Genomic DNA, 57671 nt, shown 5'->3' on the forward strand with positions numbered 1-57671 from the left:
TGAAGCTTAGAGACTTTTCCTGGAAGCATGGTATCAGCCACTTCACTGTACAAGTACAGCTTGCTATCAGTTCTCAGCATAGAGTACCCCGGATTTGCCTAAGATACATGCCTACAACCTTCCACCTGGACAACCAACGCCAGGCTGACTTAACCTTCTCCGTCCTCTCATCGCATTACACAGAAGTATTGGAATATTAACCAATTTCCCATCGACTACGCCTCTCGGCCTCGCCTTAGGGGTCGACTCACCCAGCCCCGATTAACGTTGGACTGGAACCCTTGGTCTTTCAGCGAACGGGTTTTTCACCCGTTTTGTCGTTACTCACGTCAGCATTCGCACTTCTGATACCTCCAGCATACTTCTCAATACACCTTCATCGGCTTACAGAACGCTCCCCTACCACTTGACTTAAAGTCAAATCCGCAGCTTCGGCACATAGTTTTAGCCCCGTTACATCTTCCGCGCAGGCCGACTCGACTAGTGAGCTATTACGCTTTCTTTAAAGGGTGGCTGCTTCTAAGCCAACCTCCTAGCTGTCTATGCCTTCCCACATCGTTTCCCACTTAACTATGATTTTGGGGCCTTAGCTGGCGGTCTGGATTGTTTTCCTCTTGACTACGGACGTTAGCACCCGCAGTCTGTCTCCCGGATAGTACTCATTGGTATTCGGAGTTTGCATCGGTTTGGTAAGTCGGGATGACCCCCTAGCCGAAACAGTGCTCTACCCCCAATGGTATTCGTCCGAGGCGCTACCTAAATAGCTTTCGGGGAGAACCAGCTATCACCAGGCTTGATTAGCCTTTCACCCCTATCCACAAGTCATCCCCTGGCTTTTCAACGACAGTGGGTTCGGTCCTCCAGTTAGTGTTACCCAACCTTCAACCTGCTCATGGATAGATCGCCTGGTTTCGGGTCTATACCCAGCAACTAAACGCCCTATTAAGACTCGATTTCTCTACGGCTCCCCTATTCGGTTAACCTTGCTACTGAATATAAGTCGCTGACCCATTATACAAAAGGTACGCAGTCACCGAACAAGTCGGCTCCCACTGCTTGTATGCATGCGGTTTCAGGATCTATTTCACTCCCCTCACAGGGGTTCTTTTCGCCTTTCCCTCACGGTACTGGTTCACTATCGGTCAGTCAGGAGTATTTAGCCTTGGAGGATGGTCCCCCCATATTCAGACAAGGTTTCACGTGCCTCGCCCTACTCGTCATCATTGTGTGTGCCCTTTCGTGTACGGGAATATCACCCTCTACGTTCGCACTTCCCAGAGCGTTCCACTAGAACACACACAACTTAATGGGCTGCTCCCCGTTCGCTCGCCGCTACTAAGGGAATCTCAATTGATTTCTTTTCCTAAGGGTACTGAGATGTTTCACTTCCCCTCGTTCGCTTCATAAGCCTATGTATTCAGCTTATGATACCCGCCTTATAGCGGGTGGGTTCCCCCATTCAGAAATCTCCGGATCAAAGGATATTTGCCGCCTCCCCGGAGCTTATCGCAGGCTATTACGTCTTTCATCGCCTCTGACTGCCAAGGCATCCACCACATGCACTTAATTACTTGACTATACAACCCCAAACAGTCGTTAACACATACAAGTGAGTGTTATCGTTGCAAACTTAATTGCTACTATCTGTTGTCTGTGAATTTAATCACTATACAGCTTCAATCTAATTCATATACCAAAACGCTTGATTCAGTGTTTTTGCTAGTTCTCAGATTAATTCTTCATCTAACTGAAATACTTACGTATTACCGTTAGTGTCAAATTAATCGAGTTTGAACAATTTATTTCAGACTCAATTTTCTAATCTGTTAATGATTAACTACCACCTCGTCGGTGAGTAGTAAACTGTGATAAATCACAGAAGTTAATAAACCAAGATCATTCGATCTTCTTATTTATTAATTTCTATAAGCTATCTTTGGAATTTAACTTTCGTTTTCTACATTACTTCGTAATGTATGGTGGAGACTAGGAGAGTCGAACTCCTGACCTCCTGCGTGCAAAGCAGGCGCTCTACCAACTAAGCTAAGTCCCCAGCTTATCACTTAATGAACGACATATCTTTCAATCTAAGCTACTGCAATCAGATTTGGTGGGTCTGACAAGACTTGAACTTGTGACCCCACGCTTATCAAGCGTGTGCTCTAACCAACTGAGCTACAGACCCTCAGATACATCTTCGAAGAACAACTTGTTGTGGATTCTTACCGGTCACCAATCTTTCGTTAAGGAGGTGATCCAGCCGCAGGTTCCCCTACGGCTACCTTGTTACGACTTCACCCCAGTCATCGGCCACACCGTGGTAAGCGTCCTCCTTACGGTTAGACTACCTACTTCTGGTGCAACAAACTCCCATGGTGTGACGGGCGGTGTGTACAAGGCCCGGGAACGTATTCACCGCGGCATTCTGATCCGCGATTACTAGCGATTCCGACTTCATGGAGTCGAGTTGCAGACTCCAATCCGGACTACGATCGGCTTTTTGAGATTAGCATCCTATCGCTAGGTAGCAACCCTTTGTACCGACCATTGTAGCACGTGTGTAGCCCTGGTCGTAAGGGCCATGATGACTTGACGTCGTCCCCGCCTTCCTCCAGTTTGTCACTGGCAGTATCCTTAAAGTTCCCGGCTTAACCCGCTGGCAAATAAGGAAAAGGGTTGCGCTCGTTGCGGGACTTAACCCAACATCTCACGACACGAGCTGACGACAGCCATGCAGCACCTGTATGTAAGTTCCCGAAGGCACCAATCCATCTCTGGAAAGTTCTTACTATGTCAAGACCAGGTAAGGTTCTTCGCGTTGCATCGAATTAAACCACATGCTCCACCGCTTGTGCGGGCCCCCGTCAATTCATTTGAGTTTTAGTCTTGCGACCGTACTCCCCAGGCGGTCTACTTATCGCGTTAGCTGCGCCACTAAAGCCTCAAAGGCCCCAACGGCTAGTAGACATCGTTTACGGCATGGACTACCAGGGTATCTAATCCTGTTTGCTCCCCATGCTTTCGTACCTCAGCGTCAGTATTAGGCCAGATGGCTGCCTTCGCCATCGGTATTCCTCCAGATCTCTACGCATTTCACCGCTACACCTGGAATTCTACCATCCTCTCCCATACTCTAGCTGACCAGTATCGAATGCAATTCCTAAGTTAAGCTCAGGGATTTCACATCCGACTTAATCAGCCGCCTACGCACGCTTTACGCCCAGTAAATCCGATTAACGCTCGCACCCTCTGTATTACCGCGGCTGCTGGCACAGAGTTAGCCGGTGCTTATTCTGCGAGTAACGTCCACTCATCTTAGGTATTAACTAAGAGAGCCTCCTCCTCGCTTAAAGTGCTTTACAACCAAAAGGCCTTCTTCACACACGCGGCATGGCTGGATCAGGCTTCCGCCCATTGTCCAATATTCCCCACTGCTGCCTCCCGTAGGAGTCTGGGCCGTGTCTCAGTCCCAGTGTGGCGGATCATCCTCTCAGACCCGCTACAGATCGTCGCCTTGGTAGGCCTTTACCCCACCAACTAGCTAATCCGACTTAGGCTCATCATTTAGCGCAAGGTCCGAAGATCCCCTGCTTTCTCCCGTAGGACGTATGCGGTATTAGCATTCCTTTCGGAATGTTGTCCCCCACTAAATGGCAGATTCCTAAGCATTACTCACCCGTCCGCCGCTAAGTCATAGTGCAAGCACCATAACTCCGCTCGACTTGCATGTGTTAAGCCTGCCGCCAGCGTTCAATCTGAGCCATGATCAAACTCTTCAGTTTAAAATCATTAGTAGCTTATGGCTACAAATCTTGGCTCATCAATTTTCTGACTAAAAATTCGCTCAAATAAACTTCGAGAAATTTTTACCATTCAATCAATGAAATATTTTCGATTGATCAACCAGTAAAAATCCACACAAGTTGTTCTTCTATTCTCTTAATGATCTTCTCGATGATTCGTCATCATCAAGCTAGGTCGGCTATATTACTCTCAATTTCTTAAAAGTCAACAGGTAATTTAGATATTTAGCAAACTTATCAACCAATCCAAGAATCTAACCTCTCTAGCCAAATCCTTGTTTCTCAACAAGTTTTTATCTGCATCACCGCCGATGGATGTGCATTCTACAGCATTTCCAAACCAACACAACCCCCTTTTTTATTATTTTCTTTTGCATGTTTCTTTTTTCTACAAAATCAGTGTTTTCGTTGTTTTTATCAGCTATTTGCGTATAAAAAGCAGGCTCACGGCCTGCTTTTTATTATTTTTATTTCGATTTAGTCAGTGAAAGTCACTCGTGCAATGGCTTTTTTACCAGACTGAATGATTAAAGTGACATTTTCTTTTACAGAGAAGCTCATATCAACTACATTCCAGTCAACTTTTACTGCACCACGACCCACGGCGTCTTTCGCTGCCGCTGCATTTGGGTTTAAACCAGCAACACGAAGAATGGTTGCAATAAATAACTCACCACCAAACTCGCCACGAGAAATCGTCACTTCTGGGGTATCTTCTGGCACTTCACCTTCTGTTACACGGTTACCTGCACTCTTATGTGCATTTTCCGCTGCTTCTGCATCATGGAAACGCTCTACGAGCTCAAGCGCCAAGATACGTTTGATTTCTTGCGGGTTACGACCTGCAGCCATTTCATCAAGCAATACTTTGATTTCATCAAGTGACTTAAAGCTCAATAGATCAAAATAACGCTCAATCAAGCTATCTGGCATCGACAGGATTTTTTGGTACATCGCACCAGGTGCATCAAATACACCAATATAGTTGCCTAAAGATTTAGACATCTTATTTACGCCATCTAAACCTTCAAGAATCGGCACAGTAATACACACTTGTGATTCTTGACCGTAACGACCTTGTAAGGTACGACCCATTAACAAGTTAAAGGTTTGGTCTGTACCACCTAACTCGACATCTGCCTCAAGTGCAATCGAATCATAGCCTTGTACCAATGGATACAAGAACTCATGAATTGCAATTGGTTGATGGTTGTTATAACGCTTAGTAAAGTCATCACGTTCTAACATACGTGATACGGTTTGCTGGCTTGCCAATTGAATCAGATCAGCAGCAGATTTTTGATTAAACCATTCCGAGTTAAAACGGACTTTGGTTTTATTCGGATCTAAAATTTTAAAAACTTGTTCTTGATAGGTTTTTGCATTGGCAAGCACTTGCTCTTGTGACAACGGCGGACGCGTTGCACTTTTACCAGTTGGATCACCAATCATGGCAGTGTAGTCACCAATCAAGAAAGTAACTTCATGTCCCAAATCTTGGAAGGTTTTTAATTTATTGATTAGAACAGTATGCCCTAAGTGTAAATCAGGAGCCGTTGGGTCAAAGCCTGCTTTTACACGGAGTGGACGATTCTCTTTCAGTTTTTTAAGTAAATCTTCTTCAGAGATAATCTCGTGCGTGCCTCGTTGAATGAGAGCAAGCTGTTCTTCGGCTGGCAAGAAATTTGACATCACAAAACCTAAACACATCAGTTATTCAATTTGTGCGATATACTAACATTTTTTCAGCATCTTGCAGGATAAGTTGTATATGAGCGCGATCTATATTGGTGTAATGACAGGCACGAGCATGGATGGTGTTGATATTGTTGCAACTTCATTCGATCCATTAACACTGCATGCCACGCTGACTGTGCCTTTTGAGCCTGAACTACGTGATGAGTTAATGGCGTTGACCCTTCCAGATGACAACGAAATTGATCGTATGGGCAAAGCTGATGTTGCTTTAGCGCAAATGATTGGGCATGGTATCAATCAACTGATTGAACAAAATAATTTAGACCGCACTCAAATTAAAGCGATTGGTTCGCATGGGCAAACCATTCGTCATCGCCCTGAACATGGCTTCACCTTGCAAATTGGTGACCCCAATATCATCACAGAAATTACGCAACTGCCTGTGGTCTCGGATTTCCGTCGTCGTGATATGGCCGCAGGTGGTCAAGGTGCACCTTTAGTGCCCGCCTTCCATCAAGCCTTATTCCTACATGACAGTATCCACCGTGTGATTTTAAATTTAGGTGGTATTGCAAATGTCAGTATGCTACCTGCAAATAATTTAGACGGCGTATATGGCTTTGATACGGGTCCAGCCAATATCTTGATGGATGCATGGTGTCATCGCCACACAGGACATCCTTATGATGAAAATGGCGACTGGGCGGCATATGGCAATCCAATTCGTTCTTTATTGGATCGTCTACAGAATCATGAATTTTTTGCCAAAGAACCACCAAAGAGCACAGGTCGCGAAGACTTTAATTTAGAATGGTTGGATGAGCAGCTCAGCGATTGGCGCAATGATCTGGAATATAATGAACTGGAAGATACGCCAGAGAATGTTCAAGCGACCTTAATGAAACTCACCACACGTGCGATTAAAAAAGCAATTTATCGTAGCAAGGAATGGATGCCGACAGGTGAGATCTATGTCTGTGGTGGCGGTGCCTATAACTCACATCTACTTGAACAACTCCGTTGGCGCCTACGTAAACATAATTGGTCGGTGCAAACGACGGATGCACTTGGTCTAGCGCCAACTTGGGTTGAGGCAACTGCTTTTGCGTGGTTGGCTATGCGCTTTGTACAACAACTGAGTGGCAATTTACCTGCGGTGACGGGTGCAGCAGGTGATCGTATTCTCGGAACAATTACCATGGTATAAAACAAAAAGCTTCCCAATTGGAGAAGCTTTTTTTATTTCAAAAATCGGTTAGATTGAGAATGATGAACCACAGCCACAAGTTGTGGTCGCATTCGGGTTCTGGATCACAAAGCGAGAACCTTCAAGTCCTTCAAGATAGTCGACAACTGAACCAATCAAATATTGGTAACTCAAAGAATCCACCAACATTTTTACATCACCATTCATAAACTCAGCATCATCTTCATTGACGCTTTCAGCGAAATTAAAGCCATAAGAGAAGCCTGAACAACCACCGCCCGTCACATAAACACGTAACATAAGGTCGTTATTGCCTTCACTTTCGCGTAGTTGGCGAACTTTTTTGGCAGCATTATCTGACAATTCTAGAGCTTGGGCGTTCATGATGGACTTTCCTCGACTTCACTTCGTCTTTAATAAATAAAAGACCCGATATTCAGTATAGCATACTCAATATCGGGTCTGTATTTGAAGTTTAAAGTGCGGTCAAAGACTTTTTACACGATTATTTGTAGTTCTCGTCTTGTAAGCCACATTCAAAGTTTTTGGCATCTTCACGGCAACGGAATTGCCATAGTAATTTCATCATACGCTTGTCATAGATTCCTTTTGCAGTCAGGTTAATACGCGCTTCACGCATTAATTTTTGATAGCCTGGCTTGTCAGAAGCTGGAACTTCCATCCAATATTTTTGTGGAATGTCTGCTTTCATTTTTCCAAGAATGGTAAATGCACGCGGCAATTGTGCTTTCACCCATTCTCTTGATTTTTGACCAAAGCCCTCAGGGAATTTCTCTGGATGAATGATCAAATTACCGGTTACTTGTAAAATTGGGTAATTCACAATCGCACCTTTAGTTCCCAAGCCCTTATAAAGTTCCAAAGGTTTGAATGCTGCTGCTGGTGCCCCAATAATATCGACCTGACCATTGTTAAACTTCGCACCAAAGTTGGTGATATCTGAACTGACCGCTTGTGCGCCGACTTGCGAAGCCATAATTTTTTGAGCTTCGTCATAATCTAAAACGGCAATTTTCTTACCTGCCGCCTTGGCAACGGTATTGATATTACGGTCATTCACAAGTAAATACGCATCACCCACAGGAATAACACCTACGACTTCATATTTACCATTCACCATCGCTTTGGCAAAAGCTGGACTGGCTAAACCCTGCATCACTTTAACGGCCAATTTAAGGTCAGTAATCGCCCCGATTGCATCCAATGAACCCGTAAACTGGTTAAACTGGCGGCCACGCATACCTGTGATGCTGACCCCATCACATTTTCCTGCTTTGAAGTCTTCAGCAATCACGGCTTCATTGGTCCCGACTTTAAGCTCAATATCAGCGCCCCAAGTTTTTGCAGCGAGTTGATAGTCCTTCATTAATGCATAAACATCGCCACTTTTGCCCACGATATCAAATACACAAATTGTTTGTTTTGCCTGAGTGCCCGCAGATACCGCGGCGATCCCAGTCGCAAGTAATAAAGTTTTAAACCATTGCATTTTATTTTTCCTTTGCATCTATGCTGATTGTTGTTGCATCCCATCCAAAATCAAAAGACTGGCGGTATATCTTTAAATAGGGTTGACCAATGAATCAATGTTTGAATACAGTCATGTTTAATCTTCCTGATTGAAACATCTTTTAAATCTTCAAGATTCCATTTGGTTTTTATATTTTAATATAATTACGGGCTTTGCCAATCAACACAATGGCTTAAATGACATCTGCAAAAAAACAAAAAGCCTAGATAAATCTAGGCTTTAAGTCTTGATTATGGCAATTCTGGATTATTCACCCGGTAATGCACATTCAAAGTTTGCTTTGTCTACTGAACAACGTGCTTTCTTCAATACAGACATCATGCTTGCATCGTAAATACCACGTTTAGTCAGGTCCATACGACCATCACGTAATAATTTTTGATATTTCAAGTTGTCTTCAGCACTTAAGTTCATTTTGTATTTGGCTGGAATTTCAGCTTCATAACGTTTGATCATAGCGAATGCTTTTGGAAGTTGCTTCACAAAGTAATCACGAGATTTTTGACCAAAGCCAGCAGGGAATTTCTCTGGACGAAGAACAAGATCCGCAGTCACTTGAAGTACTGGGAAGTTAAACATCGCACCATTTGAACCTAAGCCTTTGCTTAATTCTAACGGTTTGTAAGCATAAGCAGGTGCACCGACCATATCTACTTGGCCGTTATTAAATTTAGCAGCAAAGTTAGAAATATCAGAAAGTACCGCTTGCGCGCCTACACGTTGAACCATAATTTTTTGTGCATCGTCATAACCCAATACAGCGAATTTTTTACCCGCTGCTTTTTCAATTGAGTTAATGCTCTTGTCACGTACGAAAATGTAAGCAGCGCCTAATGGTGCAATACCACCGATTTCATACTTGTTTCCACCCAAATTGGTGGTCATTTTGGCTGCATTACGTGCATCCAATACATAAGTAATTGCACGTTGTGCAACTTCATTGCTCGGTGCACCGCCCAATGAATCGACTGAACCTGCAAATTTGTTATATGGGCGAGCACGCATTGCTGTCATCGCAACAGCAGCACATTTGCCCGCTTTAAAGTTATTGTCTGCAACCTGTTCATCCGTGATTGCAAGTAAGTTGACATCAGCGCCCCAGCCTTTCGCTGCGAGTGCCCAGTCTTGCATCATTTTGTATGATTCACCTGACTTTCCTAATAAGTCGAATACACACACATCTATTGCTGCTTGAGTAGAAGCAGACACACCAAAGATCGAAGTTGCTGCAAGAGCAAGTGCAATTTTTTTCATATTTTTCATCCTTTCACAAACTTTATGTTTGTCTCCTTGTTCGAAGCAAATATTAATCATGTTTTTTGAAAAAAAATAGAGCTTATACTCTATTTTTATGACTAGATTGTTTACTTTTTACCCTCTTTTATCTATTTCTATTATTTTCATAGGCAATTTTGTTATATATACCTAATTTTATGTATAGATTTAGATCTACTCAGTTCTTCTCCTTTTTATTCACCACTCAAAGTACACTCAAAGTTGGTCCGTTCAACCGTACAACGGGCACGCTTCAGCACATTCATCATACTCGCATCGTATACGCCTTGCTTGGTTAAATTCATACGTCCATCCCGCAACATTTTTTGGTAACGGGTTTTATCTTCATTGGTTAAGGTAATCTTTTTTGCATTCATTCCCGCTTCCAAACGCTGCACCATGGCAAAGTTACTCGGCAGTTTATTCACGAACCATTGTCGAGATTGTGGACCAAAACCACTTGGGAATTGTGCAGGGCGAATAATTAAATCACCCGTGATATTCACTACAGGGAAATTAAACAATGCACCATTGACCAAACCCTTACTGATTTCTAAAGGCTTATACGCATAAGCAGGTGCGGCAATCACATCCACTTGCCCACTATTAAATTTTTTCACAAAATCAGAAATATCCGATGGCACAGCAACGAGATCGATACTTTCAACAATGGCCTTTTGTGCTTGATCGTAATGTAAATAAGCGAATTTTTTTCCTTTGGCTTTTTCAATGGTATCTATTTTTTTATCTCGAACAAAGATATAAGCCAACCCAACTTGAATAATACCCGCAACTTCAAATTTCTCACCGTTCATCGTTGCCGTTAATCGATGCTGATTACGTTTATCCAGTACATAGGTAATCGCCTTTTGCGCAATGGCATTGCTGGTAACTGCCCCAACAGCATCGACTGAACCTGCAAATTTATTATATTTACGTGCACGCATCGAAGTCATATAGACCCCATCACACTTGCCTGCATCAAAATCTTTTTCCGCTTTTTCTTCGTCTTGATAAGGAATCAGTTCAACATCACCCTGCCATGTTTTAGAAGCCAGCTTCCATTCCTCAATCAGTTTATAAGACTCCCCAGCCTTACCCAATAAATCAAAAACACAAATTTGTTGTTTTGCCTGTACAGGAGTGCTCATGACAAATAGAGCTGTAGCACTCAATGCCCAAAGTCCTTTTTTCATCTTGTTTTTCCCTTACTTTGCTATTTTGCACAATTTTCCATCAGCGCTTATTCAATATAGTCAGATTTTGACCAAAAGAATAGCGCTTTTATATACATATGTCGGGTTTTCATCTGTTTTACCCATCTGCATCACAGAATCAGACCCAGAGATGGATAGGCACGAGTCAGCGAGAAAACATGCCCTGTCACAGCGATTTACTCACCACCCAAGGTACATTCAAAATTGGTTCGGTCTACTGTACAGCGCGCGCGTTTCAATACACTCATCATGGTGGCATCGTAAATACCGCGCTTGGTCAATCCCATACGTGCCTCACGCAAGATTTGCTGATAACGGGTTTTATCCTCGTTACTGAGATTGATTTTGTATTTGGCTGGCAGTTCTGATTCAAGACGCTGGATCAGTGCGAAATTGGTATTCAGACGGCTCAGAAACCATGCCCGAGAGTTCTGTCCAAAATTACTAGAGAATTTTTCAGGACGGATAATCAAGTCCATGGTCATATTCACCGCAGGGAACGTAATAATTGCCCCCTCATTGCCCAATCCCTTCGACAGCTCTAAAGGCTTATAGGCATAGGCAGGTGCCGCCATAATATCGGCCTGACCAGTATTAAACTTTTTGGCGATATCAGAGATATCCGCAAGTACAGCTTGTCCACCTAAGCTTTTGACCACGATCTTTTGGGCTTCGTCATAGCCAAGCACTGCAAATTTTTTCCCTTTGATTTGCTCAATGGTATTCATCTTCTTGTCTTTGACAAAGATGTAGGCCAAGCCAATTTGTGAAATCCCTGCAACTTCATAGTTTTCATTATCAACGGTACTGGTCAAACGGCGTTGATTACGCTTGTCCAAAGCAAAACTAATGGCTTTCTGTGCAATCGCGTAGCTTGGCACCGCCCCAATGGCATCAATCGAACCTGCAAATTTGTTATAACGACGCGCACGCATCGAGGTCATATAGACGCCATCGCATTTACCTTGTTCAAAGTCATTTTCTGCCAGTGCTTCATTCTGATAGCTGATCAGAAAGGTATCACCACGCCATGCTTTAGCAGCCAAGGCCCACTCTTCCATAGCCTTATAGGCTTCTCCTGATTTCCCCAACAAATCAAAAACACAAATTTTGCTCGCTGCATGTGTTTCTGTATAGGTCCCCAACACCAGCATTGCCCCCAATGCAAGAATTCCCTTCTTCATCCTTAAATCCTATGCTGCTACTTTTAATCTTGTTGCTTATTTTTCATATAATTTAAATAATAATCTGATTCGCATCACAAAAATAGAGTTTTTACTCTATTTTTCATTGGTTGATCAGCTCAATTCGAACAACTTGATCTTAAATATAAAAATTTGCATTCATGAGCGATCACCTTAAAATGCAGCTATCTATTCGCTATTTTGCATGCTCATGATCCAATTTGACCAAGTTTCATTACGCCGTGGTGGGCGAGTTCTATTCCAAAAAGCATCAATGCAGCTTCATCCGGGCTGGAAAATTGGTCTGACAGGCGTGAATGGTGCAGGTAAATCAACCCTATTCGCTGCATTTTTAGGAGACTTGGTCGCAGATGAAGGCAATTTGACTCGCCCTGCAGTGTGGACTGTGGCCCACATGGCACAAGAAATTAAAGCCTTGGAAATGCCAGCGATTGATTTTGTTTTGTCTGGTGACGAAGAATATTGGGACATTCAACAAAAATTAGCGCATCCAGATCAACTCAGTAATGATGATTTGGCCCGACTGCATGGTCGTTTTGACGAAATTCATGGTTATGCAGCGCCCGCCAAAGCAGCACAATTGATGGCAGGTCTCGGGTTTCTCGATCATCAATTAAAATTAAATGTCGCCAGCTTCTCAGGCGGATGGCGCATGCGCTTGAACTTGGCACGGACCCTGATGAGCCGTTCAGATCTGCTGTTACTGGATGAACCGACCAACCACTTGGACTTGGATGCAATCTTGTGGTTAGAAGACTGGCTCAAAGCTTATGAAGGCACATTGGTCTTGATTTCACATGACCGTGATTTCCTCGATGCTATTACCGATCATATTCTACATATCGAAAATCAAGAACTGACCTTATATACCGGTAATTACTCCACCTTTGAAACCACCCGTAGTGAACGTTTAGCACAACAACAACAAGCCTTTGAAAAGCAGCAAGAAACGCGTGCACATCTACAAAAGTTTATTGACCGCTTTAAAGCCAAAGCCACCAAAGCACGTCAGGCACAAAGTCGAATTAAACAGCTTGAGCGTATGCAACAATTGGCGCCTGCGCATATTGATACGCCATTTACCTTTAGCTTCCGTGAACCGACCAAAATGAGTTCACCGCTACTGAGTTTGGATGCCGCTACAATTGGCTACGGCGATAAAATCATTGCTGAAAAAATTCGTCTGCAAATCACACCAAGTTCACGTATTGGTTTACTGGGGATGAACGGTGCAGGTAAATCAACCCTGATCAAGACCCTTGTCGGTGATTTACCACTGCTTGCAGGGGAACGCAAAGCCTCTGAACTGCTCAATATTGGGTACTTTGCTCAGCATCAAATGGATGCTTTGGATGCCCATGCCAGCCCAATGCTGCAATTGGCACGTATTGCTGACAAGCACATCAGTGAAGCTGCTTTACGTGCCTTTTTAGGTAGTTTTGGTTTTAGTGGCGAGCGTATGGATACGCCATGTGAGAGCTTCTCTGGTGGTGAACGTGCACGTCTGGCGCTGGCCCTGATTGTATGGCAACGTCCCAATGTCTTGATTCTGGACGAACCAACCAACCATTTAGACCTAGATATGCGTCTTGCACTGACCATGGCTCTACAGGACTTTGATGGTGCGGTGGTGCTGGTTTCACATGAACGCCAATTAATTGCTAGTGTTTGTGATGACCTGCTGTTAGTGCATGCAGGTCAATGCACCGAGTTTGAGGGTGATTTACAAGACTATGCTAAGTGGTTACGTGAAGCACGCCAACAACAGATCAATGCACAAAATGCGTTACAGCAGCAAAGTACAACGACCCAAGCCCCTGCCGCAAAAGTAGATAAAGAAGCGCAACGTAAAGAAGCAGCTCGTCGCCGTGAAATGACTCGACCAATTCGTAAAAACATCGAAAAAGTCGAAGCTCAAATTGAAAAGGTTCAGCCACGCTTAGCTGACATTGAACATGCTTTAGCGGATAGCGCCCTATATGATGCCGACCGCAAAAATGATTTGATTAAACTGATGAATGAACAAAATGAGCTAAAAGCGAAATTGGAACAGCATGAAGAGCAACTATTAGAATTAATGATGGAACTGGAAGAGTTGGAAAGCTCTTTTGCAGATTAAGCTGCCAACTGATTCATACACATCTCTGTTTGAGTGTGTATGAATCACAACGCTTAAGGTCATTGGTTTAAACAGAATCATCCCATTTATGGCCTTAAAAGATGCTTTGGATACTTAAAAACACTATGAATATCATTAAAAATGTCATGAATTTGTCGAGAATTTAAGATAAGGTAAAATTGGAATTTTCTGAGAAAATTGAGCTTTAGTGTCAGGCTCGATATACTCAGCCCCCACTGTTGTAAATTTATAACTGACGAATGAATCCTGAGGGTTAAATTCATTTCATATTTTTTGTACTTTAATTTGGTGAGTACTCTATTTTGGATCATACAAACTGAATGAATTCTTTAGATTTTATTTTTAATTTTGAACATATTTTGCCTGTCTTGGTTCAAGAATATGGCCTATGGATTTATTTCATTCTTTTTCTGATTATTTTTTCAGAAACCGCTTTTGTTTTTATGTTCTTCTTACCTGGAGACAGTCTGCTACTCACTGTTGGTGCATTATGCTCTGTGGTTGAAATCATGCATCTTGGTTATATGATCAGCTTACTGTTCTTTGCAGCAGCACTGGGCTATATGGTGAATTACCATATTGGCCGTCATTTTGGCGATCGTATTTTCAATGTGAAATCACGCTTTATTAAGCAAGAATACCTGCAAAAAACCAATGTGTTTTTCTTAAAGCATGGGGGGAAAACCATCCTACTGGCTCGTTTTATTCCTTTTGCTCGTTCATTTGCGCCATTAGCAGCAGGTTCAAGCAACATGAACTATAGCCATTTCGTTATTTATAACATCTTGGGTGCATTACTGTGGATCAGCGTCTTGGTCACTGCTGGATACTTGTTTGGTCATGCTTTGATTCAAGTGAGTGACTTTGTAGAAAATTAATAAGCTCTTTTATTGACAGCAATCTGATTATTCATTCATTTCAAACTTAAATAGATCATTAATAGGTAGACGATTTCATCGACTACCTATTTTTTTAATCATTTTATTCAGTCTAAGGTTTCACGTGGAACGTAAAAAACAATAGTAAATAATAATGAAAATAATTATCAATAAAAATAAAATCACTTCATAAAAACACAAATCTTAAGGAAGCCAATGCACTCATCCTCATTGGAAAATCAGTTATGAAGCAAACAGCAACTGTCATTAAAAAAACCAACTCGCGCTGGTTTCGCATTAACTTATGGATTCATCGCTGGGTCAGCTTGGTGATTGTGGTGCCCTTTGCGATTTTATCCATCACAGGGGTGATACTGATCTTTCATGAAGAGATTGATCATGCCCTTGGTGTCGAGCCTACGGCTCTACATTCTTCTTTACAACAGCAACGACCACTAGCCGATTCAATCTCAACCGCACAGAAAACCTACCCTACTGAGCAAATTATCAGCACAGGCTATGACCCTGAGCATCATCCGGGTGTGTTATTGATTGGTATGGCCAAGCCAGAACAAAGCTTTGAACAAGCGCGTTGGTTGTTTGCCGATATTGGTTCTGCAACGCTGATTGATCGACCAAATGAACGAGACACCTTAACAGGCTTCTTACTAGAACTGCATGCTAACTGGTTTTTAGGTTTTATTGGACAATTGATTGGTGCACTGATTGCTTTTTTAGTGTTCTTATCTTTGGTTTCAGGGTTGGTGGTCTATGCTCCCTATGTAAAAAAATTCCTTTTGGGGATTATCCGTTTTCGAAAGGGTCAACGTCTTTTACAACTGGATCTACATAATTTAATTGGTTCTGCTGTACTTGGTTGGGCCTTGGTAGTGACCTTAACAGGTTTTTTACTGGGTTTTGGTACAGTTGCAATTGGGGTTTGGCAGATCACCGAACTGAAGGCACTACAAGATAAATATCGGCATACCAGTGTGATTCATCAAAATTTAAGCATTGATCAGGTCTATGCTTCAGCTCAAAAAGGTGAAACAGATTGGCACCCCACCACTGTGTTCTACCCAAAAACCGAATACGCCACCCAAGGTCACTATATGGTGTTACTGCAAGGCAATGAGGGCTTAAAAGAGAAGATGCTAAAAGTCGCCTTGGTCAATGCAGAAACAGGTCAAGTCGATACAGTTGAAGAATTACCCACCTATCTCAAAGCTATTTTACTGTCACAGCCATTACATTTCGGCAATTACGGTGGCATGCCATTAAAAATTTTATGGAGCCTCTGTACGCTATTGACCCTATTTATCACCTTAAATGGCGCATGGCTATGGTGGGCAAAACGCCAACAAAAAGGCTTAAAAGGAGTTAACAATGCAACTGTGGAATAAGTTGAGTACCTTATGGTTATTCGCATTCTGTAGTATTTCAGGAATTGTTGGAATGCTGCTGATGGATGGTATTGCAGATGTTATTTTTTTGATCATCACCCTACTCCCGCTATTGGTTGCAGGGTGGAGAGCTTATCTCCTACGTAACCGTAAAAGATAAGCCGTTATATTGAGTATTATTGATGCCTAATTCGATTAAGCATCAATATCTGCATTTAACGCATTTTCTTCAATGAATGCACGACGTGGTTCTACGTCATCACCCATCAAGCATGAGAACATACGATCAGCTTCAATCGCATCATCAATGGTCACTTGCAACATATTACGGTTTTCAGGATCCATCGTGGTTTCCCAAAGTTGCTCTGCGTTCATCTCACCCAAACCTTTATAGCGTTGGATCATCATACCGCGACGCGAGTCTTGTAAAATGTGCTGCCACACTTGATGGAAGCTAGTGACCTGAATACGGCGATCACCTTTTTGTAGATAGGCCCCTTCCTCAAGCAACTTAAACCAGCTCTTCGAATTCTTCAGTAAACGTGCATATTCAGCAGAATTTAACAGACCGGCATCTAATAGATACGAATGCGGTAAGTTATGCACATACACAGTAACGCGTGGCCAATAATGTGCTGATTTCTCGCCCTGCGCATTTTCACGCTCAAACACTTCTAAGCTAATTTCAGGACGTAAGCTTGGTTGTAATTTTTCAATTGCAACACGTAATTGCTCAGCCCAAGTTTCAACATAGTCACGCTCATGATTGTGATCCGCTTTAAACGCATCAATCTCAAGCAAACCATCCAATAAACTTGCTGGATAACGTTGAGTTAAACGTTGTAAGCTCTTTTGCGACACTTGATAATCGGCAATAACCTTAGCTAATGCTTCACCTGTAATCGCAGGTGCATCCGCACTGATATGCAATGAAAGCTCATCAATCGCATTGGAAATAAGGAAGGTTTCCAGTGCATCATTGTCTTTCATGTACTGCTCATGCTTACCTTTCTTCAACTTATACAATGGCGGCTGTGCAATATAGATATAGCCACGCTCAACCAATTCTGGCATTTGACGGAAGAAGAAGGTCAGTAACAAAGTACGAATATGTGAACCATCCACGTCCGCATCGGTCATGATGATGATTTTGTGATAACGTAATTTGTCTGGATTATATTCTTCCCGACCAATACCACAGCCCAAAGCAGTAATTAAAGTACCGACTTCTTGGCTTGAAATCATCTTGTCAAAACGCGCACGCTCTACGTTTAGAATTTTACCTTTCAACGGTAAAATTGCCTGCATTTTACGGTTACGACCTTGTTTGGCACTACCGCCCGCAGAGTCACCCTCGACCAGATAAAGTTCAGATAATGCCGGGTCTTTTTCCTGACAGTCTGCCAATTTACCTGGTAAACCAGCGATATCTAAAGCACTCTTACGACGTGTCATTTCACGTGCTTTACGTGCCGCATCACGCGCACGCGCAGCATCAATAATCTTGCCTGCAATCGATTTAGCGGCTTGTGGATTTTCCAACAAATAAGCTGAAAACTCTTTGTTCATTGCCTGCTCTACTGCAGGCTTCACTTCACTCGACACCAATTTTTCTTTGGTTTGTGATGAGAATTTTGGATCTGGCACTTTCACTGAGATAATGGCAGTTAAGCCTTCACGCGCATCATCACCTGTGACAGCAACTTTTTCTTTCTTAAGAATATTTTCACTTTCAAGATACTGGTTTAAACCACGGGTTAACGCAGCGCGGAAACCTGCAAGGTGTGTACCACCATCTTTTTGTGGAATATTGTTGGTAAAGCAGCGAACATTTTCTTGATAACTTTCATTCCATTGCAATGCAACTTCAACGGCAATACCACTATCCGTATCAGCGGTGAAATGGAAAATCTCATTTAAATGGGTTTTACCTTCGTTAATGTATTTAACGAACTCAGATAAACCACCTTCATAATCATAAACATGTTCGAAGTTTACACGCTCATCACGCAATACAATTCGCACGCCTGCGTTTAGAAAAGACAGTTCTCTTAAACGGCGAGCCAAAATATCGACATTAAAAATCGTTTGGCTAAAGGTGAGTTCACTCGGCCAGAAACGAACCGTTGTACCCGATGTATCGGTTTCACCTACAACTTTTAATGAATATTGCGGATCACCATGCGCATATTCTTGTTCATGGATTTGGCCAGCACGATGAATGGTCAAATGCAGTTTTTTAGATAAGGCATTGACTACCGATACACCTACACCGTGTAAACCACCCGACACTTTATAACTGTTATCATCGAATTTACCACCTGCGTGTAGGATGGTCAGAATCACTTCTGCCGCAGATACTCCTTCTTCAGGATGAATATCGGTTGGAATTCCACGACCATTATCCGAGACACTAACAGATTCATCTTCATGAATCGTCACGATAATCTCGTCACAGTGTCCTGCTAAAGCTTCATCGATGGCGTTATCCACCACCTCAAACACCATATGGTGTAGACCTGTCCCATCATCGGTGTCACCGATATACATGCCTGGACGTTTACGAACCGCATCTAATCCACGTAATACTTTAATACTAGAGGAATCATAAGCCTTTTCATTTGTTTGTTCTGTTTGAGAGACTGATTGAGACTCTGAACTCATGGTTACTCCCTAGTAATATTGATCTATTTAAAGATGAAAAATAAAATTATGGCGCAGCAAGACTGACTTGACCGTGAACAACGTGGAATAATTGAAAAGAAATCGACAAATCCTGTAAGTGTTTTAATACCGACGCATGGTCTAAGGTGGTCATAAAAACTTGACTTCCTAACTGACTCAATCGCTCAATTAAACGTTGTTGTGCAGTCTCATCTAACTCTGCTGTCAGATCATCTAATAATACCACAGTTTCCTTATTACTCGCATGTAGCATTGCAATTTGTGACAGTTTTAATGCCATGATTAACAACTTTTTTTGCCCGCGAGAGAGCACATCATCCGCATTGCCAAAAGGCGTTTTTAAACGTAAATCAGCGCGATGCGGACCGTACTCGGTATAACGCCGATCGAGGTCTTTTTGATGCTGCTGAACCAAGTCCTGCAATAGACCTTGCTCAGTATGAAAACCCGGATTGTATTCCAGTTCAATCTCAAGATGAGGTAGAAGTTGCTTTAAATCCTCATGGAAAAATTGGTTCCATTGCTCAACAATACTGACCCGTTGTGAATGCAACATTTCACCATAATCACTGAGCATTTTGTTCCACGGCTCCAAATCAGCCAAAGTCAGATTGCGCCGTGCCTTGAGCAAACTATTACGTTGTTTGAGTGCCCGAGAGTAATACTGCCATGCAAAATAAAACTCAGGTTCCACGTGGAACATCAACCAATCTAATAACTGTCGCCGAGGCTTTGCGCCATGGTCAATAATATCGGTACTTTGTGGATCGATATGCTGTAAAGGCAATAATTTTGCCAGTTGACCTTGAGTCGCAATAGTATCGCCATTGACCTTAATCACCTGTTCGCCCGAAGCCAACTTTTGCATACCAATACGCTCACTAGCAGATTGTGCAAACACAATCGCATCCCCAGCTTCATATTGAATGTAATGTTTTGGAATATGGGTTCGAAATGAACGACCTGTTGCCAGTAAATGAATGGACTCGAGAACTGAAGTTTTTCCAGAGCCATTTGCGCCGTAAAAAATATTAAACGGTTGCAACTCATGGAGTGCAACCGTCTTTAAATTACGTACACGTTCGATATTTAAACGCGTGATTTGCATGCTTTAAAACTCAAATCTCGCTATTAAACTCGCATTGGCATCACGACATAGGTTTGATCAGGATGAGCTGGATCTTGAACAAGCACAGATTGATTGGCTTCACTCATGCTCATTTTCACGTCATCACCATCCAGTACACCAAGCACTTCAAGAATATATTGTGCATTAAATGACATTTCTAAGGGTGCATCTTGATATTGAATTGCAATATCTTCTACTGCTTCATCCTGTTCTGGGTTATTGGCGCGTAACTGTAATGAATCTTGATTAAAATTCAAGAAAACACCACGAAGTTTTTCATTACTTAAAATAGCAACACGTTGTAAAGATTGTTTAAATACATCGTGTGCAATAAAAACATGCTTATCACCATTTTTTGGAATTACACGGCGATAATCTGGGAACTTCCCATCAATTAACTTAGTCGTGAAACGAACGGTAATATCACCCTGCTCTTTATCACGGCTTGGCGTATTGATGGTGACATTCAACAACTCACGGCCAATCAACAGAGTCAATTGTTCATCTTCAAGACTCAGTAAACGTTGTAATTCACCTACCGCCTTACGCGGAACAATAGCCTGCATCGGCGCTGCTGCTGTTGAAGAAGCTAAAACTTCACACAAGGCTAGACGATGTCCATCAGTGGTTACTGTACGCAATTGATTTTGATCAATTTCCAGCAAAGTACCGGTCAAATAAAAACGTACATCTTGTACAGCCATGGCAAAAGCTGTTTTTTCAAATAATCGCTTCAATTCACGCTGCGTTACCTGAACTTGTGTACCCTGACTATTTTCAGTGGTTAACAATGGGTAATCTTCAGCAGGAAGAGTACCTAAAACAAAACGACTATTCCCTGATTTTAAGATACAGCGTTGATCTTCTGTAATTTGCAAATCAATCAAGGCTGCGGTAGGAAGAGATTTACAAATTTCGACCAGTTTACGTGCAGGAACCGTAGTTTCACCCGCTTCCAAGCAAGCACCTTCTGCTAACGTAGTGCTTGCAACCAATTCAACTTCCAAGTCAGAACCTGTAATGGTTAAAGCCTGTTGTGTGGTTTGAATTTTAACGTTTGAAAGAATATTCAAGGTATGACGGCGTTCAACAGCCCCCACCACATGGGATAAAACATTGACTAAACTTTCTTTAGCGATTTTCAAACGCACGATTTTATTCCTCTTACAACAGAAGCCGATATGAATGTTAGCAGTGTACTATGCTGCACTTAAAAATAGTTTGCAACTCTGAAAAATAGATTAACTTTGTAACAAGCGCAGTAAATTTTTATAGTCTTCATTAAAAATAGGGTCTTCTTCACGCAAGCTGACCACTTTTTCACAGGCATGCATCACGGTACTGTGGTCACGACCACCAAAAGCCATGCCAATTTCCGGGAAACTATCCCCAGTTAATTCACGTGCCAAGCCCATGGCCAATTGACGTGGGCGTGCATAAATACGGGTACGTTTTGGGCCAATCAACTCTTTTAATGGAATTCGGAAGTATTCACTCACCACCCGTTGGATGTTTTCCACGCTAATGGTACGTGCACGAATCGCCAAAACATCTTTTAACGACTCACGTACGACATCTAGGTCAATGACGGTACCTTTGAAACGTGAAATCGCGACCACTTTATTCAGAGCACCTTCAAGCTCTCGTACATTTGCAACCACTTGTTGTGCAATAAACAAAGCACAGTTTCGCGGTAAATCAACACCACTATTTTCAGCTTTTTTCAGCAAGATCTCGATCCGAGTTTCGATATCTGGCGGTTCAACACCCACAGATAATCCCCATGAAAAGCGAGAAACTAAACGTGGATCAAGTTCAGTGAGTTCTTTTGGATAACGATCTGAGGTTAAAATAATTTGTTTAGACTCATCCAATAAGGCATTGAATGTATAGAAGAATTCAACAAGGCTTGCTTCTTTTCCTGCAAGCAAATGAATATCATCGACCAGCAATAAATCTAAAGAACGACAATTTTTCTTAAACTCTTCAACCTTACCTTTTTGCAATGAACTGACGAAGTCCTGAACAAAACTTTCCGAAGTCATATACATCACACGTGCATTTGGCTTGGCTTGTAACAACGCATTGCCCACAGCCTGCATTAAATGGGTTTTACCCAGACCGGTTGGGCCGTACAAAAATAAAGGGTTGTGTTGAGAAGCGCCTAACTGCGTTAAAACTTTACGGCAGGTTTCAGCAGCCATTTGGTTAGAACGGCCTTCAACAAATAAAGAGAAGGTAAATAGTGGATTGAGCTGTCTTTTCTTCGGTATTTTAGTGACATTTTGACTGGGTTGAACCAAATCAGATTCTTTTTTTACTTTTGTTGGAACAGCAACAGGAGCGCTACTCAACGCTGCTGTTGTGGTTGCAGGTTGCTCATTAGAAGACAAAATGGTTCCTGGACGTGAATCAACCAGAATTTCAACCTGACGAACTCGACCTTCCGACAATTGTTCCGCAAGAATAGAGATCAGTTCTAAATGGTTATCTTGAATATAACGCGTCCAATAGGGGTTCGGTGCGTATAAACGCATCACACCATCAACCTCTTCAGCAACCAAAGGACGAATCCACATCGCAAAGACGTTATCAGATAGCTCTTGTCGCAAGCGAGTTAAGCAGTCTGTCCAGAGCATGTGCATCCCCTATATATCCATTTTTTTAAATTCAAAAATAAAAAACCGCCACCCCTGATCTTTCAAAGGGGTCGCCATTCTAACCAAGTTATCCACATCTGTCAGGACAATTTATGGGACTTTTGCTGAAAAAGACAGCATTCGTTTATAAATTTAAATTAAAAACCACATGTGCATAACTTCTTGCACAAGCTGTGGATAGTTTTAAGCTCAAAGTTATCCACAAACTATAAAATTGATAAAAACATGCTTATCCACAGCATAACTTTATGTTTATTCATAAAAAAATATCGATTTCCACAGAATAAATCCACCCTAATAAGAATAAATTTAAATTTTAAAATTTGAATTTACTTATAGGGTTCACCCGAATTGTGGATAACTGAGCATATCGAAATTTAAATTCAAAATCCAAGAATTAAATTTAAATCAGAAGATAGATTGTTGATAAGCTTGTCTGTAAGCTGTGAATATAGACGAATACTGATATTATTTAAATAGATAGCTTGTGTATATTTTTTGTTTTCAATAAAAGCATATAACTTCGAGCAGTTTTATTGCTTCAAAACAGAACAAACAAAATGTAAAGTTTTTGATTTTTCATTGACAGCGTAAACATTGCGCAATAAAATCGCGGACCTTTATAGAAAGATCATTTTGGAGTTTCGAAATGAAACGTACTTTCCAACCATCTGAATTAAAGCGTAAACGCGTTCATGGTTTCCGCGCTCGTATGGCTACTAAAGCAGGTCGTCAAGTTTTGGCTCGTCGTCGTGCAAAAGGTCGTCATAGCTTAACTGTTTAATACTGTTAAGCTGACCAGACTTGGGTGATGACACTTTACAGTTTCGGCACTGAATCTCGTATTCGTTGTGCCGCTGATTATAAAAGTGTATTTGATGGTGCGCTTTTTAAAGTGCATCAGCCCCATTTCCTTTTTTTAGCAAAATTAACCGAACAGCCGAAAAGCCGTTTGGGTATTGTTGTTGCTAAAAAAAAGGTGCGTCGTGCACATGAACGAAATCGAATAAAACGTCTTGCTCGGGAGAGCTTTCGTTTACATCAAGCGCAATTTAATGCTGATATCGATATTGTGGTGATGCCTAAAGTAGGTATAGAAGCAATCGCAAATCAAGAATTACATCAACAATTAGATTTTGCTTGGCAAAAATTACAACGCTTAGCAAAGAAGCATTCCAAAGTCGTTGTGACATCCCTCCAAAATTAGAGATCTCCAATGGTACGTTTACTGCATTGGTTGATAAGATGTTACCAAATCGCAATTAGTCCATTATTGGGTCCTCGTTGTCGCTATATTCCCACTTGTTCGCAATATGCAATAGAAGCCTTGCAGACACATGGCGCGGTCAAAGGTGTATGGTTATCGACTAAGCGAATTTGCCGTTGTCATCCTTGGGGTGGGTCAGGCTATGATCCAGTGCCTCGTAAAGCACTTCGTTTTATTTCGTTTCATCAAATAGATTCTCAAATGCATCACGTTGCTGTACCCTTTCGTGATCGTTTATTCAAGCAAAATCTCTCTAACCATTTGGGATTATAGATATGCAACAATGGGCCAGATTTGCAATTCTTGGAGCCATGTTTGTTACCGCATATTTGCTTATTTTGGCTTGGCAAAAAGATTATGGTCATGCTGCACCAGCACCGCAACAACAAGCGGCTGCTGTGACTGCACATGAAGTATCTGCAGATTTGCCAAATGCTCAAAATGCAACAGCGGCTTCAGACTTGCCACAAGCAAATGTGACTGCATCACAAGCCACAGAACATAATACATCTGTGAGTCAGCAACTGATTTCAGTACAAACTGATCTTTATCACCTGTGGATCAATCCAAAAGGTGGTGATATCGTCCGTATTGAATTGTTAAGCCATGATGAAAGCAAAGACAGCGACAAACCGTTTGTCATGCTGGAAAGCGATGCGAAACGTACTTACGTCGCTCAATCTGGTTTAATTGGTTTAAATGGACCAGATAGCAGCCGTGGCGGCCGTCCAATGTATGATGTTGAAAAAACAGCATATACCTTGGCAGATGCGAAAAGCGTTGCGTCGAAAGATGGTAAAACACAGCAAGTGTTGACTGTGCCGTTGGTATTTAAAACACCTGAAGGTGTGGAAGTGATCAAATCGTTCACCTTCACGCAAGGCGATTACCCAATTACCGTTAAACATCAAGTCATTAACCGCAGTCAGCAAAGCTGGCAAGGTCAAATGTTTGGTCAGTTAAAGCGTGATAATTCGGATGACCCAGGTAAGTCTTCACAAGGTATTTTCACCTTGGGTACTTATCTTGGTGGCGCTTGGGGTACACCAGATGCGCATTATAACAAGTTAAAATTTACCAACTTTAATGACGAAAAATTAAATGTTGAAGCCAAAGGCGGCTGGGTTGCCATGGTTCAGCATTATTTTGTGAGCGCATGGATTCCTGGGAATTTAAAACTCACTCAGGCCGATGGTCAGCCATATAATGCAAAATTAGAGTCACGTCAGTCTACGGACGGCATGAATATCATGGGCTTCACTTCTCCAGTGATCAATGTACCTGCTGGTACCTCAATGGAAGTGGATGCTAAACTGTATTCAGGCCCAAAAATCCAATCTGAACTCAAAGACTTAGCTGCTGGTTTAAACCAAACTGTAGATTATGGTTGGTTATGGCCAATTGCGAAATTATTGTTCTTGGGCTTGCAATTCTTCCATAACATTATTGGTAACTGGGGCTGGTCAATTATCTTATTGACGATCTTGGTGAAATTAATTTTATGGCCACTTTCTTCAAAAAGTTATCGTTCGATGGCGAAAATGCGTGTGATTGCACCAGAAATGCAACGCATGAAAGAAGAATTTGGTGAAGACCGCATGCGTTTCTCGCAAGAAATGATGGCGTTATACAAGCGTGAACAAGTCAACCCATTGTCTGGTTGCTTGCCATTGCTGTTACAAATGCCGATTTTCTTAGCCTTGTATTGGGTATTGATGGAATCAGTTGAACTCCGTCATGCACCGTGGTTAGGCTGGATTCAAGATTTATCTGCGATGGATCCATGGTTTATCTTGCCGTTGATCATGGGTGTCACCATGTTCGTTCAGCAAATGTTGAACCCACAACCGACTGATCCAATGCAGGCTAAAGTGTTCCGTATCATGCCAATCATGTTTACGGTATTCATGTTGTTCTTCCCTGCAGGCTTAGTGCTTTACTGGATCGTCAACAACAGTATTACCATTTTACAACAATGGTTTATTAACAAAGGTGTCGAAAAAGACCGTCTCAACAAGGTTGAGCCGAGCGCTTAAGTTCGAACTTTTACTGAATAAATCCGCTTAAGATGGTAATCTTAGGCGGATTTTTCTTTGTCTGTATTTAGCGGTTGAACCCAACAACCCTTGCGTTTTTTAGGTGAATTTAACATGCAACATCAAACCACAATTGCTGCGATTGCTACTCCATTAGGTCGTGGTGGTGTGGGGGTGATTCGACTCTCTGGACCGAAAGCTTATGCCATTGCAGAGCAACTGACCCAGAAAAAGCTCCCTGCAGCACGTATTGCAGGTTTCCGTCAGTTTTGTGATGCCGATGGCTCGGTAATGGACGAAGGCATTGTATTGTGTTTTCCAAACCCGCACTCCTTTACAGGAGAAGATGTGGTGGAACTACAAGGCCATGGTGGTCCTATCATTCAGAATGCGCTATTAGCACGTTTACTGGATTTGGGTGCAACTGCTGCAAAGGCGGGGGAGTTTTCCATGCGTGCCTTTGAAAATGGCAAGATGGACCTAGTACAAGCCGAAGCAATCGCCGATTTGATTGATGCGACTTCACAGGCGGCAGCACGTTCAGCAGTACGCTCTTTACAAGGTGCATTTTCAACCAAAATTAATACGGTTTTAGAAAAGCTGATTCACTTACGTTTGCATGTTGAAGCCGCGATTGATTTCCCAGAAGAAGAAATTGATTTCCTGGCTGATGGTAAGATTTTGGCCTTGTTGGACGATGTACAAGACTCCGTTAAAGCGGTGCAGCAGTCTGCGCGTCAGGGACAATTGCTACGTGAAGGTTTACAGGTGGTGATTGCAGGTAAACCGAATGCAGGTAAATCGAGCCTGTTAAACGCCCTCGCAGGCCATGAACGTGCCATTGTGACTGATATTGCAGGGACCACCCGTGACGTGTTGCATGAAAAGATCAGTTTAAATGGCTTGCCGATTACCTTAACTGACACTGCTGGTTTACGTGAAACGGGCGATATCGTCGAGCAGGAAGGGATTCGTCGTGCCATCAAGGAAATTGAACAGGCTGATTTATTACTGTTGGTCTATGATTTGAACCAAGGCGATGAACCGTTGCAACTGGCACGTGAGTATTTTGCTGATCATCTGGAACCAAAACGTTTGTTATTGATTGGCAATAAATGCGATTTAACGGGTCAAGATGCTACATTAAGTGATTATCAAGGCTTCCGTCATATCCGTGTCTCAGCCAAACAGGATATGGGCGTTCAGGCACTCATAGAGGCGATTACAGCGCATGCGGGCTTCCAACCTGAGGAAGACACCTTTATCGCCCGAACGCGTCATTTAGACGCAATGAAGCGTACTCAGCGCTATTTATCTGAGGCGCGTGAGCAGTTGGTGGTATTTAACGCAGGTGAGTTGGTGGCTGAGTCATTGCGTTTGGCGCAGAATGCCTTGGGTGAAATCACCGGTGATTTCAGTGCCGATGACTTACTTGGCAAGATTTTTGGTTCGTTCTGTATTGGTAAATAATCAATTAAATCAAATGTTAATGGCTTGGATTGTGTTGCAATCCAAGCCATTTTTTATCATTTATCTTCAGTTTGTTGCTCTTCTTCTTGCTTTTCTTCCTGTACCACATTTAACGCGGTCATCATCGCAACGGGTGCGCCTTCTTGGCGAGTACTCTTCAACTTGATCTGCAAGCGCAATTCATTGACTGAATCTGCATTGCGTAGAGCCTCATCATAGCTAATCGCACCTTCGTTATACAGCTCAAACAAGGCTTGGTCGAAGGTTTGCATGCCCAACTCACGCGATTTGCTCATAATCTCTTTCAGTGCGTGGAACTGCCCTTTGAGAATATTGTCCGCAATCAATGGCGTATTCAGCAAAATTTCAATTGCAGCACGACGACCTTTGCCATCTTGGGTACGTACCAGACGTTGTGAAATAATCCCTTTCATATTGGATGAAAGATCCATCAGCAACTGATTGCGACGCTCTTCTGGGAAAAAGTTAATAATTCGATCCAGTGCTTGGTTGGCATTGTTGGCATGTAATGTGCCTAGACACAAATGGCCAGTTTCCGCAAAGGCAATTGCATGTTCCATGGTTTCGGTGTCACGGATTTCACCAATCAAAATCACATCAGGCGCCTGACGTAGCGTGTTTTTCAAGGCATGTTGCCATGAATGGCAATCAACCCCCACTTCACGGTGGGTAATCATTGATTTTTTATGTTTATGTACATATTCCACCGGGTCTTCAACGGTTATGATATGCCCCGCTGAGTTTTCATTACGATGGTCAATCATGGCCGCCAAAGAGGTCGATTTTCCTGAACCTGTTCCCCCAACAACCAGCACTAAACCCCGCTTTTCCATAATCACATTTTTCAGCGATTCAGGTAATTTTAATTTCTGAAAGGTTGGAATTTCTGAGGTAATGGTACGAATCACCATACCGATTTGCAGCTGTTGTTTAAACACATTGACACGGAAACGGGACACATTGGGCACATTGATTGCGAAATTACATTCCCATTCTGTTTCAAATTCTTGGCGCTGTTTTTCATTCATCAAACTATAGGCAAATAGCTTGGTTTTATCTGCGGTGAGTGCCTGTTGCCCCAATGGACGCATCAACCCCTGCAATTTAATGCTCGGTGGAAAATCAGCGGTAATAAATAAATCGGATCCCCCATATTCCACTACTTTGCTGAGCATATGAAACATAAAGGTTTTGGCTTCTTCTAATAGTTCCGCGTTATACATTGAGCTACCTAAATTTTTACAATGAAGCGAAGTTCATTGCTGTAATACGATGATAATCATCCCAATAGGGAAACATTTTTTTGTTTCTTGAAAATGAAGGATGATAGATCAATGCGATTCAATTTGGACCATTTTTATTCCATCATCTTCACGGTGTTGCTGAATGATGCGAATTATTCCAAAAAGCGAGGTGTTGATCTATGTGCTTTTTAAAAATATTAAATAATTATCAATATGATGGACCTAAATTGTCAGTTTTTTACTGAATCGATCGCTTGCAGCAGGGATTTTGGTGGATGTGAACGAAATAACGGAACGTTCCACGTGAAACATCGCGAGAATGGGTAGAGTTTTGGTTGTTGCTCGGTAAGCTGCGCTGTGGAAGAAATCCAAACTGATTACAATAGCTGCTGATTTTTGAATTGAGTGTCAGACATGTTAAAAAAAATTGGGATGTTCTCATTATTGAGCTGTGTGTCAGCGCTGAGTTTTGCCAACGTAGACAGCTTAAAAAACAATTTAAATAAGCAATATCCTAATATTCAAGTCAGCAACATCCAACCTACAGAAATGACCGGTTTATATAGTGCCAGTCTGGATAATCAGATTATTTATTTGGATGAAAGTGCGCAACACATGTTTGTGGGTTCAATGGTCCGCCTAAAAGATCAAAAGAACCTCACCAAGGATTTAGTGATCCAACAAAATTCGATTGACTGGAAACAACTGCCTTTTAAGGACGCCATTAAAACGGTTAAAGGCAATGGTAAGCGTGAGTTAGCGGTGTTTTCTGACCCAAATTGTCCATATTGCAAAAAATTAGAAGCTGAACTGGACAAGCTGACTGATGTGACGATTTATACCTTTATCTATGCCTTAAAACCCCAATCGATTGCGGTGTCAAAATCGGTTTGGTGTGATGCCAATCCAGCTTATGCATGGAAAAACTTGCTACAAAAGAATGTGCAACCGAAAGAAAAAAGTTGTGCCAATCCGATTGAGCGTAACCTCGAACTCGGCCGTAAACTTGCGGTGGATGCCACGCCAACCTTGATTTTCTCAAATGGTTTGAAAATGGTGGGTGGACGCAGTGCGGAAGAAGTTCAGATGATTTGGAAAGAGCTCGGACTCTAATGAAAAAGCTCCCCAATCCCCGTTTAAAATGAATGGGGAGCCTTCTGAATGGATTTAACTTTTTTTGGTGATGAGTTTATAAAGGAATAAAATAATCACCGCACCCAAGACAGACGCAATAAAGCCAGCTGCCGAATTTTCAGCATATAAGCCAAGTAAACGTCCACCGTAGGTGGCGAGTAATGAACCTGCGATACCCAATAAAGTAGTGACAATAAAGCCAGCTTTGTCATCTCCTGGATGTATTGCACGTGCAATTAAACCAGCAAAAAAACCAACAACAATGGCTACAATCAGAGACCACATTATCTTTTCTCCTTGTTTTAAAAGCGGTATTTCTTATTATCCTGCTTGATCCAAGCGTACTTTGTCTGTAGTGGATTGCCTATTTATGTCGTATTTTTGTGCATTCTTTAGTAGGCTTTGTTTAATCACGAAGCATAAAAAAGGCGCCCTAAGGCACCTCTGAGTCAGCATCATGATCAATCCATGACAGTTGTCATCGGTATTGATGCAATGCTAGTAAGGTTTAACCCTTACAGACCGATTTCACCAATAAATGGTAGGTGACGGTACTTTTGATCGAAATCCAAACCATAACCGACAATAAAGCGATCTTCGACTTCAAAACCGAGAAATTTAACTTCTAACGGAATTTCACGGCGTGATGGTTTACTCACTAGAGTACACAGTTCAATCGAGTTCGGGTTACGTGTTTGCAGCATTTCAACCACTTTACTTAAAGTGTTGCCCGAATCGATAATGTCTTCCACCACCAGCACATCTTTACCATGAATTTCACCATCCAGATCTTTCAGGATCTTGACGTCTCTTGATGAAACAGTGGTGCCATTGACGTAGCTAGAAACAGTCATAAAATCGAGTTCGTGTGGCTTTTCAATGGCACGGCATAGGTCGGCCATAAAAATAACTGAACCACGTAACAGGCCAATCAATACCAGTTCTTTATCACTTTGAGCATAGTGTGCATTGATCTTTTCGCCCAGTTCTTTGACTTTGGCTTGAATCTCTTCACTTGAAATCATAATGCGCATTGCAATGGTCATCGGTAGATTCCTAAAACTTAAAAACGGGAAAATAAAAAAGGTGTTGACCTGCAACACCTCGAAATCTTGAGCTAATCCGCCAATTTTAAAACAAAATCACCTTTCATGCACCTTTTGATGATGAAGAATATGTTTCATTTTGAGCAGATGCACGGTCACGTTTTAACAGAACAGCGCATCCGATGGCCAATATGATCCACCCAAGTTTTTGTTTATTTAAATGTTTCGCTTTGGCTGTAGGCTTTTTGTCCATAGATATAGGTTGCCTCAATATTTCGGTCATCGCCCATGGTGAATAAGGCGAATAGGCTGTCATCAACCGATTTTGAACGCGACTGACGCAGTTGCTGCAATGCGGTCGGTTTCAGGTTCAGCACCACAAAATCAGCTTCTTTTCCGAGATTGAAGTTACCGAGCTTGTCATCCAGATGCAAGGCTTTTGCTCCGCCTAAGGTTGCATGGTATAGCGACTCAAACGCAGACAGTTTATCACCTTGTAGCTGTTGAACTTTGTAGGCTTCATTGACGGTTTGCAATAAGCTAAACGAGGTCCCTGCCCCAACGTCGGTGCCAAGACCAACTTTAACCTGTTGTTGCCAAGTTTTGTTCAATGGGAATAAACCGCTACCTAAGAATAGGTTTGAGGTTGGACAGAAGGCAATTGCAGAATCAGTCTCATGCATACATTTCCATTCAGCATCTTCTAAATGCACACAGTGTGCGAATACCGAACGTTGGCCAGTTAAACCATAGTGATGATAGACATCCAGATAGCCCTTTTGCTCAGGGAACAACTCTTTTACCCAAGCAATCTCATCTTTATTTTCACTCAAATGGGTATGTACATACACATCTGGGAATTGTGCTTTGAGTTGGCCTGCTTTTTCGAGTTGTTCTGGGGTGGAGGTCGGCGCAAAACGTGGGGTAATTGCATACAGTGCACGACCTTGGCCATGCCACTTCTCGATTAATGCCTTAGAATCCTCATAGCCGCTGTCTGCGGTGTCGCACAAGGCTTCGGGTGCATGACGATCCATCATCACCTTACCCGCGATTAAGCGCATTTGGTGCTGCTCTGCGGCCTCAAATAAGGCATCCACCGATTCAGGATGTACCGTACAGAACACCAATGCTGTGGTGGTGCCATTTTTGAGCAGTTCATTGACAAAGAATTGCGCAATTTCTTTCGCATAGGCTTGGTCTTTGAACTGGATTTCAGTTGGGAAGGTATAGGTATTTAACCAGCTTAAAAGTTGCTCGCCGTAGGCCCCGACCATTTCAGTTTGTGGAAAGTGAATATGGGTATCGATCATGCCCGGAATGATCAACTGTTCTGGATAATGCTGAATTTCAACGTTTGCAGGGAGATGGGCTTGAGCGTCGTTCCACGTGCCAAACCAGCGAATTTTGCCTTGTTCAGTGATCATGACACCATCTTCGAGATAGCGCACTTGATCGGCAATTTCAGCAGCTTGGGAAACGGTTTTTTGAATATCTAAGAAACGACCACGAATCACCGTGATTGGAGTAGCCAAAGTCATAACAACCTACAATTTTACTTTTTTCGGTTGATTGTACCTGATTTTGCCAAAGTTACTGGATTATTCGTCTAATTCGTAGGCTTAAAAGGTATATAAATGTGACTCATAATTTAAATCAACTCAGTTTAGGAAAATCGAAATGTATGCCTTATCTGGGGGAAACACAGAGACAGAGCAAAGCAATCGAAGCAGACTATTTGATCTGATTATGCACTGCCCTGCTTTGTATGGGATGTTGCAGCAATTGGCTCAATTACATCCTACGGCTTATTTAAGTGCAGGTGCGCTTCGTAATACCGTGTGGGCGCATTTACATGGTCAAAGCTTTGACTTGAACAATTGCGATATAGATGTGATTTATCATGATGCAATGCAAACAGATGACCGTTTGCAAAAACAGTTGCAGCACGATTTAGAGCGAATCTTTCCTGAACAGCAATGGGATGTAGTGAATCAGGCCTTGGTACATACTTGGTATGGTCAGGGCAAGGCAGAAAATATTCAACCTCTAGCATCGCTTGAACATGCTTTGTCATTATGGCCAGACACAGCAACCGCGATTGCGGTCAGATTAAAATGCGCTGGAGAACTGGAGCTAATCGCACCTTTTGGCCTACATGATTTATTTGCACTGAGATTGTGTTGGAATCCTGCATTGGTCAGCTATGACACATTTAAACAAAGGGTTGAATCCAAACAGTGGTTACAGCAATGGCCTAAATTGCAATTAGTGAATGATGCTCAAATAAAAAAGGGCCTTCATTGAAGACCCCTTTGAGATGCTTTGCGCTTATTGCGCTTGGCGTTTGTTATGACGTAACGAGAGATAAGCGGTGATGCCCAAGACTAGGACGATAAAGCCTAATGAAATCCAGATTGGCATGTGGAATACATCGAGCAATAACATTTTTGCACCAATGAACAATAAGATGATGCCCAAGCCATACGGTAAGTAATGCATTTTGGTTGCAGCGCCTGCCAACAAGAAGAACATCGCACGTAAGCCCAAAATCGCCATTAAGTTTGCGGTTAAGACAATGAACGGGTCACTGGTCACAGCGAAAATCGCAGGAATAGAATCCACCGCAAAAATCACATCAGATGCTTCAACCAAGATCAAGACTAAGAATAATGGCGTTGCCCACAACACACCGTTCTGACGAACAAAGAAGCTATTACCATGCAGTTGTGGGGTAATACGCATGTGTTTGCGTAACCATTTCAATAGCTTGATATCTTCAATATTGGTGTCTTCTTCATCTTGTCCTTTCAGGAACTTAAAGCCTGTATAGACCAAGAACGCACCGAAGATATACAGCACCCAAGAGAACTCTTGGACGAACCAAGCACCAATAAAGATAAAGATGGTTCTTAAAATGATTGCACCGAGTACGCCGTAAAGCAGGATTTTACGCTGGAATGCAGGTGGAATCGCAAACGCTGCGAAAATCATTAGCCAGACAAAGACGTTATCAATTGCCAGCGATTTTTCCAGTAGATAACCTGCAAAGTATTCCATGGTTTTTTGGTTTGCAATGGTTGCACCTACCGTTTGCTGTAGGTAGAACCATAAACCACCACCAAAGATCGTTGCGACTGTCACCCACGCAATGCTCCAGTAAGCTGCTTGTCGAATAGGTACATCTTGGTCTTGTTTTTGTTTAAAGCCTAAAAAGTCGATCAGCAGCATGACTGTGACAAGGCCGAAGAACACGACATATAGCCATAAATTACCGATAGTTTCCATCACAACTCCCTATCTGGCAAATGGACATAAAAAAACCTTGACCAGTTGCCAGATGAATTAATACATCTGTTTCAACATGATCAAGGTCTTGCCTACATCACGATTGCATGTGATGCTCAGAGTCCGACTTTTTGCAAAGTGTAATGACGAAACTCTGACACCTAAATTGTTCAGTTTCACAACCTAGGCTTGGAGGAGGCTACTCCCCTTGTCAAATTCTGTTATGGATGATGACATCCAAAGATAGGCATAGAATTACATAAATAATCGATTTAAGCAAATTTTGAATGCATAAATTTTAAACATTATTTTTATTCTGGTGAGATAGGAAAATTCCTCAACTTGGATTAATTTAAGCTCGAACAGCTTTGTAAAATGATGAGAATAAAAAACAGATGAGTCCTGCAAAAATTCAAGATAGACCACGAAAGCGACTTGCACCGCGTGATCCAACAGAAGCCCACCGTGCAGCCACACCCTTAGAACTGTTATTTGACCTGATTTTTGTGGTCGCGATTGCAACTGCAGGACAGCAACTCCACCATGCGATAATCGAAGGTCATTTATGGCATGCTTTACCGACCTATTTCATGGTGTTTTTCGCCTTGTGGTGGGCATGGATGAATTTCACTTGGTTTGCCTCAGCCTATGACAATGATGACACACTGTATCGCTGTTTGACCTTTGTCCAAATTGTTGGCTCATTGGTGATGGCAGCTGGCATTCCCGCGGTTTTCCAAGAACATAATTTCGATGTCATTATCATTGGTTATGTGATTATGCGTTTGGCTTTAGTGACCCAATGGATACGTGTCGCAAAACACGATCCTGAACGCAAGGTAACTGCTTATCGCTATGCAATCGGGATTGTCTTGGTTCAGTTGGGATGGCTGATTGGCAATTTTAGTGCCATTCATATGACCCCTCTACTTTTCCTCATTTTGGTTGTTGCTGAGTTAGTCGTGCCCTTGTATGCCGAAAAGCATGCGATCACGCCATGGCACCCGCATCATATTATTGAGCGCTACGGGTTGCTTACTATCATTGTATTGGGTGAATCCATCATTGGCAGTTTTGCAGCCACTCAGGAAGCTTTTTCCAATCATGACGTAAATTTTAAAGAAATTTTTTTAGTGATTGGCGGACTGTTAATGATGTTTGCAATGTGGTGGGTTTATTTTGACCGCAGTCATCACCACCATCAACGCCGTGGGGTACAGCCTTTTTTATGGGGCTACGGTCATTTTTTTATCTTTATCAGTATTGCGATATTAGGCGCAGCTTTAGCTGCCGCCGTCGATGTTTCAACTCAACATGCCCACATTTCCAGTCAAATGATGGGCTGGCTGATCGCTGCCTGTCTGGCGATTTATAGTACCTATATTTGGTTGTTTTACGAGGCCTTTGATTTATCGGGATGGCGACGTTGGCTCTATCCAATGACTATTTTGATCCTTTTCACGATTCCTTTATTTTTTGCCGATATTGGTTATATCGTTTTTGCGATGGCGGTGATTTATATTCTGCGTCTTCTCATTTCTAAAATGTATTTGATGAATTGTAATGATGAGCAGGTGGCTGCAAGCAAATAATGCAAGTCTTGCAACACTTATCTTTATAGAGCAGAAACAAGCGAGAAACGAGATACACTCGCTTGTTTTAAGCAAAGATTTTTAGAATTTCTGTGCGTAAGAATTGATGGCGTGAATTATGTTTCACCTGCTCATGCCAATACATGCCCATATTGATTCTAGGGAGTTCAATCGGCAGTGCATGAATGTGTAAATTATCCGAATAATGCAGATGTTTGAGAATACTTTGCGGAATGGTCAAGATCGCATTCGGATATTGAGCCAAGACTTGCAGCGCCGTTGCATAGTGTTGGCAACGCAGAAAAATCTGCCGCGACAATTGCTGCCGATTTAGATAAATATCTTCCAGTAGTAAGCCTGTGCGCCGTGATGACACCCCAATGTGTGGTGATGATAAATACAGTGATAAATCCATGTCTTGCTGTTGGGTGCAGACCACAAAATGGTCCTCCATCAGGTTTTCAAACTGTAAATGATCCTGATGGGGCTGTACCAGATCAATGACAAAATCAATTTGTTGGGCGGAGAGATCCGCCAGCATGTTTTTACGATCCAGCTTGGAACTCAGAAACTGAATATCCAGATTCAATTGGGCAAAATGATGGACCAGTTGCGGGAAAATAATGGGTTCGATTTCATCATGAATGGCAATTTTCAGGCTTTGCAGCATGCTCGGCATAAAGTCTTGCTGAGGCACTGCAATTTGTTGAATCGCCAGTAATGCTGTTTGAATCGGCTGATAAATTTGCTCGGCATAGGGGGTTGGAAGCATTTTTTGCCCACTACGGACAAATAGATCATCTCCGAGTTGTGTACGTAGGCGCTGTAAGGCATGGCTGACCGCAGATTGGCTAATACAGAGCAGTTGTGCGGCTTTGGAAATGCTTTTTTGCTCAAAAATGGCAATAAAAAGTGGATATAGATTGATATCGATACGGTGAAAGTGCGCCACTTCCAGTGGACTAGTATTATGAATCTGATTCATAGTTTTGCATAAAATAAAATCATTTCATTCATAATAAATTTTCGCTTATGGTGATGTAAAGCAGCGAATTGAGCTTCGCCAAATTTTTACCTTGAGGGAAATGATGATGTTTGCATTATCTGAACGCGCACAGGATTTTATTGCACGAACGCAAGCCTTTATTCAACAAGAAATTGAACCGATCGAAAAGACATTCTGGGATGAAGTACATCATCGCAATGTTGATGGTGACTGGACTAAGTGGCAGTGGCCAGCCCAACTCGAACAACTGAAAAGCAAAGCCAAAGCTGCGGGCTTATGGAATATGTTCTTACCTGATGCTGAACTGGGTGCAGGCTTATCGGTACAGGAATATGCACATATTGCGGAACTCACAGGACGGAGTTTACTTGCACCGACAGTGTTCAACTGTAACGCGCCTGATAGCGGCAATATGGAAGTGTTATGGCGCTATGGTAGTGACCAGCAAAAACAACAATGGTTGCACCCCCTGCTCGCTGGCGAAATCCGTTCAGTATTCTGCATGACTGAACCTGCGGTAGCATCCAGTGATGCAACTAATATGCAAGCCACGGCGGTGATTGAAGGCGATGAGATTGTCTTGAATGGACGCAAATGGTGGTCATCGGGTTTGGGAGATCCGAATGCCAAAGTGATTATTTTCATGGCTTATACCCCAGACCCAAGCAAAGACCGTCATCATCAACATTCGATGGTATTGGTGCCAATCGATACACAAGGGGTAACAATTGAAAGAATGTTGCCTGTGTTTGGTGACTACGATGCCCCGCATGGGCATGGACAGGTTAGTTTTGACAATGTGCGTGTGCCAGTGAGTAACTTTATTGGCGGTGCTGGGCAAGGTTTTGAAATTGCCCAAGGGCGTTTAGGGCCAGGGCGGATTCATCATTGTATGCGTTGTATTGGCGCAGCAGAGAAAGCCTTGGAGCTGATGATTGATCGAGGCATGTCACGCAAAGCTTTTGGCAAAGAAATTCTGAAATTGGGCGGTAATTTAGAACGGGTCGCAGATGCACGTGTACAGATCGATCAAGCTCGCCTATTAACGCTGTATGCCGCTTATAAGATGGATACCTTAGGCAATATGGCGGCTCTGACAGAGATTTCTGCAATTAAAGTAGTGGCACCGACGGTATTACAACATGTGGTCGATATGGCGATTCAAATTCACGGTGGCGAAGGTGTTTCACGCGATACCCCACTGACTGCATTTTTCAATCAAGCGCGTAGTTTACGTTTGGCCGATGGACCTGATGAAGTCCATAAAGGCATGATTGCCAAATTAGAACTCAAAAAACGTGGCTATACTCGTTGATAAGGAAAATACAACAATGACAATGATTGATATCGGTGGACAGGTTCGTAAAGGTGAAGAACTGGATATTGCAGCGGTTGAAAGCTGGTTAAAAAACCAAGGTGTAGATCTGCAAGGACAGGCACAAGTGACCCAATATTCAGGGGGTGCATCGAATTGGACCTATCGGCTGCAGTATGACAATGCAGATCTCATTTTACGTCGTCCACCTAAAGGGACCAAAGCCAAATCTGCGCATGATATGGCGCGTGAATACAATGTACAGAAGCATCTTGCACCGTTCTACCCTGTCCTGCCTGAAATGATTGCACTGTGTCAGGACGAGAATGTGATTGGCTGTGACTTCTATGTCATGAAACGGATCGAGGGCATTATTCCACGTGCCAATTTACCTAAAGAATTACAGCTGGATGAGTCACAGGTACAGCAACTTTGCCTGAATGTCTTAGATAAATTGATTGAGCTGCATCAAGTACCTTATCAAGGTACAGAACTGGAAAAACTGGGCAAAGGCGAAGGCTACTGCCGCCGTCAGGTCGAAGGTTGGGATGCGCGTTTTAGTAAAGCATTTACACCCAATATCCCTGATTTTGCTTTTGTACGTGAATGGCTACAGCAACACATTCCTGCTGATGCTAAAACCTGCGTGATTCATAATGACTGGCGTTTTGATAATGTCATTTTAGATCCACAACAACCGACTCAAGTGATTGGGGTACTGGATTGGGAAATGGCGACATTGGGTGATCCGTTGATGGATTTGGGCAGTGCACTCGCCTACTGGATTCAAGAGGATGATGATGCTTTAATGAAATCCAGCCGCCGTCAACCAACCAATTTAAAAGGCATGCTGACACGACAACAGGTGGTCGATTATTATCTGGAAAAAACAGGTCTAAAGCCTGATAACTGGGCATTTTATGAAGTGTTTGGTTTGTTCCGCTTAGCAGTGATTGCGCAACAGATCTATTATCGTTATTACCATCAGCAAACCGATAATCCAGCCTTTAAAGACTTTTGGATCATGATTCACGCCTTACATATTCGGGCTTTAAAACTGATTGCGCAAAACAATCCGCAAGCACGACCATTGATTGCTGAATATGGCGCAAAACTACAGGATATTTTAAAACAATGACCACAATTTATTTGGTACGACATGGGCAAGCGTCTTTTGGTGCAGCAAGTTATGACCAGCTTTCAGCCAAGGGTGAACAGCAGGCACAGGTTGTCGGTGATTTTTTTAAACAGACTCTGAAGCAAACACCGCTGATTGTGGCAGGTTCGATGCAACGTCACCAGCAAACAGCGCAATTGGCCTTAGCCCAAAGTTTTCAGAATGCACCGATTCAAACAGAGTCGGCTTGGAATGAGTTTGATCATCAGCATGTGTTTGCTCAATACGAACCGCGTTTTAATCAACCTGAATTGCTGAAACAGGATGTCGATTTGGTGGCCAATCCACGTGCTTACCTAGCTAAAATCTTTGATGGCGCGATTGATCGCTGGATTGGAGAGCAATATGACCATGAATATCATGAGACCTGGTTAGACTTTCAATCGCGTGTAGAAAGTGCCTTACACGGTTTGTGTCAGCACATTGATGCCACACAACCACGTCAGGCAGTGGTATTTAGTTCTGGCGGTGTGATTTCTGTGGCGGTCGGTCAGGTGTTGGGACTGAATGCCAAACAGATTTTTGCGCTGAATTGGTCGATTGCTAATGCCAGTATTACGACACTGCGCTGGTCAGATGATCGTTTGCAATTACTCAGTTTTAATGAGCATCATTATTTGAAAGCGCGTGATGCTGAACTTTTAACATGGATTTAAAAAAATAGGTGGCAGGCATGGCAAAGACGATTTTAATTACAGGGGCAAGCTCGGGCTTGGGCGCAGGTATGGCACGTGAATTTGCCGCCAAAGGCTACAATCTGGCGCTTTGTGCACGACGTTTAGAGCGTTTGGAAGCCTTACAACAACAGTTGCAAAGCCAGTTTTCGATTCAGGTCAAGATTAAAACCCTTGATGTGACCCATTATGATGATGTGTTTACGGTGTTCCATGCTTTTCAGCAAGAATTTGGAACGATTGACCGGATTATTGTCAATGCTGGTGTTGGCGATGGTCGCCGTATTGGCAAGGGGCATTTTGATGTAAATCGTGCTACCGCTGAAACCAATTTTATTTCGGCACTGGCGCAATGCGAAGCGGCAGTTGAAATCTTTAGAGCGCAAAACAAAGGTCATTTGGTGGTGATTTCTTCGATGAGTGCAATGCGTGGTTTACCCAAGCATTTATCGACCTATGCCGCCAGTAAAGCCGCGGTGGCGCATTTGGCCGAAGGGATTCGTGCCGAGTTGTTGAATACGCCAATTAAAGTCTCGACGATTTTCCCAGGTTATATTCGAACTGAATTAAATGAAGGTGCCAAGAAATTACCATTCGAAGTGGATGAGAAAACAGGAAGCAAGGCTTTGGTGAAAGCCATTGAGAAGGAACCTGTGAAAGCTTATGTGCCACAGTGGCCGTGGTTGCCAATGGGGATTGCAATGAAGATTTTGCCGTTGAAATTGGTGAATAAACTAAGTTGATTGCAATTTTAAATGCATAGACAAATATGTTTATTCGGTAGATTGCACAGCCTCATATAGACTGAATAGTTGACTTGTTTGAGTATAGGCGTTTCCTTACTTTTCAAAGATGAAAAGTAACAAAAATCTTTTGTTGAGCAGAGGGTACATCCATGTCACCCCTGCTCAACTGGCGGCATCCATGCCGCCTGTCACGATAGTGAATACCGTGACAAAGTTAGATGATGAAATGGGCTACTGGCTAGATTATGACAAAGCCGTAATTAACTTTTGGTGTAAACCACCAAAACCGCCATTGGACATGATCACCACAGCATCGCCCTCACCTGCTTCATTCACCACACGGGCAATGATCTCATCTAAAGAGCGGCTAACTTCCGCCTTGTTTGCTGATGCTGAGATCACCGGTTGTAGATCCCAATCCAAGCCTTCTGGTTGATACCAAATCACTTCATCCGCTAAACGAGCAGAATGTGCTAAACCATCTTTATGGCTGCCCATACGCATGGTGTTAGAACGTGGTTCAATAATCGCCCACAGCTTACGTTCACCTAGACGTTTACGTGCACCGTCCAGTGTGGTTTCAATCGCAGTTGGGTGATGGGCAAAGTCATCGTAGACTTCGATGCCACGCACCGTGCCTAACAGTTCCATACGGCGTTTAACACCACCGAAGTTGGATAAGGCTTCACAAGCCTGTTCAAGGCTAACACCTACGTGTTGTGCAGCAGCAATGGTTGCCAATGCATTGGCAACACTATGTTGCCCTGTCATGTTCCACTTCACTTCACCTACCACTTTGCCGTGCTCAAGTACTTTAAAGTGACTGCCATCGGCACTGATCAGTTCAGCTGATAAGGCGGCTTGGTCATTTGGCTCAAGACTGGTGCGAACCACAGGTGTCCAGCAGCCTTGCTGCAAGACTTCATCAATATTGGTTTCAGTGATTGGTGCAATAATACGACCTTCGCTTGGAATGGTACGCACTAAATGATGGAACTGTTTTTGAATCGCAGCCAGATCATCAAAAATATCGGCGTGATCAAATTCAAGGTTGTTTAAAATCGCTGTTTTAGGATGATAGTGAACGAACTTAGAACGTTTATCGAAGAAGGCAGAATCATATTCATCTGCTTCAACACAGAAATATTGACCGCCACCTAGACGTGCACTTTCACTAAAACCCAGTGGTACGCCACCGATCAAGAAACCCGGATTTAAACCTGCTTGGTCAAGCACCCAAGCCAGCATGGTGGTGGTAGTGGTTTTACCATGTGTACCCGCGACACCAAGTACATGTTTGCCTTGGAGTACATGATCGGCCAAGAATTGTGGACCAGAAATATAAGGCAGGCCTTCATTCAGCATGTATTCAATCGCATCAATACCACGTTTCATGGCATTGCCGACAATCACAAGATCAGGATGCGGTTGCAAGTGGCTACGATCATAGCCCTGCATCAATTCAATACCTGCATTTTCAAGTTGAGTTGACATTGGTGGATAAACATTAGCATCTGAACCTGTGACTTTATGTCCTAAATCTCGTGCTAATAGAGCCAAAGACCCCATAAATGTGCCACAAATACCCAAAATATGCAGATGCATAACGCGCCTTCTCCACTGCTTTTCATACAGCACTGATATCGTATGTATGATTGTCGTTATCAATAAAAATCAAACGCAACGATAGCAAGGCTTGCATGGAAAAGATAGTCAAAATTCGTTGTTGTTGTTTAGTTCTAATTGCACAGATGAATGCTAAAATTTCAGCGTTTTTACAAGCATTTCATCTCTGCTGTTCAACCCTTCTCTGGATAAAAGCACATTATGTTGAGCCCTACTCTTTTAGCGTTATGCTTGTTGATTATTTCCAACTGTTTTATGACCTTGGCGTGGTATGGGCATCTGAAAATTCTGCATGATGCACCCATTTGGCAGGCGATCTTATTTAGCTGGTGTATTGCGCTACTGGAATACAGTTTTATGATTCCTGCCACCAAATTGCTCAACCAGCATGGTTGGAGTTTGGGTGAAATGAAGATTACTCAGGAAGTCGTGACGTTAATGGTGTTTGTGCCCTTTATGATCTTTGTGTTTAAACAACCCTTCAAACTCGATTACATCTGGGCGATGCTGTGTTTAATGGGTTGTGTCTACTTTGTTTTTAGAAATCAAAGCTAATTTTTCGAGGCGTCAGTTAACGCGTTCTTTTGTTGGGGATGCCTGAAAAAACCGCTATAATATGTGCCAATTTATTCCCTTGTGCTTGGCGTAAGTCGAGATACTTGTCTATTTTTATCATGTTTTGGAAAAGCCAATGAATGCGGTCGCAACAGATAGCCAACCTTTAGTCGGAATTATCATGGGTTCTCAATCAGATTGGGCAACACTTGAACATACCGCTAACATGCTCAAACAGTTGGGTGTTCCTTTTGAAGCTGAAGTGGTTTCTGCGCATCGTACGCCAGATCGTTTATTTGAATATGCTGAAACAGCTCGTGAACGTGGTATTCAGGTAATTATTGCAGGTGCCGGTGGTGCTGCACATTTACCAGGTATGTGTGCTGCTAAAACTGATTTACCTGTATTAGGTGTACCTGTTAAATCATCGATTTTGAATGGTGTTGATTCGCTGCTTTCGATTGTACAAATGCCAGCAGGTATCGCCGTAGGTACATTGGCAATTGGTCAGGCTGGTGCGACGAATGCTGCAATTCTGGCGGCACAGATTTTAGGTTTAACTCGTCCAGACATCGCTAAAAATGTGGCTGACTTCCGTACTGCACAAACCGAAAAAGTATCGAGTAATAACATTCCTGGTCATGAATGAGGATAAGCAAAGCGACGCTTTGCCCGAATGCAAGACGAGGACTTTGTCCGAGTAAGAGGATAAGCAAACTTAAAGCATTGCTTTAAGGCTTAGCCCTGAGGAGCGTAAGCTCCGCAAGAAGACGAGTAAGAATGTTGCTTTAAGGATTTGCCCGAGCAAAAGAGTTACAGATATGAATAAAACGATTGGCATTTTTGGTGGTGGGCAGCTAGGCCGTATGATGGCGCAAGCAGCATTACCACTTAATATTCAATGCACCTTCTTTGAAGCAGAAACAGATTGCCCTGCTGCGATTTTGGGTCCAGTCTTTTCGAGCCAAGTGGCACAGGGATTACAGGATTTTATTGCAAGCGCAGATGTATTTAGTCTTGAATTCGAAAATACGCCTGTTGCAGATGTGGATGTTTTAACACAAAGCAAAACCTTGCACCCTCCTCGCCTTGCTTTGGCGACTGCACAAAATCGTTTGGCTGAAAAACGTTTGTTTGATGAGTTGAATATTCCTGTTGCGCCGTACCGCGCTGTGGACAGCTTAGAGAGCTTAAAACAAGCGGTATCGGATCTTGGATTACCAATCGTATTGAAAACCGTAACGGGTGGTTATGATGGTAAAGGTCAATTCGTTTTACGCACTGAAGATCAAATTGAGACAGCTTGGGCTGAATTAGGTCCTGCAAAAAGTCTGGTGGCAGAAAGTTTTGTCAAATTCAGTCGCGAAGTATCAATCATTGCGGTACGTGGACAAAATGGTGATGTGAAAACTTGGGCTTTGGCTGAGAATCACCATCATAATGGCATCTTGTCACACTCAATCGTACCTGCACCAAATAGCGCTGATTTACAGCCTGTTGCGCAAGACTATATTACCCGATTGCTGAAGCACTTAGATTATGTGGGTGTTCTCACACTTGAACTATTTGTGACGGAACAAGGTTTATGCGCCAATGAAATGGCGTGTCGTGTGCATAATTCAGGTCACTGGTCGATTGAAGGTGCGATTTGCTCGCAATTTGAAAACCATATCCGTGCGGTTGCAGGCTTACCATTGGGTGCAACTGAAGTCATTCGCCCAAGTGTGATGATCAATATTATTGGTCAGCATCCTAAGTCAGAAGATGTTTTGGCGCTGAATGGCGCGCATTTACACCTCTATAATAAGTCTGAGCGTACTGGCCGTAAGTTGGGACATATTACTTTAATGCCAAATCATTCAGATGATTTAACCGGTTTATGCCGCCAATTGGCGAAAATATTACCTGTTCCATTGGCATTAACTGATGAAATGAGCATCTAAACTTATCCACAGCACCTAAAAAAGCGATCTTTGGATCGCTTTTTTTATTTCATATGCTTTTAAATTTAAAAATATAGAAATGATTTGTTGTGGATAACTTGTTTTTGATATTTTGAATTTAAAATGATGGCTGTTGTTTGAATTTAAATGACAGTGGATAAGTATTTATGGATTTTAAATTTAAAATGAGAGTATTGTTTTAAATTTAAAGTTGAGTGGTGATTGGCTTTTAAATTTAAATTATTGGGTTGTGGATATCTATTTACGCTATAATTATTTTATAAAAAATATGGATTTGTTGTCTTTGTAGGGCTTTGTTTGAAGCAATCGCTCATTTATATATGGAAAAATGAATTTAAAAGTGGATAATTTTTTAAATTTAAAAGCGTCGTATTATCCAGTGGTGGTGCTTTTGAATTTAAATAGGTCTTGTTGATAACTTTTAAATTTAAAATAAAGGCTGAATTATGAATTTAAAAGCAGTGTTTTAAATTTAAAACTGAGAAATGAATTCAAAGGGCAGAGTAAAACTTGAAGTGCGACATAAACCACCTAATTAATTTAAAGGGTTTATGGAGTATATAAAATTGTCATACCATCATCTTAACTTTGAAGATCGTACTGCATTAATGCTTGAGTCAAGAAAAGAAGGCTTTTCAGCCAGAAAATTTGCTGAACTCATTAAAAGACATCCTAGTACGATCTATCGTGAGCTTAAAAGAAATAGCATCAATGACGTTTATCAAGCTCGATATGCTTCTGATAACACCTTCGCTAGACGTAGACGTGGTCACAGAAAACTCAAAATCGATTCAATCCTCTGGAAATTTATTGTTGAAGCGATCCGTTGTTTATGGTCTCCTCAGCAAATAGCAAAGCGTTTAAAGACATTTCCTGATTTGGATCAAACAATGAATGTAAGCCATACAACGATTTATTCAACGATACGAGCATTACCAAAGGGTGAGTTGAAAAAAGACTTATTATCCTGTCTGCGTCATGAAAATAAAAAGCGAAAAGCTAACGGTGAACCTAAAAAAGATTCTATATTACAGGATATTAAAACTATTCATGAGCGCCCAGCCGAAGTTCAAGAAAGAAAAATACCGGGTCATTGGGAAGCTGATTTAATTAAAGGTAAAGACAATAAAAGTTCGATAGCAACACTTATTGAACGAAATACACGGCTCTGTATCTTGGCAACATTACCTGATGCAAAGGCAGAATCAGTGCGCAAGGCTTTAACTGAAGCTCTGAAATATTTACCTGCAGAACTGCGTAAAACGTTGACCTATGACCGTGGACGCGAGATGGCAGAACATAAAATACTTGAAGAAGATTTAGGCATAGATGTATATTTCTGTGACCCACATTCACCCTGGCAAAAAGGCACATGCGAAAATATGAATGGTTTAATTAGGCAATATTTACCTAAAGGGATTGATTTAAATCAGGCAGATCAGCATTATTTAAATCAAGTTGCCATGTCACTGAATACTCGTCCTAGAAAAGCGTTAGATTGGCTTACACCATTAGAGAAATTTGCTCAGCTTGTTGATTATCATAAGACTTTTCAAACTGTCGCACCTCATGTTTGAATTCGCCAAGTTACGTTTCCAAACTATACATCTTCATATAGCGTGTTAAGGTGGAGAGGAAATTTAAATTCAAAAGTTTTGGTTCAGTCATGAAACGTCATTTTTCTTTTTTTCTAGGCACTGCCTTATTTACTTTGTTTAATCAGGCGCATGCCGAGCTTGTGATTAACGGTGCAACAGTTTCGACACCGACCACAACAGCAGCTGTTGCCAGCAGTAATTATACGCCAAATTCCAATTTTCAGGGCTGTATTGCCAATCTACGTTCACAGGCAATTGCATCAGGTGTATCAGGTGCAACCTATGATCGCTATACGCAAAATTTAACGCCTGATTATTCCGTGATTGATAAATTAAATTATCAGCCTGAATTTTCGACACCGATCTGGGATTATTTATCTGGCCTTGTGGATAATGAACGTGTACAAGCAGGACAGCAAAAACTTACTCAACATCGTGCCGTCTTGAACCGAGTTGAGCAGGCCTATGGTGTACCTGCTGAAACAGTCGTAGCCGTATGGGGCGTCGAAAGTAATTATGGCGATATTTCGGGTAAGTATCCTTTATTACAGGCCTTGGGTACTTTGAGCTGTGAAGGTCGTCGTCAAAGTTATTTCCGTGGTGAGTTTTTTGCCACTATGCGTATTTTACAACGCGGTGATTTAACCCAAGATCAACTTTATGGTTCATGGGCTGGTGCGTTTGGTCATACTCAGTTTATGCCATCAACGTATGAGCGCTTAGCCGTAGATTTTGATGGTGATGGCCGCCGTGATTTGGTTTCAAGTACCACGGATGCTTTAGCTTCAACCGCTAATTTCCTAAAACGAGCAGGGTGGCAAACCGGTATGCCGTGGGGTTTTGAGGTTAAAATCCCGCAAGGCATGTCAATTTCTGGTGAAAGTCGTCGCAATAAAAAACCGTTGAATAGCTGGATTGCGCAGGGGGTCACCCGTGCTGACGACACTGCGTTGATTCAAGGCAATTTATCGGGTAGTACGCCAGCGGGACTGATTTCACCAGCGGGTGCCAATGGGCCAGTTTTTCTGGTGTTTAAAAACTTTGATGCGATTTATAGTTATAACGCGGCTGAAAGCTATGGTTTAGCTATTGCGCATCTATCTGATCGTTTACGTGGTGGCACGCCATTTTTAACCGCTTGGCCAACCGATGATGCGGGGACATCCCGTGCAGAACGTCGTGAAATTCAACAGTTTTTAGTGCAGCGTGGCTATGATATTGGTGCTGTTGATGGTTTGATTGGCGATAAAAGTCGTCAGGCCATTCGTCAAGAGCAAAGCCGTCTTGGCTTAAACCAGACTGGACGCGCAGGGCAGCAGATTTTACGTGCGTTCCGTCAGGAGCAGGCCAAGCAAATGATGAAATAAATTTGAAGTTGATAATTAAAAAAGGTCTGCCCATGGGCAGACCTTTTTTAATTAAGGTGCAGCATCTAATTTAACTGCTTCTAAAATATCAAAAATTACCGCTGTTACATCTTGGCTTAAATCACGATCATTAAAGATTTCATAAGCTGTGATAGTGACATCAGTATCACTTGGTAATTGTTTTTGTTCTTCTTCAATCAAGTGCTCGATGGGCAATAGCGTTTGTTTGATTTCAAGATGCAATACTTCATCATAAGCAAGATTTTCATCTTCAAGCTCTAACTCTTGCTCATTGAAATAGGGAATTAAGATGGCATGGAGATAAGGGCTAATATCTTGAATATTCAAGAGTTCGATATCACGAGTCTGTTCAATCGTACTGATGTGGTCGTTCACTTCAATTAAGATATGATAATAACTCATGCTGATCTCCATTAAGGCTAAGATGATGTTTTATCATCACAATAACATGAATAAATCAAAACAATCGACCCATTCTTGTTATTGCTTAGCAGATCATCTTATATCTACCTATGATGTTCGATTAATCCGCCAAACCTAATAGCTTTAGATCAGTCTCAGTCAGTTGAAAATCTTTTGCATCCTGATCTTTAATTCGTGGATACATCAAAGATCTTGGATCACGGGTATGCTTTAGACCCAAAGCATGACCAAATTCGTGTGCTAAGGTCAAACGTAAGTCATCAGTTGATGAAAATTCATAAATAAAAATCTGTTTTCCATCAAATTGACCTTTGTGTAGCACTTCAGGCTTAAAAGTCTCATTAAACTCATTTACAGAAGCACTTAACTGTTGATGGACTTGTTTCGATTTTTCAGCCTTTTCCTGACTTTGCTGGACTTTATGATTGTATTCAGTAATTTTTGCCTGCAATTTCTGAGCTTGTTGCTGCAACTGTTGTTGCTGTTTTTGCAGTGCAGTGAACAATGCTTTATTACTGCTGTCTGCCTTATATTGCGCTAAGCCTTGCTGATATTGTTGAGCCTGATTTTCGTAGGCTTTCTTTTGCAGTTCAAGTTGAGCATTGCTTTCTGCTAAATCAGCATTGCTTCTCTGCAATTTCTCATTTCTATTCAACCAATTCTGTTGTTCCTGCTCAAGTTGACTCAAACTTTCAGCACGTTTCATGCTACGAATTTGGCGTTGGTCAAAAACCAGATTAATCACAAAATCTGCGTCAGGATCATACACAAAATATTTTTGACCCGTATTCTTTTCCCAAATTGCAGCAGCTTGTTTACTTAAGTCGATCATTTGTTGTTGATCGATGTTCAAACGCGGGTCAAGTTCAGCAATACGATAGCGTAAGGGTTGTTCTGTGTTATAGCGAATTTGCGACTGTGCCGGAGCAGTCGAGCTAATTTTAGCAAAAGTCGAGACTGGGGCTAGCAAGGTAAAACACGCAGCCATAAGGAGAGATAAAAGACGCATAATAGGAGATAAAGCTTGAAAGAGGTCACATTTTAGTCAAAAAAAATCAGTAGTCAAATTGATGGAAGATAGTTCAATTTATGAGTTTTAGCGATATTTCTGGAAAATGAATAAAAATACATTTGTAGACATATCAGTAAAAAATCGTGATAAAAAAACAGGATTTGTTTATTAAATGATCTAAAACCAATGTGAGAACAACTGTTTATTTTTTATTTTTAAGGCATTAAATCTTTAATGGATGATCAAAGTAAGCTGCAAAAATATTTTTTTACATCTTAAAAAATACATTCTATTTCACATAAAATATTTATTTATTTGTACAAAAACTATACTTAGAGTCTAGTCAATGTTAATTCTTGTAAAGAAAAACCTGCTGTTGCTATCAATAAATGGCTTTTACCAAATCTTTATCAGAATCTGTGAGTGCAAATTGCTGGAAGTTTTGTTTTTGAATGACAGGGTACATTAGCGAGCGTGGATCATTGGTATGCTCTAGACCGAGTGCATGACCAAATTCATGTGCTAAGGTCAAACGCAGATCATTGGTAGAAGAAAATTCATAGATCAAAATCTGTTTACCGTTGAAGTGTCCTTTATGGAATAAATGTGGTTGAAAGACCTGATTAAATTGGCTTGCCGATGCAACCAGTTGTTGATTGGTTTGATTTAGATTTTGAATGCGTTGATTGAGCTGTTGTGTACGCTGATTATGTTCTTGAACTTCGCGTTGCAATACTAAAGACTGTTGTTCTAGAGCCTTTTGCCTTTGTGAAAATTGTTGAGCTAAATCTTTAGAATTAGAACGGGTTTGGTTGAAACGCAAAACCTCTGTATTGTATTGCTGAAATTGGAGATTGAGTTGTGCCTGTTTGCTGGCGATTAAAGCAGTTGTTCTTTGAATTTCCTCTTTGACTTGTTGTAATTGTAGATTTTGATTTTCCCACTGCTGTTGCTGTTGCTTAAGTTGATCTAAGCCTTGTAAACGATCCGTGCTGCGTTGTTGACGTTCATCAAAGATTAAATTAATGCTGAATTCAGCTTGTGGATCATAAATAAAGTTTTGTTGTCCTGTTTCTTGTTCCCAAAGCTTGGCTGCTTGCTGGGTGAGTTCGAGGACTTGTTGTTGACTTAAATTAAAGCGTGAATCAATGTCGGCAATACGATAATGCACTATTTTTTTTGTGGCTTGGTGTTGATGTCCATCTATATGATTGATATTTGCTTGAGCGCTGCTTAACTGAGGTAGGCTCGCACTCAAACAAGCAATAAAGAATGCTAGATAATGAACTCGCATGGTGAAATCCCCCCAAATAAAACTTATTTTTCATCATTATTTTGTGGGCGTCAAAATGCTATGTATTTAATAAATAAAACTAAAAAATGTGATTTTGTTCTAATAAATAAAAAATTGGATCGAGTGATATGCACAATAAAAAAATGAATAACATGTTTGTTTTTTGATCGTAAGTTAAAAAATATCAACGGATTAAATTGATAATGGCAAAAAATCCTTGAGTAGAGAGCAAAAAAATGGCCAATTGTTAACTTTTGTAAAATTTATGCAAAGTTGAAAAGTTTTTTACTTTTTAGTTAAAAATTGCTGGATTGTGACATTTATAGTCCATCCAATTTGAGCCATTTTTTAGAGCGTTGAGGCCATAACAATTTATTGGGACTATCTTGCTAATAAAAGAGAGAGGTCTGCTTGGGTCAAACGGAAATGCGCGGTGTCTTGATCTTTCATAATGGGATGCATGAGTGCTTGTGGATCATCACTATGTTCTAAGCCCAAAGCATGGCCGAACTCATGGGCGATGGTTAAACGTAAGTCATCTGTTGATTCAAACTCGTAAATTAATATTTGTTTGCCATTAAACAAGCCCTTATGAAATAAATGGGGCTTAAAGCGTTGCTTATACTGGCTGACTGAGGCATTGAGCTGCTGGTCTAAACTATTCAACTCATCCACTTGCTGATTTAACTGAATGATTCTCTGATTATATTGAGCAATTTCTTGCTGTAGTAACAGCACATTTTGCGTTAAGGTTTGTTGCTGTTGTTGAAAATAGTCCTGATTAGCAAATGAGCTGGGTTGCTGTCGTGCATTGTGTTGTTCTTGATTGTAGTGTTGGATTTGCTGATTCAGTTGTTGCTGTTTAAAGTCGAGAAGCTGTTTACTGCGCAGGATTTCCTGTTCAATCTGATCAAGCTGCCGCTTTTTTTCTACCCAGTGTTGTTGATTCGATTCAAGTTGGCTGAGGTGTTCTCGGCGTTGTTCGCTTTCCATTTGACGCTCATCATAAATCAGGTGAATCGCGAGTTGAGCATTGGGATCGTAAACAAAATAATCTTGCCCAGTACCATCTTTCCAGATTTGTGTCGCTTGTTGGCTAATGCTTTTTACTTGCTCGATACTGAGTTTAAAACGCGGGTCGACTTCGGCAATACGATAGCGTAGGCGTGTATCTAGTGGACTGGCGATACGGTCTGTCAGCGAGTTAAATTTAAGCTGAGGGTGTTGGCGGGTTTGATAGCCAGACCAAAGCAGAAATAGCACCAATACAAGAAGGAGGATGAATTTCATTCGTTATTTTTGGAAAATAGAGGTTGATATAGGCTTGGTACCATTAAAATCCCCCAGATCAGTGTAGAGAGAATATTGCCTAGCTCATAAAAAATGGCGCCAAACCCAGATATAAATGTTGAAGAATAACTTGGTAAAAGATAAATAAGTAACAGTGGGAAAAAACTATAAACGTAAAGCTTTCTCGCCCATTGTTTAAATAAAAGTAAGCCGATGAATACAATAACAAAACCAAGCATAAGTATGCCTGAGATGACAAGTTCCCAGTTCTGAGGATCTTTTGATACGAGGTCGCTTATTGCAATGGATGTTTCATTGTAAGCATCAAATATTGAGCTGATAAAAATACAGATCAGTGAAAAAATAAATATTAATCTAAATTGGGTTTTGCTGATAACGGGATCGGTTTTCATCTTCTCTCTAGGTATCATTCTTTTAGTATTTTGGATTATACCGAAATATAATTTCATGTATATCAAACTAATCCTGCAATATTTAGGCATGATGCCGCCATTTCAGTTTTTGGATTCTGCTTGAGATTGACTCATATAACTGCCATATTGAAGACAAAATTATCGATTCTGACAATTACAATAAAATGCAAAGGAACATGCATGCTGAAATATCTACTCAAAGCGCCTGAGACCGCATGGGCGGCAGTTTCACCTGCACCCGCAAAGGCAGAAAATCTAAAAATTAAATATTTGGGCACGGCAGGCTTTATTTTGTCTGATGCCAATCGAACTTTAGTGCTTGATCCTTTTATTAGCCGCCCAAGTCTTTGGCAGACCTTTACTCAACCCTTATCTAGCGATCCAGCATTGGTCAAACACTTTATCCCTGATGCGGATGAGGTACTGATTGGCCATGCACATTATGACCATATTCTAGATGCCGCAGAAGTGTGTAAACAAACAGGCGCTCGCCTAATTGGTTCACAAGCCAGTGTGATGTATGGGCGTTCTGCAGGTTTGCCTGAGCAACAGATGCAAGCCACACAGGGAAGGGAGGTCATTCACTGTGGTTCGTGGCAAGTGCTTGGTTTACCTTCAATCCATGGCAAAGCCTTGTTTGGTCGTGTTCCATTGCCAGGAGATATGACTGCACCACCACCATATCCACCGAAGTTTCATCAGTTACGCCATGGTTTGGTCTTGAATTGGTGGATTGATACAGGACAACTGCGCGTTGTTCACATTGATTCCGCCGATTTTATCGAGCAAGAGTTGCAGGGTAAACAAGCTGATATCCTGTGTTTATGTGCAATCGGACGCAAATATCGTCCAAACTATGTCAAAGATGTGGTGCGACTATTGAAACCGAAATACATTATTCCATGTCATTGGGATAGCATGGTGACGCCGATTGATGACGTTCCTCAGTTGTTGCCAGGGGTGAATATTCCTGAGTTTATTGAAGAAATAAAAGCGTGTGGTGTAATACCTTTGTTTATGCCGATTCTAGGTGAGCTGTATTTTGATCAATCTAAATCAATCTAATCGCCACTTTCTATACATTGGTTTTAATTCATTGTTAGCGCAGTCCAACAGGGTAGTCTCCATGCCGCCTCTACAACAGCGAAAACTAATTTGAGTTTAAATATTGATTATAAAAATTTAATACAAAAAAACCGCGCTTGCGCGCGGTCTTTTTTAAAGAGACAAATTATTTTTTGTCATCTTTTACTTCTGTGAACTCAGCATCTACAACGCCATCGTCCGCTTTTTGTTGTTGACCCGCATCACCACCTTGGAATGCATTTGGATCAAAACCTTCTGCGCCGCCAGCACCTTGAGCTTGTTCATAAGCACGTTGAGTGATTGGCATCAAGATGTTTTGTAAAGCTTCAGTTTTCGCTTTGATGTCTTCAACATCATTTTCTTTAGTTGCTGCTTCAAGCTCAGAAACCGCAGTTGTGATCGCAGTTTTTTCATCTTCAGTGACTTTGTCACCAAGATCTTTTACTGCTTTCGTCGAGCTAGAAACAAGAGCATCTGCTTCGTTACGTGCTTTTGCCAACTCTTCAAACTTACGATCTTCTTCAGCATTCGCTTCAGCATCTTTAATCATTGCTTCGATTTCAGCATCAGACAAACCTGAGTTTGCTTTGATCTGGATCGATTGCTCTTTACCAGTGCTCTTATCTTTAGCCGATACTTTCAAGATACCGTCAGCGTTGATGTCGAACGATACTTCAATTTGCGGTACACCACGTGGAGCAGGTGGGATATCGCCTAATTGGAAGTTACCCAACAATTTGTTTTGTTGAGCCATTTTACGTTCACCTTGGAACACTGAAATGTCTACAGCAGGTTGGTTATCAGCAGCAGTAGAGAATACTTGAGATTTCTTCGCAGGAATCGTCGTGTTTTTCTCAATAATCGCTGTTAATACGCCACCCATGGTTTCGATACCAAGTGTTAATGGGGTTACGTCTAATAAAAGTACGTCAGTTTTGTCGCCAGACAATACTGCACCTTGAATCGCTGCACCAATCGCAACCGCTTCGTCAGGGTTCACGTCTTTACGTGGCTCTTTACCGAAGAATTCTTGTACTTTTTGTTGTACAAGTGGCATACGAGACTGACCACCCACTAAGATCACGTCAGAGATGTCAGACGTTGAAAGGCCTGCATCTTTAAGCGCAATACGGCAAGGCTCAATCGTACGAGCAACTAAGTCAGCAACCAAGCCTTCAAGTTTTGCACGTGTTACGTTGATCACTAAGTGCTTAGGACCAGTCGCATCAGCTGTGATGTATGGAAGGTTGATTTCAGTTGCATTCGATGAAGAAAGCTCGATTTTTGCTTTTTCAGCAGCTTCTTTCAAACGTTGTAACGCAAGTGGATCATTTTTCAAGTTCACACTTTGTTCTTTCTTGAATTCTTCAACCAAGAATTCAATTAATGCGTTATCAAAGTCTTCACCACCAAGGAAAGTATCACCATTTGTTGATAACACTTCGATTTGTTGGTCGCCATCAAGGTCAGCGATTTCAATGATTGATACGTCGAATGTACCACCACCTAAGTCGTAAACCGCGATTTTACGATCGCCTTCTTTTTTGTCCATACCGAACGCAAGTGCCGCAGCAGTTGGTTCGTTGATGATACGTTTAACATCAAGACCTGCGATTTTACCTGCGTCTTTAGTTGCTTGACGTTGTGCATCGTTAAAGTAAGCAGGAACAGTAATAACTGCTTCAGTTACTGTTTCACCTAAATAGTCTTCTGCAGTTTTCTTCATCTTTTTCAAGATTTCAGCAGAGATCTGTTGAGGCGCTAATTTTTTATCGTTTACTTCAACCCAAGCATCGCCATTGTCTGCTTTGATGATTTTGTAAGGTACAAGACCGATGTCTTTTTGTACCGCTTGATCTTCGTAGCGACGACCGATTAAACGCTTGATTGCGAATAATGTATTTTTCGGGTTGGTTACCGCTTGGCGTTTCGCGCTTTGACCAACAAGGATCTCGCCATCTTTATATGCAATGATCGATGGAGTTGTACGCGTACCTTCTGCGTTTTCGATTACTTTTACTTTATCGCCTTCAAGTACAGCAACACATGAGTTGGTAGTACCTAAGTCAATACCAATAATTTTTGCCATTGTTTGTGTTCCTCTAAAATTTTGTTGCAATGTTTTGCTTGTTATTCGATATGAGAGTCAATTGGTATTTTTCAAGCATTTTTATGAAAAAAAATCAAAAAACTCTCAGATTCGTACGCTTTTGAGCAAATAAACGCTTTGCTCACGTAGATTATTGACCCACCATCACCATCGCTGGGCGAAGTAAACGACCATTTAAGGTGTAACCTTTCTGTAAAACAGTGCCAATTTGATTGGCTTTAGCCGTTGGATCGATACCGACAGCTTGGTGTAAATCAGCATTGAAACCATTTTGGGTATCTGCTTCAACAACACCAAATTTTTCTAGTGTGGTGAGTAATGATTTCAAAGTCAGCTTAATCCCTTCAAGTACGGGTGTTTGTTCTTCACCCGCAGCTTGAATTGCACGTTCTAGGTTATCGACAGAATCCAATAATTCTTTCGCAAATTTTTCTAGCACAGTCTCTTTATGCTTTTCAGACTCACGTTGAATGCGTTCAACACTCTTTTGTGCTTCATAAACAGCATTGGCTGTACGTGCTTTTTCGAGTTTTAAGCTTTCTTCGAGTTTAGTGATTTGAGCTTGTAAATCTTCAACGCTAAGCTCGTTTGCTTGCTCTACACCTTCAGCTTGAGTTTGTTCAGTTTGTTGCTCATTTTGAATGTCTTGAGCTTGCTCATTGTGCTCATTAGCCATTGATGATCTCCGTTGAAAAAAGTTCTTAAACATGTACAGTCCTTCTGGCGTTAATGCTCATAGGGGTAAACCCGAACTGCCACATCTTGGTCATTCATAGATAGGGATGAAGTATGGGCAACGCGACAAAATTCAAGCGTTCAGGTCGATTTAAATCTTTTAATTTTGCTGATTTAAGTAAAAATTTAAGTTTTCAATCACAAAAGCAATAAATTCTTGAGTGATTTTTGGTAAATGTTGTCTGGATGCATAAACCAAAGATAAGGTGAGATCGGGTGCCGAAAAATTGGTAAACACCTGTTGCAAACGTTGCTGAGCAATATCTTTACGCACCAGCAACGTTGGCAGCATCGCAATACCTTGTGCCTTAAGACACATCTGATAAAGCGCAATCACATCATTGCTTTTAAACGTAACATTTAAAGGGTAGTTCTGGGGTTGCTGATCTGTATCAAATAAGGTCCAGTATTGGTTGTGTGTGTGATGGGCTATGCATTCATGTTGAATGAGTTGACTGGGATGTAACAGGGGAGTGTGGTCTTGTAAGTAATGTGGGTGTGCGCAAAAAGTGGATTCAATTTGACAGACTGGGCGGGCAATCAGCCCATCTGCGACTTTCTGGGTAATGCGTAGTGCCAGATCCACATGAGCATCCATCAGGTCGACGGTATTTTCCGTTAAATAGACATCAAAATGAATCTGTGGATAGCGTTTTTTAAATTGCTTGATACATTCATTCACGCCAAGCTGAAATAAAAATAAGCCACAGGTAAAACGGATGGTACCGCTGTGCTGTTCTGGCGCGGCTAAGCCTTCTAATAGTTGTTGCTGTTGTAAAATATTTTCGCAATAGACCAAAGCTTTTTCACCAGCAGGGGTGAGTGAAACTTTACGGGTATTGCGTTGAAACAGACGCGTCGAAAAAGTTTGTTCGAGATGGTCTAAGTAACGGGAGACCATCGCTTTAGAATAATCGAGATGTTCAGCAGCTTTGCTGAGATTGCCTTGATGCGCAATACAGACAAAGACTTGGATCGCTTTTAATGTGTCCATCGTTATTATCATTGTTGCAAGATATGCAACATTTTATCTTAATTTAGTGTATTTATTTAGCAATAATTGCAATTTAAAGTGTTCCTTATCAGATTGGAGACGATAAGATGAATACCAAACCTTATATTATTGCTTTATCCACGTTAGCGGCAACATCTACAGCTTTTGCGCAAGATTTAAAAATTCAAAACTTTCTGGCTCAACCAGAACACTTTGGTGTGACCTCAACCTTAATTGAAGGTGATAAAGAGGTCTTATTGGTGAATGCGCAATTTTCTAAATCGGAAGCATTAC

Annotated in this window: 49 protein-coding genes, 2 tRNA genes and 2 rRNA genes (1 of these 53 running past the window's edge); 24 read left to right on the plus strand and 29 right to left on the minus strand. The window is 41.8% G+C overall.

Going from position 1 to position 57671, the window contains the following annotated elements; translation table 11 throughout:
- The 5 genes from F896_RS0119545 to tyrS form a co-directional block, all read right to left on the minus strand.
- Positions 1 to 1577, minus strand: a 23S ribosomal RNA gene (locus F896_RS0119545); the annotation flags it as partial.
- Between the two features lie 400 nt (positions 1578 to 1977).
- A tRNA-Ala gene (locus F896_RS19540) sits at positions 1978 to 2053 on the minus strand.
- 55 nt (positions 2054 to 2108) lie between these two features.
- Positions 2109 to 2185, minus strand: a tRNA-Ile gene (locus F896_RS19535).
- Between the two features lie 59 nt (positions 2186 to 2244).
- Positions 2245 to 3782 (minus strand): 16S ribosomal RNA (locus F896_RS19530).
- Between the two features lie 498 nt (positions 3783 to 4280).
- Positions 4281 to 5513, minus strand: a complete 1233-nt coding sequence (gene tyrS / locus F896_RS19525) for a tyrosine--tRNA ligase (RefSeq protein ID WP_155765768.1) — start codon at positions 5511 to 5513, stop codon at positions 4281 to 4283.
- 61 nt (positions 5514 to 5574) lie between these two features.
- Between tyrS and F896_RS19520 the strand changes: the two genes are divergently transcribed.
- Positions 5575 to 6708 (plus strand): anhydro-N-acetylmuramic acid kinase, encoded by a 1134-nt coding sequence (locus F896_RS19520; RefSeq protein WP_016162094.1) that lies wholly within the window; start codon positions 5575 to 5577, stop codon positions 6706 to 6708.
- A 48-nt stretch (positions 6709 to 6756) separates the two neighbouring features.
- Here F896_RS19520 and erpA read toward each other — a convergent pair whose 3' ends face one another.
- The 5 genes from erpA to F896_RS19495 form a co-directional block, all read right to left on the minus strand.
- The gene (erpA, locus tag F896_RS19515) at positions 6757 to 7092 is read right to left on the minus strand and encodes an iron-sulfur cluster insertion protein ErpA (RefSeq protein ID WP_005186235.1); all 336 of its coding nucleotides are present in this window, start codon (positions 7090 to 7092) and stop codon (positions 6757 to 6759) included.
- 121 nt (positions 7093 to 7213) lie between these two features.
- Positions 7214 to 8218, minus strand: coding sequence for a putative solute-binding protein (locus F896_RS19510; protein WP_016162095.1), 1005 nt, complete (start codon positions 8216 to 8218; stop codon positions 7214 to 7216).
- Positions 8219 to 8506: 288 nt separating this feature from the next.
- A complete protein-coding gene (locus tag F896_RS19505; RefSeq protein ID WP_004803364.1) occupies positions 8507 to 9514 on the minus strand; it encodes a putative solute-binding protein in 1008 nt (335 codons plus the stop codon).
- 215 nt (positions 9515 to 9729) lie between these two features.
- Positions 9730 to 10731, minus strand: coding sequence for a putative solute-binding protein (locus F896_RS19500; RefSeq protein WP_004803362.1), 1002 nt, complete (start codon positions 10729 to 10731; stop codon positions 9730 to 9732).
- A 197-nt stretch (positions 10732 to 10928) separates the two neighbouring features.
- Entirely contained in the window at positions 10929 to 11936 is a 1008-nt protein-coding gene (locus F896_RS19495; protein WP_016162096.1) for a putative solute-binding protein, read from the minus strand.
- A 211-nt stretch (positions 11937 to 12147) separates the two neighbouring features.
- Between F896_RS19495 and F896_RS19490 the strand changes: the two genes are divergently transcribed.
- The 4 genes from F896_RS19490 (at position 12148) to F896_RS20955 (ending at position 16538) form a co-directional block, all read left to right on the plus strand.
- Positions 12148 to 14076 carry an ATP-binding cassette domain-containing protein gene (locus F896_RS19490; protein WP_016162097.1) on the plus strand — a complete coding sequence of 643 codons (1929 nt, stop codon included), beginning with the start codon at positions 12148 to 12150 and terminating at the stop codon, positions 14074 to 14076.
- A gap of 341 nt (positions 14077 to 14417) precedes the next feature.
- Complete coding sequence (locus tag F896_RS19485) at positions 14418 to 14975, plus strand: VTT domain-containing protein (protein WP_004803355.1); 558 nt, start codon at positions 14418 to 14420, stop codon at positions 14973 to 14975.
- A 245-nt stretch (positions 14976 to 15220) separates the two neighbouring features.
- Positions 15221 to 16378 (plus strand): PepSY-associated TM helix domain-containing protein, encoded by a 1158-nt coding sequence (locus F896_RS19480; RefSeq protein ID WP_016162098.1) that lies wholly within the window; start codon positions 15221 to 15223, stop codon positions 16376 to 16378.
- Positions 16362 to 16538 carry a hypothetical protein gene (locus F896_RS20955; protein WP_016162099.1) on the plus strand — a complete coding sequence of 59 codons (177 nt, stop codon included), beginning with the start codon at positions 16362 to 16364 and terminating at the stop codon, positions 16536 to 16538. The genes F896_RS19480 and F896_RS20955 overlap by 17 nt, the downstream gene beginning before the upstream one ends.
- A gap of 35 nt (positions 16539 to 16573) precedes the next feature.
- Here F896_RS20955 and gyrB read toward each other — a convergent pair whose 3' ends face one another.
- The 4 genes from gyrB to dnaA all read right to left on the minus strand — a co-directional run bounded on the left by gyrB (position 16574) and on the right by dnaA (position 22831).
- Positions 16574 to 19042, minus strand: a complete 2469-nt coding sequence (gyrB, locus tag F896_RS19475) for a DNA topoisomerase (ATP-hydrolyzing) subunit B (RefSeq protein WP_016162100.1) — start codon at positions 19040 to 19042, stop codon at positions 16574 to 16576.
- 46 nt (positions 19043 to 19088) lie between these two features.
- Positions 19089 to 20171: a DNA replication/repair protein RecF gene (gene recF, locus F896_RS19470; RefSeq protein ID WP_016162101.1), complete on the minus strand. Its 1083-nt coding sequence runs from the start codon at positions 20169 to 20171 to the stop codon at positions 19089 to 19091.
- Between the two features lie 23 nt (positions 20172 to 20194).
- Positions 20195 to 21343, minus strand: coding sequence for a DNA polymerase III subunit beta (gene dnaN, locus F896_RS19465; RefSeq protein ID WP_005201768.1), 1149 nt, complete (start codon positions 21341 to 21343; stop codon positions 20195 to 20197).
- A 90-nt stretch (positions 21344 to 21433) separates the two neighbouring features.
- On the minus strand, positions 21434 to 22831 hold the full coding sequence (gene dnaA, locus F896_RS19460; protein WP_004803339.1) for a chromosomal replication initiator protein DnaA: 1398 nt from the start codon (positions 22829 to 22831) through the stop codon (positions 21434 to 21436).
- Between the two features lie 670 nt (positions 22832 to 23501).
- Here dnaA and rpmH point away from each other — a divergent pair.
- The 5 genes from rpmH (at position 23502) to mnmE (ending at position 27625) form a co-directional block, all read left to right on the plus strand.
- A complete protein-coding gene (gene rpmH / locus F896_RS19455; protein WP_000831329.1) occupies positions 23502 to 23636 on the plus strand; it encodes a 50S ribosomal protein L34 in 135 nt (44 codons plus the stop codon).
- 27 nt (positions 23637 to 23663) lie between these two features.
- On the plus strand, positions 23664 to 24059 hold the full coding sequence (rnpA, locus tag F896_RS19450; RefSeq protein ID WP_004656857.1) for a ribonuclease P protein component: 396 nt from the start codon (positions 23664 to 23666) through the stop codon (positions 24057 to 24059).
- Between the two features lie 9 nt (positions 24060 to 24068).
- Positions 24069 to 24392, plus strand: coding sequence for a membrane protein insertion efficiency factor YidD (gene yidD / locus F896_RS19445; RefSeq protein ID WP_004803336.1), 324 nt, complete (start codon positions 24069 to 24071; stop codon positions 24390 to 24392).
- A gap of 2 nt (positions 24393 to 24394) precedes the next feature.
- Positions 24395 to 26155, plus strand: coding sequence for a membrane protein insertase YidC (gene yidC / locus F896_RS19440; protein ID WP_004803334.1), 1761 nt, complete (start codon positions 24395 to 24397; stop codon positions 26153 to 26155).
- A gap of 114 nt (positions 26156 to 26269) precedes the next feature.
- Positions 26270 to 27625 (plus strand): tRNA uridine-5-carboxymethylaminomethyl(34) synthesis GTPase MnmE, encoded by a 1356-nt coding sequence (mnmE, locus tag F896_RS19435; protein ID WP_016162102.1) that lies wholly within the window; start codon positions 26270 to 26272, stop codon positions 27623 to 27625.
- A gap of 56 nt (positions 27626 to 27681) precedes the next feature.
- Here mnmE and F896_RS19430 read toward each other — a convergent pair whose 3' ends face one another.
- Positions 27682 to 28869 carry a PilT/PilU family type 4a pilus ATPase gene (locus F896_RS19430; RefSeq protein ID WP_016162103.1) on the minus strand — a complete coding sequence of 396 codons (1188 nt, stop codon included), beginning with the start codon at positions 28867 to 28869 and terminating at the stop codon, positions 27682 to 27684.
- 435 nt (positions 28870 to 29304) lie between these two features.
- On the opposite strand from F896_RS19430, the gene F896_RS19425 reads away from it, so the two are divergent.
- Positions 29305 to 30003 (plus strand): DsbC family protein, encoded by a 699-nt coding sequence (locus F896_RS19425; protein ID WP_016162104.1) that lies wholly within the window; start codon positions 29305 to 29307, stop codon positions 30001 to 30003.
- Positions 30004 to 30057: 54 nt separating this feature from the next.
- Here the strand turns inward: F896_RS19425 and F896_RS19420 are convergent, their stop codons facing one another.
- From F896_RS19420 to guaD, 3 genes are all read right to left on the minus strand, one after another.
- Positions 30058 to 30309, minus strand: a complete 252-nt coding sequence (locus tag F896_RS19420; RefSeq protein WP_004656846.1) for a GlsB/YeaQ/YmgE family stress response membrane protein — start codon at positions 30307 to 30309, stop codon at positions 30058 to 30060.
- A 230-nt stretch (positions 30310 to 30539) separates the two neighbouring features.
- The gene (gene hpt / locus F896_RS19415; protein ID WP_016162105.1) at positions 30540 to 31070 is read right to left on the minus strand and encodes a hypoxanthine phosphoribosyltransferase; all 531 of its coding nucleotides are present in this window, start codon (positions 31068 to 31070) and stop codon (positions 30540 to 30542) included.
- Positions 31071 to 31282: 212 nt separating this feature from the next.
- Positions 31283 to 32611, minus strand: coding sequence for a guanine deaminase (guaD, locus tag F896_RS19410; RefSeq protein WP_016162107.1), 1329 nt, complete (start codon positions 32609 to 32611; stop codon positions 31283 to 31285).
- A gap of 139 nt (positions 32612 to 32750) precedes the next feature.
- Here guaD and F896_RS19405 point away from each other — a divergent pair, with 139 nt between their 5' ends.
- Positions 32751 to 33377, plus strand: a complete 627-nt coding sequence (locus F896_RS19405; RefSeq protein ID WP_016162108.1) for a nucleotidyltransferase family protein — start codon at positions 32751 to 32753, stop codon at positions 33375 to 33377.
- A gap of 24 nt (positions 33378 to 33401) precedes the next feature.
- Here F896_RS19405 and F896_RS19400 read toward each other — a convergent pair whose 3' ends face one another.
- Entirely contained in the window at positions 33402 to 34358 is a 957-nt protein-coding gene (locus tag F896_RS19400; protein ID WP_016162109.1) for a TerC family protein, read from the minus strand.
- 395 nt (positions 34359 to 34753) lie between these two features.
- On the opposite strand from F896_RS19400, the gene F896_RS19395 reads away from it, so the two are divergent.
- A complete protein-coding gene (locus F896_RS19395; protein ID WP_016162110.1) occupies positions 34754 to 35950 on the plus strand; it encodes a low temperature requirement protein A in 1197 nt (398 codons plus the stop codon).
- A 67-nt stretch (positions 35951 to 36017) separates the two neighbouring features.
- On the opposite strand, the gene F896_RS19390 is transcribed toward F896_RS19395, so the two are convergent.
- Positions 36018 to 36935 carry a LysR family transcriptional regulator gene (locus F896_RS19390; RefSeq protein ID WP_016162111.1) on the minus strand — a complete coding sequence of 306 codons (918 nt, stop codon included), beginning with the start codon at positions 36933 to 36935 and terminating at the stop codon, positions 36018 to 36020.
- A gap of 106 nt (positions 36936 to 37041) precedes the next feature.
- On the opposite strand from F896_RS19390, the gene F896_RS19385 reads away from it, so the two are divergent.
- The 4 genes from F896_RS19385 to F896_RS19370 are packed head-to-tail and all read left to right on the plus strand — an operon-like array spanning position 37042 to position 40865.
- Positions 37042 to 38271 carry an acyl-CoA dehydrogenase family protein gene (locus F896_RS19385; protein ID WP_171069627.1) on the plus strand — a complete coding sequence of 410 codons (1230 nt, stop codon included), beginning with the start codon at positions 37042 to 37044 and terminating at the stop codon, positions 38269 to 38271.
- A gap of 16 nt (positions 38272 to 38287) precedes the next feature.
- Positions 38288 to 39409 (plus strand): phosphotransferase family protein, encoded by a 1122-nt coding sequence (locus F896_RS19380; RefSeq protein ID WP_016162113.1) that lies wholly within the window; start codon positions 38288 to 38290, stop codon positions 39407 to 39409.
- Positions 39406 to 40104: a histidine phosphatase family protein gene (locus tag F896_RS19375; protein WP_016162114.1), complete on the plus strand. Its 699-nt coding sequence runs from the start codon at positions 39406 to 39408 to the stop codon at positions 40102 to 40104. Before F896_RS19380 ends, F896_RS19375 begins: the two co-directional genes overlap by 4 nt.
- Before the next feature lie 17 nt (positions 40105 to 40121).
- The gene (locus F896_RS19370; protein ID WP_016162115.1) at positions 40122 to 40865 is read left to right on the plus strand and encodes an SDR family oxidoreductase; all 744 of its coding nucleotides are present in this window, start codon (positions 40122 to 40124) and stop codon (positions 40863 to 40865) included.
- Between the two features lie 246 nt (positions 40866 to 41111).
- On the opposite strand, the gene mpl is transcribed toward F896_RS19370, so the two are convergent.
- A complete protein-coding gene (mpl, locus tag F896_RS19365; RefSeq protein ID WP_016162116.1) occupies positions 41112 to 42473 on the minus strand; it encodes a UDP-N-acetylmuramate:L-alanyl-gamma-D-glutamyl-meso-diaminopimelate ligase in 1362 nt (453 codons plus the stop codon).
- Positions 42474 to 42695: 222 nt separating this feature from the next.
- On the opposite strand from mpl, the gene F896_RS19360 reads away from it, so the two are divergent.
- The 5 genes from F896_RS19360 to F896_RS19340 all read left to right on the plus strand — a co-directional run bounded on the left by F896_RS19360 (position 42696) and on the right by F896_RS19340 (position 47978).
- On the plus strand, positions 42696 to 43049 hold the full coding sequence (locus F896_RS19360) for a DMT family protein (RefSeq protein WP_005186310.1): 354 nt from the start codon (positions 42696 to 42698) through the stop codon (positions 43047 to 43049).
- A 136-nt stretch (positions 43050 to 43185) separates the two neighbouring features.
- Positions 43186 to 43698 (plus strand): 5-(carboxyamino)imidazole ribonucleotide mutase, encoded by a 513-nt coding sequence (gene purE / locus F896_RS19355; protein ID WP_016162118.1) that lies wholly within the window; start codon positions 43186 to 43188, stop codon positions 43696 to 43698.
- 172 nt (positions 43699 to 43870) lie between these two features.
- Positions 43871 to 44992 (plus strand): 5-(carboxyamino)imidazole ribonucleotide synthase, encoded by a 1122-nt coding sequence (locus F896_RS19350; protein ID WP_016162119.1) that lies wholly within the window; start codon positions 43871 to 43873, stop codon positions 44990 to 44992.
- 629 nt (positions 44993 to 45621) lie between these two features.
- Entirely contained in the window at positions 45622 to 46590 is a 969-nt protein-coding gene (locus F896_RS19345; protein ID WP_014538385.1) for an IS30 family transposase, read from the plus strand.
- An 89-nt stretch (positions 46591 to 46679) separates the two neighbouring features.
- Positions 46680 to 47978, plus strand: a complete 1299-nt coding sequence (locus F896_RS19340; RefSeq protein ID WP_016162120.1) for a lytic murein transglycosylase — start codon at positions 46680 to 46682, stop codon at positions 47976 to 47978.
- A gap of 51 nt (positions 47979 to 48029) precedes the next feature.
- Here F896_RS19340 and F896_RS19335 read toward each other — a convergent pair whose 3' ends face one another.
- From F896_RS19335 to F896_RS19315, 5 genes are all read right to left on the minus strand, one after another.
- Complete coding sequence (locus F896_RS19335) at positions 48030 to 48413, minus strand: hypothetical protein (protein WP_162180594.1); 384 nt, start codon at positions 48411 to 48413, stop codon at positions 48030 to 48032.
- A 109-nt stretch (positions 48414 to 48522) separates the two neighbouring features.
- Positions 48523 to 49431, minus strand: coding sequence for a matrixin family metalloprotease (locus F896_RS19330; protein ID WP_016162121.1), 909 nt, complete (start codon positions 49429 to 49431; stop codon positions 48523 to 48525).
- 385 nt (positions 49432 to 49816) lie between these two features.
- Complete coding sequence (locus F896_RS19325; protein WP_016162122.1) at positions 49817 to 50728, minus strand: matrixin family metalloprotease; 912 nt, start codon at positions 50726 to 50728, stop codon at positions 49817 to 49819.
- 381 nt (positions 50729 to 51109) lie between these two features.
- Positions 51110 to 52018 carry a matrixin family metalloprotease gene (locus F896_RS19320; protein ID WP_016162123.1) on the minus strand — a complete coding sequence of 303 codons (909 nt, stop codon included), beginning with the start codon at positions 52016 to 52018 and terminating at the stop codon, positions 51110 to 51112.
- A complete protein-coding gene (locus F896_RS19315; RefSeq protein ID WP_032881975.1) occupies positions 52015 to 52431 on the minus strand; it encodes a hypothetical protein in 417 nt (138 codons plus the stop codon). Before F896_RS19315 ends, F896_RS19320 begins: the two co-directional genes overlap by 4 nt.
- A gap of 201 nt (positions 52432 to 52632) precedes the next feature.
- On the opposite strand from F896_RS19315, the gene F896_RS19310 reads away from it, so the two are divergent.
- Positions 52633 to 53517, plus strand: a complete 885-nt coding sequence (locus F896_RS19310; RefSeq protein WP_016162125.1) for an MBL fold metallo-hydrolase — start codon at positions 52633 to 52635, stop codon at positions 53515 to 53517.
- A gap of 166 nt (positions 53518 to 53683) precedes the next feature.
- Here the strand turns inward: F896_RS19310 and dnaK are convergent, their stop codons facing one another.
- The 3 genes from dnaK to F896_RS19295 form a co-directional block, all read right to left on the minus strand.
- A complete protein-coding gene (gene dnaK / locus F896_RS19305; protein WP_004803271.1) occupies positions 53684 to 55627 on the minus strand; it encodes a molecular chaperone DnaK in 1944 nt (647 codons plus the stop codon).
- A gap of 151 nt (positions 55628 to 55778) precedes the next feature.
- Complete coding sequence (grpE, locus tag F896_RS19300; RefSeq protein ID WP_016162126.1) at positions 55779 to 56324, minus strand: nucleotide exchange factor GrpE; 546 nt, start codon at positions 56322 to 56324, stop codon at positions 55779 to 55781.
- Positions 56325 to 56483: 159 nt separating this feature from the next.
- Positions 56484 to 57377, minus strand: a complete 894-nt coding sequence (locus F896_RS19295; protein WP_016162127.1) for a LysR family transcriptional regulator — start codon at positions 57375 to 57377, stop codon at positions 56484 to 56486.
- Between the two features lie 107 nt (positions 57378 to 57484).
- Between F896_RS19295 and F896_RS19290 the strand changes: the two genes are divergently transcribed.
- Positions 57485 to 57671 carry the beginning of an MBL fold metallo-hydrolase gene (locus F896_RS19290; RefSeq protein ID WP_016162128.1) on the plus strand. It continues 668 nt past the right edge of the window, so 187 of the gene's 855 nt are visible here — the first part of the coding sequence; it begins with the start codon at positions 57485 to 57487; its stop codon lies off the right edge, out of view.

The sequence above is a fragment of the Acinetobacter genomosp. 15BJ genome, from assembly GCF_000400715.1.
Lineage (GTDB): Bacteria > Pseudomonadota > Gammaproteobacteria > Pseudomonadales > Moraxellaceae > Acinetobacter.

Excerpts from the sequence above, each read along its gene's own strand:
- erpA (WP_005186235.1), bottom strand. The coding sequence starts at position 7,092 with ATGAACGCCCAAGCTCTAGAATTGTCAGATAATGCTGCCAAAAAAGTT.
- F896_RS19360 (WP_005186310.1), top strand. The coding sequence starts at position 42,696 with ATGTTGAGCCCTACTCTTTTAGCGTTATGCTTGTTGATTATTTCCAAC.
- F896_RS19335 (WP_162180594.1), bottom strand. The coding sequence starts at position 48,413 with ATGGAGATCAGCATGAGTTATTATCATATCTTAATTGAAGTGAACGAC.
- mpl (WP_016162116.1), bottom strand. The coding sequence starts at position 42,473 with ATGCATCTGCATATTTTGGGTATTTGTGGCACATTTATGGGGTCTTTG.
- dnaK (WP_004803271.1), bottom strand. The coding sequence starts at position 55,627 with ATGGCAAAAATTATTGGTATTGACTTAGGTACTACCAACTCATGTGTT.
- F896_RS19420 (WP_004656846.1), bottom strand. The coding sequence starts at position 30,309 with ATGTGGTCTCTGATTGTAGCCATTGTTGTTGGTTTTTTTGCTGGTTTA.
- gyrB (WP_016162100.1), bottom strand. The coding sequence starts at position 19,042 with ATGAGTTCAGAGTCTCAATCAGTCTCTCAAACAGAACAAACAAATGAA.
- F896_RS19395 (WP_016162110.1), top strand. The coding sequence starts at position 34,754 with ATGAGTCCTGCAAAAATTCAAGATAGACCACGAAAGCGACTTGCACCG.
- rnpA (WP_004656857.1), top strand. The coding sequence starts at position 23,664 with ATGACACTTTACAGTTTCGGCACTGAATCTCGTATTCGTTGTGCCGCT.
- F896_RS19405 (WP_016162108.1), top strand. The coding sequence starts at position 32,751 with ATGTATGCCTTATCTGGGGGAAACACAGAGACAGAGCAAAGCAATCGA.
- F896_RS19310 (WP_016162125.1), top strand. The coding sequence starts at position 52,633 with ATGCTGAAATATCTACTCAAAGCGCCTGAGACCGCATGGGCGGCAGTT.
- F896_RS19485 (WP_004803355.1), top strand. The coding sequence starts at position 14,418 with ATGAATTCTTTAGATTTTATTTTTAATTTTGAACATATTTTGCCTGTC.
- F896_RS19350 (WP_016162119.1), top strand. The coding sequence starts at position 43,871 with ATGAATAAAACGATTGGCATTTTTGGTGGTGGGCAGCTAGGCCGTATG.
- F896_RS19490 (WP_016162097.1), top strand. The coding sequence starts at position 12,148 with ATGATCCAATTTGACCAAGTTTCATTACGCCGTGGTGGGCGAGTTCTA.
- hpt (WP_016162105.1), bottom strand. The coding sequence starts at position 31,070 with ATGACCATTGCAATGCGCATTATGATTTCAAGTGAAGAGATTCAAGCC.
- F896_RS19340 (WP_016162120.1), top strand. The coding sequence starts at position 46,680 with ATGAAACGTCATTTTTCTTTTTTTCTAGGCACTGCCTTATTTACTTTG.
- guaD (WP_016162107.1), bottom strand. The coding sequence starts at position 32,611 with ATGACTTTGGCTACTCCAATCACGGTGATTCGTGGTCGTTTCTTAGAT.
- F896_RS19510 (WP_016162095.1), bottom strand. The coding sequence starts at position 8,218 with ATGCAATGGTTTAAAACTTTATTACTTGCGACTGGGATCGCCGCGGTA.
- F896_RS19520 (WP_016162094.1), top strand. The coding sequence starts at position 5,575 with ATGAGCGCGATCTATATTGGTGTAATGACAGGCACGAGCATGGATGGT.
- yidD (WP_004803336.1), top strand. The coding sequence starts at position 24,069 with ATGGTACGTTTACTGCATTGGTTGATAAGATGTTACCAAATCGCAATT.
- F896_RS19370 (WP_016162115.1), top strand. The coding sequence starts at position 40,122 with ATGGCAAAGACGATTTTAATTACAGGGGCAAGCTCGGGCTTGGGCGCA.
- F896_RS19500 (WP_004803362.1), bottom strand. The coding sequence starts at position 10,731 with ATGAAAAAAGGACTTTGGGCATTGAGTGCTACAGCTCTATTTGTCATG.
- purE (WP_016162118.1), top strand. The coding sequence starts at position 43,186 with ATGAATGCGGTCGCAACAGATAGCCAACCTTTAGTCGGAATTATCATG.
- F896_RS19425 (WP_016162104.1), top strand. The coding sequence starts at position 29,305 with ATGTTAAAAAAAATTGGGATGTTCTCATTATTGAGCTGTGTGTCAGCG.
- F896_RS19375 (WP_016162114.1), top strand. The coding sequence starts at position 39,406 with ATGACCACAATTTATTTGGTACGACATGGGCAAGCGTCTTTTGGTGCA.
- grpE (WP_016162126.1), bottom strand. The coding sequence starts at position 56,324 with ATGGCTAATGAGCACAATGAGCAAGCTCAAGACATTCAAAATGAGCAA.
- F896_RS19330 (WP_016162121.1), bottom strand. The coding sequence starts at position 49,431 with ATGCGTCTTTTATCTCTCCTTATGGCTGCGTGTTTTACCTTGCTAGCC.
- recF (WP_016162101.1), bottom strand. The coding sequence starts at position 20,171 with ATGCAAATCACGCGTTTAAATATCGAACGTGTACGTAATTTAAAGACG.
- mnmE (WP_016162102.1), top strand. The coding sequence starts at position 26,270 with ATGCAACATCAAACCACAATTGCTGCGATTGCTACTCCATTAGGTCGT.
- F896_RS19430 (WP_016162103.1), bottom strand. The coding sequence starts at position 28,869 with ATGTATAACGCGGAACTATTAGAAGAAGCCAAAACCTTTATGTTTCAT.
- F896_RS19380 (WP_016162113.1), top strand. The coding sequence starts at position 38,288 with ATGACAATGATTGATATCGGTGGACAGGTTCGTAAAGGTGAAGAACTG.
- yidC (WP_004803334.1), top strand. The coding sequence starts at position 24,395 with ATGCAACAATGGGCCAGATTTGCAATTCTTGGAGCCATGTTTGTTACC.
- F896_RS19315 (WP_032881975.1), bottom strand. The coding sequence starts at position 52,431 with ATGAAAACCGATCCCGTTATCAGCAAAACCCAATTTAGATTAATATTT.
- F896_RS19325 (WP_016162122.1), bottom strand. The coding sequence starts at position 50,728 with ATGCGAGTTCATTATCTAGCATTCTTTATTGCTTGTTTGAGTGCGAGC.
- F896_RS19505 (WP_004803364.1), bottom strand. The coding sequence starts at position 9,514 with ATGAAAAAAATTGCACTTGCTCTTGCAGCAACTTCGATCTTTGGTGTG.
- rpmH (WP_000831329.1), top strand. The coding sequence starts at position 23,502 with ATGAAACGTACTTTCCAACCATCTGAATTAAAGCGTAAACGCGTTCAT.
- F896_RS19345 (WP_014538385.1), top strand. The coding sequence starts at position 45,622 with ATGCTTGAGTCAAGAAAAGAAGGCTTTTCAGCCAGAAAATTTGCTGAA.
- F896_RS19385 (WP_171069627.1), top strand. The coding sequence starts at position 37,042 with ATGTTTGCATTATCTGAACGCGCACAGGATTTTATTGCACGAACGCAA.
- F896_RS19480 (WP_016162098.1), top strand. The coding sequence starts at position 15,221 with ATGAAGCAAACAGCAACTGTCATTAAAAAAACCAACTCGCGCTGGTTT.
- tyrS (WP_155765768.1), bottom strand. The coding sequence starts at position 5,513 with ATGTGTTTAGGTTTTGTGATGTCAAATTTCTTGCCAGCCGAAGAACAG.
- F896_RS19320 (WP_016162123.1), bottom strand. The coding sequence starts at position 52,018 with ATGAAATTCATCCTCCTTCTTGTATTGGTGCTATTTCTGCTTTGGTCT.
- F896_RS19390 (WP_016162111.1), bottom strand. The coding sequence starts at position 36,935 with ATGAATCAGATTCATAATACTAGTCCACTGGAAGTGGCGCACTTTCAC.
- dnaA (WP_004803339.1), bottom strand. The coding sequence starts at position 22,831 with ATGCTCTGGACAGACTGCTTAACTCGCTTGCGACAAGAGCTATCTGAT.
- F896_RS20955 (WP_016162099.1), top strand. The coding sequence starts at position 16,362 with ATGCAACTGTGGAATAAGTTGAGTACCTTATGGTTATTCGCATTCTGT.
- F896_RS19495 (WP_016162096.1), bottom strand. The coding sequence starts at position 11,936 with ATGAAGAAGGGAATTCTTGCATTGGGGGCAATGCTGGTGTTGGGGACC.
- F896_RS19295 (WP_016162127.1), bottom strand. The coding sequence starts at position 57,377 with ATGGACACATTAAAAGCGATCCAAGTCTTTGTCTGTATTGCGCATCAA.
- F896_RS19400 (WP_016162109.1), bottom strand. The coding sequence starts at position 34,358 with ATGGAAACTATCGGTAATTTATGGCTATATGTCGTGTTCTTCGGCCTT.